45 protein-coding genes and 1 tRNA gene (1 of these 46 running past the window's edge) are annotated in these 57,671 nt (G+C 44.1%); 19 read left to right on the forward strand and 27 right to left on the reverse strand.

Annotated features, from left to right (window positions below):
* The first annotated feature begins 1,582 nt into the window (after positions 1-1,582).
* Genes G3569_RS12585 through G3569_RS12600 form a run of 4 tightly spaced genes read left to right on the forward strand, consistent with a single transcriptional unit; the run spans position 1,583 to position 5,632 of the window.
* Complete coding sequence (locus G3569_RS12585) at positions 1,583-3,499, forward strand: ATP-binding protein (protein WP_165269671.1); 1,917 nt, start codon at positions 1,583-1,585, stop codon at positions 3,497-3,499.
* Between the two features lie 5 nt (positions 3,500-3,504).
* Entirely contained in the window at positions 3,505-4,527 is a 1,023-nt protein-coding gene (locus tag G3569_RS12590) for a DNA cytosine methyltransferase (RefSeq protein WP_165269673.1), read from the forward strand.
* Between the two features lie 58 nt (positions 4,528-4,585).
* A complete protein-coding gene (locus tag G3569_RS12595) occupies positions 4,586-5,182 on the forward strand; it encodes a hypothetical protein (protein ID WP_165269675.1) in 597 nt (198 codons plus the stop codon).
* A 33-nt stretch (positions 5,183-5,215) separates the two neighbouring features.
* Entirely contained in the window at positions 5,216-5,632 is a 417-nt protein-coding gene (locus G3569_RS12600) for a very short patch repair endonuclease (protein WP_165269677.1), read from the forward strand.
* Positions 5,633-5,643: 11 nt separating this feature from the next.
* Here the strand turns inward: G3569_RS12600 and G3569_RS12605 are convergent, their stop codons facing one another.
* The 9 genes from G3569_RS12605 to G3569_RS12645 form a co-directional block, all read right to left on the reverse strand.
* The gene (locus G3569_RS12605; protein ID WP_165269679.1) at positions 5,644-6,624 is read right to left on the reverse strand and encodes an HNH endonuclease; all 981 of its coding nucleotides are present in this window, start codon (positions 6,622-6,624) and stop codon (positions 5,644-5,646) included.
* 446 nt (positions 6,625-7,070) lie between these two features.
* Complete coding sequence (locus G3569_RS12610) at positions 7,071-8,480, reverse strand: PAS domain-containing protein (protein WP_165269681.1); 1,410 nt, start codon at positions 8,478-8,480, stop codon at positions 7,071-7,073.
* A gap of 857 nt (positions 8,481-9,337) precedes the next feature.
* Positions 9,338-9,601 (reverse strand): GIY-YIG nuclease family protein, encoded by a 264-nt coding sequence (locus G3569_RS12615; protein ID WP_165269683.1) that lies wholly within the window; start codon positions 9,599-9,601, stop codon positions 9,338-9,340.
* A 355-nt stretch (positions 9,602-9,956) separates the two neighbouring features.
* Positions 9,957-10,160: a hypothetical protein gene (locus G3569_RS18425; protein WP_205720195.1), complete on the reverse strand. Its 204-nt coding sequence runs from the start codon at positions 10,158-10,160 to the stop codon at positions 9,957-9,959.
* A 636-nt stretch (positions 10,161-10,796) separates the two neighbouring features.
* Positions 10,797-12,008 carry a glycoside hydrolase 100 family protein gene (locus tag G3569_RS12625; RefSeq protein WP_165269687.1) on the reverse strand — a complete coding sequence of 404 codons (1,212 nt, stop codon included), beginning with the start codon at positions 12,006-12,008 and terminating at the stop codon, positions 10,797-10,799.
* 1,351 nt (positions 12,009-13,359) lie between these two features.
* On the reverse strand, positions 13,360-15,861 hold the full coding sequence (locus G3569_RS12630) for a glycoside hydrolase family 31 protein (protein ID WP_165269689.1): 2,502 nt from the start codon (positions 15,859-15,861) through the stop codon (positions 13,360-13,362).
* A 272-nt stretch (positions 15,862-16,133) separates the two neighbouring features.
* On the reverse strand, positions 16,134-17,702 hold the full coding sequence (locus tag G3569_RS12635; protein WP_165269691.1) for a glycerol-3-phosphate dehydrogenase/oxidase: 1,569 nt from the start codon (positions 17,700-17,702) through the stop codon (positions 16,134-16,136).
* 250 nt (positions 17,703-17,952) lie between these two features.
* The gene (locus G3569_RS12640) at positions 17,953-18,426 is read right to left on the reverse strand and encodes a hypothetical protein (RefSeq protein WP_165269693.1); all 474 of its coding nucleotides are present in this window, start codon (positions 18,424-18,426) and stop codon (positions 17,953-17,955) included.
* A 334-nt stretch (positions 18,427-18,760) separates the two neighbouring features.
* Positions 18,761-19,285 carry a class IV adenylate cyclase gene (locus G3569_RS12645; protein ID WP_165269695.1) on the reverse strand — a complete coding sequence of 175 codons (525 nt, stop codon included), beginning with the start codon at positions 19,283-19,285 and terminating at the stop codon, positions 18,761-18,763.
* Between the two features lie 371 nt (positions 19,286-19,656).
* Here G3569_RS12645 and G3569_RS12650 point away from each other — a divergent pair, with 371 nt between their 5' ends.
* The 5 genes from G3569_RS12650 to G3569_RS12670 all read left to right on the forward strand — a co-directional run bounded on the left by G3569_RS12650 (position 19,657) and on the right by G3569_RS12670 (position 25,719).
* A complete protein-coding gene (locus G3569_RS12650) occupies positions 19,657-20,583 on the forward strand; it encodes a dihydrodipicolinate synthase family protein (RefSeq protein ID WP_165269823.1) in 927 nt (308 codons plus the stop codon).
* A gap of 53 nt (positions 20,584-20,636) precedes the next feature.
* Complete coding sequence (locus tag G3569_RS12655; RefSeq protein ID WP_165269697.1) at positions 20,637-22,181, forward strand: aldehyde dehydrogenase (NADP(+)); 1,545 nt, start codon at positions 20,637-20,639, stop codon at positions 22,179-22,181.
* A gap of 27 nt (positions 22,182-22,208) precedes the next feature.
* Positions 22,209-23,210: a 4-hydroxyproline epimerase gene (locus G3569_RS12660; RefSeq protein WP_165269699.1), complete on the forward strand. Its 1,002-nt coding sequence runs from the start codon at positions 22,209-22,211 to the stop codon at positions 23,208-23,210.
* A gap of 108 nt (positions 23,211-23,318) precedes the next feature.
* On the forward strand, positions 23,319-24,578 hold the full coding sequence (locus G3569_RS12665) for an NAD(P)/FAD-dependent oxidoreductase (protein WP_165269701.1): 1,260 nt from the start codon (positions 23,319-23,321) through the stop codon (positions 24,576-24,578).
* A gap of 91 nt (positions 24,579-24,669) precedes the next feature.
* Complete coding sequence (locus G3569_RS12670) at positions 24,670-25,719, forward strand: WD40/YVTN/BNR-like repeat-containing protein (RefSeq protein WP_165269703.1); 1,050 nt, start codon at positions 24,670-24,672, stop codon at positions 25,717-25,719.
* A gap of 83 nt (positions 25,720-25,802) precedes the next feature.
* On the opposite strand, the gene G3569_RS12675 is transcribed toward G3569_RS12670, so the two are convergent.
* Positions 25,803-26,714 carry an AraC family transcriptional regulator gene (locus tag G3569_RS12675; protein WP_165269705.1) on the reverse strand — a complete coding sequence of 304 codons (912 nt, stop codon included), beginning with the start codon at positions 26,712-26,714 and terminating at the stop codon, positions 25,803-25,805.
* A gap of 94 nt (positions 26,715-26,808) precedes the next feature.
* Positions 26,809-27,576 carry a lysophospholipid acyltransferase family protein gene (locus tag G3569_RS12680; RefSeq protein WP_165269707.1) on the reverse strand — a complete coding sequence of 256 codons (768 nt, stop codon included), beginning with the start codon at positions 27,574-27,576 and terminating at the stop codon, positions 26,809-26,811.
* A 137-nt stretch (positions 27,577-27,713) separates the two neighbouring features.
* Between G3569_RS12680 and G3569_RS12685 the strand changes: the two genes are divergently transcribed.
* Positions 27,714-29,264, forward strand: a complete 1,551-nt coding sequence (locus tag G3569_RS12685) for a Na+/H+ antiporter NhaC family protein (protein ID WP_165269709.1) — start codon at positions 27,714-27,716, stop codon at positions 29,262-29,264.
* Between the two features lie 29 nt (positions 29,265-29,293).
* Here the strand turns inward: G3569_RS12685 and mscL are convergent, their stop codons facing one another.
* The 4 genes from mscL to G3569_RS12705 form a co-directional block, all read right to left on the reverse strand.
* Positions 29,294-29,749 carry a large conductance mechanosensitive channel protein MscL gene (gene mscL, locus G3569_RS12690; RefSeq protein WP_165269711.1) on the reverse strand — a complete coding sequence of 152 codons (456 nt, stop codon included), beginning with the start codon at positions 29,747-29,749 and terminating at the stop codon, positions 29,294-29,296.
* 113 nt (positions 29,750-29,862) lie between these two features.
* Complete coding sequence (locus G3569_RS12695; RefSeq protein WP_165269713.1) at positions 29,863-30,033, reverse strand: hypothetical protein; 171 nt, start codon at positions 30,031-30,033, stop codon at positions 29,863-29,865.
* A gap of 32 nt (positions 30,034-30,065) precedes the next feature.
* Complete coding sequence (gene ftsH, locus G3569_RS12700; protein WP_165269715.1) at positions 30,066-32,078, reverse strand: ATP-dependent zinc metalloprotease FtsH; 2,013 nt, start codon at positions 32,076-32,078, stop codon at positions 30,066-30,068.
* A 163-nt stretch (positions 32,079-32,241) separates the two neighbouring features.
* Positions 32,242-32,314, reverse strand: a tRNA-Lys gene (locus tag G3569_RS12705).
* A gap of 172 nt (positions 32,315-32,486) precedes the next feature.
* Here G3569_RS12705 and G3569_RS12710 point away from each other — a divergent pair.
* From G3569_RS12710 to G3569_RS12735, 6 genes are all read left to right on the forward strand, one after another.
* Positions 32,487-33,446, forward strand: coding sequence for an MBL fold metallo-hydrolase (locus G3569_RS12710; RefSeq protein ID WP_165269717.1), 960 nt, complete (start codon positions 32,487-32,489; stop codon positions 33,444-33,446).
* 101 nt (positions 33,447-33,547) lie between these two features.
* Positions 33,548-33,946: an HIT family protein gene (locus tag G3569_RS12715; RefSeq protein ID WP_165269719.1), complete on the forward strand. Its 399-nt coding sequence runs from the start codon at positions 33,548-33,550 to the stop codon at positions 33,944-33,946.
* Positions 33,943-34,374 (forward strand): type II 3-dehydroquinate dehydratase, encoded by a 432-nt coding sequence (gene aroQ, locus G3569_RS12720; protein ID WP_165269721.1) that lies wholly within the window; start codon positions 33,943-33,945, stop codon positions 34,372-34,374. Before G3569_RS12715 ends, aroQ begins: the two co-directional genes overlap by 4 nt.
* 78 nt (positions 34,375-34,452) lie before the next feature.
* Entirely contained in the window at positions 34,453-35,946 is a 1,494-nt protein-coding gene (locus G3569_RS12725) for a lipopolysaccharide biosynthesis protein (protein ID WP_165269723.1), read from the forward strand.
* Positions 35,947-36,025: 79 nt separating this feature from the next.
* Positions 36,026-36,835, forward strand: coding sequence for a LabA-like NYN domain-containing protein (locus G3569_RS12730; protein ID WP_165269725.1), 810 nt, complete (start codon positions 36,026-36,028; stop codon positions 36,833-36,835).
* A gap of 268 nt (positions 36,836-37,103) precedes the next feature.
* A complete protein-coding gene (locus G3569_RS12735) occupies positions 37,104-38,780 on the forward strand; it encodes a formate--tetrahydrofolate ligase (RefSeq protein ID WP_165269727.1) in 1,677 nt (558 codons plus the stop codon).
* Between the two features lie 121 nt (positions 38,781-38,901).
* On the opposite strand, the gene G3569_RS12740 is transcribed toward G3569_RS12735, so the two are convergent.
* Positions 38,902-39,816, reverse strand: a complete 915-nt coding sequence (locus G3569_RS12740; RefSeq protein WP_165269729.1) for a two-component regulator propeller domain-containing protein — start codon at positions 39,814-39,816, stop codon at positions 38,902-38,904.
* Between the two features lie 237 nt (positions 39,817-40,053).
* The gene (gene mdh / locus G3569_RS12745; protein WP_165269731.1) at positions 40,054-41,010 is read right to left on the reverse strand and encodes a malate dehydrogenase; all 957 of its coding nucleotides are present in this window, start codon (positions 41,008-41,010) and stop codon (positions 40,054-40,056) included.
* Between the two features lie 292 nt (positions 41,011-41,302).
* Here mdh and G3569_RS18810 point away from each other — a divergent pair, with 292 nt between their 5' ends.
* Positions 41,303-41,437 carry a hypothetical protein gene (locus G3569_RS18810; protein WP_276611352.1) on the forward strand — a complete coding sequence of 45 codons (135 nt, stop codon included), beginning with the start codon at positions 41,303-41,305 and terminating at the stop codon, positions 41,435-41,437.
* A 66-nt stretch (positions 41,438-41,503) separates the two neighbouring features.
* Here G3569_RS18810 and G3569_RS12750 read toward each other — a convergent pair whose 3' ends face one another.
* The 3 genes from G3569_RS12750 to G3569_RS12760 are packed head-to-tail and all read right to left on the reverse strand — an operon-like array spanning position 41,504 to position 45,105.
* On the reverse strand, positions 41,504-42,379 hold the full coding sequence (locus G3569_RS12750) for an NAD(+)/NADH kinase (protein WP_165269733.1): 876 nt from the start codon (positions 42,377-42,379) through the stop codon (positions 41,504-41,506).
* Positions 42,380-42,387: 8 nt separating this feature from the next.
* A complete protein-coding gene (locus tag G3569_RS12755) occupies positions 42,388-43,875 on the reverse strand; it encodes an ABC transporter substrate-binding protein (protein ID WP_165269735.1) in 1,488 nt (495 codons plus the stop codon).
* 39 nt (positions 43,876-43,914) lie between these two features.
* On the reverse strand, positions 43,915-45,105 hold the full coding sequence (locus G3569_RS12760; protein WP_165269737.1) for a D-alanine--D-alanine ligase family protein: 1,191 nt from the start codon (positions 45,103-45,105) through the stop codon (positions 43,915-43,917).
* A gap of 595 nt (positions 45,106-45,700) precedes the next feature.
* Here G3569_RS12760 and G3569_RS12765 point away from each other — a divergent pair.
* Complete coding sequence (locus G3569_RS12765) at positions 45,701-46,027, forward strand: GIY-YIG nuclease family protein (RefSeq protein ID WP_165269739.1); 327 nt, start codon at positions 45,701-45,703, stop codon at positions 46,025-46,027.
* A gap of 178 nt (positions 46,028-46,205) precedes the next feature.
* Here the strand turns inward: G3569_RS12765 and recQ are convergent, their stop codons facing one another.
* From recQ to G3569_RS12800, 7 genes are all read right to left on the reverse strand, one after another.
* Positions 46,206-48,380 (reverse strand): DNA helicase RecQ, encoded by a 2,175-nt coding sequence (gene recQ / locus G3569_RS12770; protein WP_165269741.1) that lies wholly within the window; start codon positions 48,378-48,380, stop codon positions 46,206-46,208.
* 199 nt (positions 48,381-48,579) lie between these two features.
* On the reverse strand, positions 48,580-51,417 hold the full coding sequence (carB, locus tag G3569_RS12775) for a carbamoyl-phosphate synthase large subunit (protein ID WP_165269743.1): 2,838 nt from the start codon (positions 51,415-51,417) through the stop codon (positions 48,580-48,582).
* Positions 51,418-51,502: 85 nt separating this feature from the next.
* Positions 51,503-52,621, reverse strand: coding sequence for a glutamine-hydrolyzing carbamoyl-phosphate synthase small subunit (gene carA, locus G3569_RS12780; RefSeq protein ID WP_165269745.1), 1,119 nt, complete (start codon positions 52,619-52,621; stop codon positions 51,503-51,505).
* A gap of 305 nt (positions 52,622-52,926) precedes the next feature.
* Positions 52,927-53,175: a CPXCG motif-containing cysteine-rich protein gene (locus G3569_RS18965; protein WP_350356563.1), complete on the reverse strand. Its 249-nt coding sequence runs from the start codon at positions 53,173-53,175 to the stop codon at positions 52,927-52,929.
* A 119-nt stretch (positions 53,176-53,294) separates the two neighbouring features.
* Positions 53,295-53,645 carry a hypothetical protein gene (locus tag G3569_RS12790; protein ID WP_165269749.1) on the reverse strand — a complete coding sequence of 117 codons (351 nt, stop codon included), beginning with the start codon at positions 53,643-53,645 and terminating at the stop codon, positions 53,295-53,297.
* 6 nt (positions 53,646-53,651) lie between these two features.
* A complete protein-coding gene (locus tag G3569_RS12795) occupies positions 53,652-56,081 on the reverse strand; it encodes a penicillin acylase family protein (RefSeq protein WP_165269751.1) in 2,430 nt (809 codons plus the stop codon).
* A gap of 62 nt (positions 56,082-56,143) precedes the next feature.
* Positions 56,144-57,040: a dimethylarginine dimethylaminohydrolase family protein gene (locus G3569_RS12800; RefSeq protein ID WP_165269753.1), complete on the reverse strand. Its 897-nt coding sequence runs from the start codon at positions 57,038-57,040 to the stop codon at positions 56,144-56,146.
* 243 nt (positions 57,041-57,283) lie between these two features.
* Between G3569_RS12800 and G3569_RS12805 the strand changes: the two genes are divergently transcribed.
* Positions 57,284-57,671, forward strand: the beginning of a protein-coding gene (locus G3569_RS12805; RefSeq protein ID WP_165269755.1) for a DUF58 domain-containing protein. 533 nt of this gene lie beyond the right edge of the window; 388 of the gene's 921 nt are visible here — the first part of the coding sequence; the start codon lies at positions 57,284-57,286; its stop codon lies off the right edge, out of view.

Here is a 57,671-nt window from a genome sequence, read left to right on the forward strand (position 1 = left end):
TTCTCACATTTTTACACACTAATTGAGACTTGACCATGAACGACGACGGTAAACATCCAGTATCTACTATCTAAACTCTTTACGAGTCATTTATTACGCCTCACTTACCGTACCAAATCCTAATTCCCAATTCGTAATTCCTAATTCTCAATTCCTAATTACCCCGCATCTTGTATCCTGAAACTGTTGTCCTTCAGATCCTAGGTGAGCTAAGAGAAGGAGACTGCCGCGGTTTTCCGGGAAGTTGTTGGAAGCCCTCACCGTAAAACGGAGCACAGCGCAGTGACACTGCTTTAATTTTTAAAAACAACGCTAGTCATCGCGAGCGAAGTGAAACGCAGCGCGGCGATCTCCTTGACATAGTTGGTTGATGCACGAAGGCTACCCTTTAGCTAGTACATACACCCACCCCGCTCCGCCTGTCGGCCGAGCACCCTGAACTACGCTAAATTTACTTTGGCTAACCTTAATGCTTTCTCATTAGCTTCGTTTAGCAAAGCCTCCCCGGGAGGGGACTAATATGGAGTATGATTTAAGATTCCTACTGAAATTCAGCGTTTTGCAGGATGATATTAAAGCTGATAGCCTCAGCGAAAAGGCTATTTACCAAATAACCGGCACCAAAAAATCCCCTCTAGAGAGTTTTACTGCTCGAAGCCGTACCTGCGTCGGAAACTTCGGCAGATTAATACCTTGGCGTAGTGCAGGGGGGCTTCCGGTGGGTGTCCGAAAGGTCGGGGTGTGTAAAGGTTCAGATATTCTTTGTTACCTAGTCACCACGTCGCTGAAAAAATAATCGAGAGGAGCGGCGTTTTTCTACTTTTCGTCGTGCCCGGTTAGCCAGGAAATTTAGATGATTACGGTATTCATTTTTTGTGACCAAAAAACGAATCAAAAAAAGTCTTGGTGGGAATCGCAGATTTTGGACTTGCAATAACAAGAATATAAAAATTGCTCTATCTCATTCGTCATTATTCTCAATACAATGTTCCGACCGATTCCCCCAAACCCCCAACATTCTAAACCCCCTAAGATGGGTTGCATGTTTCTGAACTTCTCACAATTCACAAGACCAGGTTAAAACCGTTAGTTGGTCTTCGGATCTCCATCCCAGCACCAAAAATCCCCTCTTGCCGTGCCCCGTTCTACGGGGTAACTTAGTTACTTAATCACCCAATCACCTTCTTAAAAGCCACCTTGCCTCATTTACCGGCACTTCCGGCGGAAGAGATTATAATGGGACTAATTAAAGTGTCGCTGATGTTAGGGTTAGCTTTTGCGGTTTTGGGAAGGAGTGTGTGGAGAAATATTAAGCTGTTTGCTTTAACAACGCTGTTGATAACCTCTATTTCTAAAGATCAGTGATAAGAGCCATTTGGTGGTTGAAACTACCAGTTTGTGGGAGGAGGGAGGAATGATTATTATTGGATGAAATAAGCTCAAAAAGGTGTCATGAATCATGATTCCATACAGGCGAAGTTATCGATGAAGTTGTGAAATTATTAAGTGATAAACTGTTGAGATTTCTGGTACTTCTACTAACTTGAGCACCCAATAAATTTTAAAAATTCTTCAAATTGTAATGTCAGAAAAACTCAAGATTAAATTTGCTGGAAGATTTATAGATTTGTTAGGGCAACAAATGTATGGAGGGCCTGTTCCAGCCGTTGCTGAACTTGTTGCTAACGCATGGGATGCTGACTCTAAAAAGGTTGAAATTAAGGTGCCTGAAAACTTGACTGATGATTCCGTAATTGTGGTTAAGGATAATGGAAGAGGCATGACGTTTGAAGAGCTAAATAAATTTTATCTTAATGTGGGCTATGAACGAAGGAAAAAAAGAGGAGAAAAAACAGAGGGCGGAAGACCTGTAATGGGGAGAAAAGGAATTGGTAAGTTAGCTGGCTTCGGAATTGCAGAAGATATTGTATTACGCTCTGTTAAAGATGGTAAATTAGTCGAGTTTACTCTGAATTATGCAGAGTTAAGGAATAAGAAAGAGTTGGATGGTTTTGAATTTATTCCTAATAAAATTGAAAAAACTTCAGAGAAAAGTGGAGTTACAGTAATCTATCAAAACCTTAAACTAGAGCGTTCAATTAATAGGGAGCGCTTTAAAAAAAGTATGGCTCGAAGGTTTGCTTTGAATACAGAACAGATGCAAATCTTAGTCAATGGAGATGCATTAAAAAAGGATGATTTTGAATTTGAACATCGGATTCCTTCAAAAGGTTGGCAAAAAGAAGAGATTGAAGAATTTGGTGAAGTAGAATATTGGTTTGGTTTTACAAAAAATACAATTGATGAACCTGAGTTACGTGGCATTTCTGTTTTTGCAAGAGATCGTGTTGCTCAATTCACTCCATTTTTCTTTAATCTAAGTGGTGGAATTACAGGCCAAGTTGGACTTGAATATTTAACAGGCCAGGTAAAGGCAAATCAACTAGACGAAAAAGATGATTACATAGCAACTGATAGACAAACAGTAAACTGGCAATTTAATAAGCCTCAGATTTTAGAAAAATGGGGGAAAGGAAAGATTAAAGAACTTTGTAAAAATTGGAAAAAAAGAAGAGATCAGGCAAAACGTGATAGGTTCAAACATGAATATTCCGAATTTAATGAGCGGATTCAAAGGTTGTCGACTCAAGAAAAAGAAGATATTACTTCCGCACTAGACAAAATCGCTTTAATTGAGAGAATCAATGAGGAAGATTTTAAAACCATTGCTGGTTCTATGATACAGGGAGTAGAACGAGAAAGTGTTAGAAAAGTAATAAAAAGAATTAATGAAACTGAAGAAGGGGCTCTTCCTGAGTTAATTCAAGCAATTAAAGAGTGGGATATTATTAGTGCAGTTTCAACTGCAGAAGTAATTTTTGGTAAAATTGAAATAATAGAACAGTTCAAAAAACATATAGATAATAGAATACCGGAGAAGAGTCCTCAGGGCAAATTAGATATGCAGGATTTTATTAAGGATTATCCTTGGTTGCTTGGACAAAAGTATGAACATTTAACTCCTGCTGATTTTCATCATGAAAAAGGGGTTGACAAATGGATAGAAGAGGTACTCAAAGATACTAATAAAGAATTTAGCAGTGGGACCAAAAGAGAAAACCGTCGCTTTGATCTACTTTGTATGACAAACGATTGGCAAATCGTAATATTAGAATTGATGCGCCCAGGTTTATCAATTGATTATGATCATGTGATGCGACTCAATAGATATGTAACAAGGGTTAAAACAGCAATTGAAACAAAGGGCACGGCCTCCGAATTTAGTGGAATGAATGTAAAAGGAATTTTAATTGCAGATAAACGAAATAATGACCCTTCCTTAAATGAAACCATAAATAATCTGAATACTACATTAAAAACAGTCACTTGGGATAGTTTGTTTGAAACAGTTCAGGGTAGATATAAAACTTATTTAGATATTTTAAAGATGAAAGCACCTGAAGACCCAAGAATTAAAGGATTAGTAGATTTAAATTGAGATCAATGAATACCTATATTTCAGCAGATTTATTCTCAGGTTGTGGCGGACTCTCAGCGGGAATGTCTGAAGCTGGCTTTGATGTGAAAGTGGCTATTGAGAATAATGAATATGCAATTAAAACTTTTAAAAAAAACCATGGAGATTGTGAGGTAATATCAGAAGATATTAGAAAAATATCGCCTGAAGAGGTTCAAGAATATTTAGGTGATAATATATTGCATCTACTTGCCGGTTGCCCTCCTTGCCAAGGGTTCTCTTCAATCAGAAAATTGAACAAAAAAAGAAGCAGAAAAGACCCACGCAATGCATTGGTCGATGAGTATTTAAGATTTGTTGAAGGAATTAAGCCATTGACTATAATGATGGAGAATGTACCCGGCCTGGAAAGTTACTATAAGTTTGATGATTTAATTCGGGGGTTAAAAAAACTGGATTATAAACTAGACTATAGAGTAGTTAATGTTAAAAACTATGGAGTTCCTCAGAGCAGGCGACGCCTTGTTTTAGTAGGTTCATTATTAGGAGATATAGAGGTAGCTGAAGAAACCGGTGAAGCGAAAACAGTTAGAGAAACATTTGATGAAATCGAGTCATTTGAAGAAACAACAGATCCTCTTCATAAAATAACTGTTAACCATACAAAAAGAATTCAGAAGTTAATTTCCGAGGTCCCGCATAATGGGGGAAGTTTGAGTGATGTAGATCCCGAATATTTGTCTTGTCATCAAAAAGAAAATGTAGGTTTTAATGATGTTTATGGTCGCCTAAGATGGGATGATTACTCTACAACCATTACCGGAGGCTGTTTAAATCCGTCAAAAGGAAGATTCCTACATCCGGAAGAAGATAGAGTGATTACTCCTCGTGAAGCATCTTTATTACAGACATTTCCAAAGGATTATAAATTTTCAACAGACATGCCCAAGAATGCCTTGGCTTCTATGATTGGTAATGCCCTACCTCCGAAATTCAGTTATATACAATCAAATAATATTAAAGAACATTTAAACCAACAGTTACAATAATTAAGTTTTAGCAATTTGAGTGAGACAATAAGTACCAAAAGCTCAATAAAAGTTATGTTTGTGTGTAAATATTCAACAAACCTTTAACTCACTCTCTTATTACACTGCATTTATAGAAGAAAATGAGGTAATAATTAAAGGACGGGATATACCTTCTAGAGAGCCTCATATGGACTCTGCAGTTCTTGATTCTCTGTGGTTTCAAATAATCCTCGACTCTTGTTCTTTTTTGGATGAGTGGGACAGTATATTAGGCGTAAAGACAGAAAAAAAATTTAGAAATAGAATACTCAAAGTAAAAAAAACAGCAGCGGTTGCTTCAAGAGCAGTTAGATCTTGGAAAGATCTTCGAGACTTTAGAAATGAAGTGATTGCACATAACTTCAGAGACAAGACATATAATTTCACATTTGATAGAATGGCCCATTATGATTGTCCTCAATCCCATGATGAGCTTTGGTATTTGGTCAATTTTATTGATCGTATGGCAAATGTTTTAGCAAATGAGTTCCCCAAAAAATCTGCAGATATTTTGAAAGAATTTCCTAGAACAATGGGCTCTGAAGAGCATAGAGCAAATAGAAAAAGTTTACAGGAATTAAATGAGTTGCTTAAAAAAGTAGATAAAGAAATTTCATTTCATAAAGAGAAGTAATTAACAATCTTATATGATATAAAGCATTAAAAAATGGCTGATATCTTCTCAGAAGATAAAAGATCTGAAATTATGAGCAACATCGGGTCCAAGGATACAAAACCCGAATTGTTCATACGAAGTCTCACGCATCGTATGGGCTACCGCTTTCGGCTTCACAGAAAAGATCTACCCGGCACCCCCGATTTAGTTTTTCCCAAGTATAATAGTGTTATTTTTGTACATGGTTGTTATTGGCACGGTCATGAAGACTGTAAAAAAGCATCCATTCCTGATACCAATACAGAGTTTTGGAAGAATAAGATCCAAAAAAATATAGATCGAGATCACAGGAACTATAAAGAATTGGAAGAGTTGGGTTGGGAGTATTTAATTATCTGGCAATGTGAAATTAGGGAAGAAAATATTCCTGAACTCAAAAAGAAAATAGATAGTTTTCTGCAGGAATAATTAAATCTGTTTTATCTCCCTGTTTTAAACTCCTCATACCGCTCTTCCAGTGCCTCTTGGCTGGGCAGAAATTGTTGTTTGTCAGGCAGTAATATCTGCTCGCGGTCCCAGGCTAAGGTGTCATCAATATTTTCGCCTCTGTTTTTCAGCCAGGCAGATAGTTTTATTTGGTAGTCGGGCCGAATGCTGAGCAGCTGTTTGTCAAACATCCAGTGATGGGTTTTACACAGGGCCAGTCCATTGCGGGGATCGTCGTTCTTACTTCTGTTCCAAGGTATAATATGAGCGCCTTCAACCAGCGATTTCCCACTAGGGGTTTGTACTTTGGCCCGGCAGATGGCACAGCGGTGGGTATAATTCTGACGGACATTTATCCGAAAGCCCTGTTTGCGCTGCTGTTTCTTTTGCCATGAGTAGGAGGGAGCGTTATCATCCGTATGATATTTTTCAAACGGTTCTGCGGCCAGCAGTTCCAGCTGCTCGGCATAGCGGTACGCCCCAATGTTTATCCGATGTATACTCTGTATCTCTTCCCGAAGATCTTCCGAAAAATAGTGCCGGATGATGGTTGAACTGATACGCTGTTGTCCCTCCTCATCCTGCATCATCGCAAATAGCTGATCATCCATCCGGGCATGGCTAAGGCGCTTCATCAATCCGCCCAGCGACGGGGAGTTGCTGTATGGGGTCATGCCCTCCCGGTAGTGTAAATCCCAAAAGGGTTCGCTCTTCATATGGAAGAAGGGGAGGGCGATGGTTGTTTTACGATCTTCGCCCATTATCCTATTCCAGTAGCGAAAGAAGGTTTCTATCAGATCCTGGGTTAAGGTAATTCTCGGATCATCAATCCAGCCGATCTCAATGCCATCCAGAATACTGAGCAGTAAAAAGGGTTTATGGGGTGCCCGTTGGAAAGTCCGCTGATCCCAAGTCGTGGAATCTTTGTTGGCGTTTAGATCTTTTAACGATGATAGAATCTCTTTCTGAGTCATATTGATTGTTAATCGATATTGCAGTCGAAAGCAGTATAGGTTTATTTATTCAGAAAGTCAGGTTGGATGGGTTTTTTGGACAGGAGCCTACAGGCAGGGAGAGGAGCGCCTTGTTAATACGTAGATTGAGCGGAATGGAAATTGGGCTAAAAAGCACGACCGATGACAGACGACCGACGACGGTAAAAAAATCCAGTATCTACTATCTAAACTCTTTACGAATCACGTATTATGCCTCACTTACCATACCAATTCGTAATTCTCAATTCCTAATTTTTAATTATCCTGCAACAAAGAAGCTGTGTGATTAGGGGATGAAGTGATAGACTTACAAAGTACGACTGGCGACGGACGACTGATGACCGACCGCATCGAACATCCAATTCCTAATTATTAATTCTCAATTCCTAATTATCCCGTAACAGCCGTTCTCGCAATAATAGAGGTTATTCATCTCCCTCAGAGGCATCAGAAGAAGCATGCGCATGTTCTTGCAGTTCTGAGATAAGAGCGTTTAGGTCTTGTTGTCGATCGGTGTACTGTTCGCCCATCTTCTTGTTCTTGTGCACCAGGGTAGTGAGCTTATCAAGGTGTTCTTGGGCGGTCGTAACTTCTTCCAGCAAATCCTGGATGGTGGTATGAAAGGAGTTGCTGTCGTCATTGAGGCGGGCTATTTCTACTTTGCCCGTATTGTGAATAAGCCGAAGGATCAACAGAAACTTTTCGATCTCTTCTACATTTGTCAGCAACTTTTTGAGGTAGTTGGGCAATTCTCCCAGTCCATTTTTGATAGTGGAAAGGCGAGGCAGAAAGGCATCGTAAAGCAGTTCGATAGATTTATCTGCGGTGATGGTCGATTTCTTTCCCACATAAGCGTCAGCGGCAATTTCGTCCATAAAGTCGATGGTCATCTCTACCTGTAGTTTTGAAGCTACAATTTCGAAGTTCAGCATCCCAACCAGGTCGCTGACTCCCTGGATGTTATCCTTCATTTCAAGGAGTTTCTCTTCACCCTCAATAGACTGTTCGCCCATCTGTTCGGCAATTACGGAGAGGGCAATATCATCTTGGTCCAGCTTTGACGAGCCGATCTGGGCATTAATAGACAGCAACAGAATGGAACGGGCCAGCTCCAGGATGTAATCAGAATATTGCACCAGGTCTTGATGCATATCTTGCAGTGAATTGAGTGAGATTACCAGTTCCTGGAGTACCGGTTCTAGTTCCAGCAGAGCCTCGGGCACTTCTTCGGTATGGCTGCGGGTGGTATCGGTAGTCTTGGCCAGGGCTTCTTCGCGCTGGTGCATCTCCTGCTGCAGGGCGTTCCACATAAACTCTTCATAATCGGAAAAACCTTCGTTTTTAAGGAGTTCAAGAAGATATTCTTCGGACTGCTCCATAGCTTTGCGCTTGCCGATCTCCTCTTCTTTAGCTTGCTCAACCTGTAATGTCTCACTATAGATATCTTTTATCTTGTCAAAAAGATCACTTGTAGGTTTCAGACGTATTGAGAGGTATCCACCATCACAAGGGAAGGCAAGGGCTTTGACCCAATAGTAGGTTCCGTCTTTGGCCATGTTTTTTACATAAGCGGCGACCGGTTTGTCGGCTTTTAGCCGATCCCAAAAGATTTTAAATACTGCCCGGGGCATATCGGGGTGGCGAATGAGCTTATGGGGTTGGCCGATAATTTCCTCGTGATCGAATTTGCTGACCCGCTCAAATATTTCGTTGATAAACGTCATATTTGACTTAGGGTCGGTGACAGAGAAAAAGAGCTCGTGAATTTTAAATGGACTCTCCTGATTGGTGGGAACAGCAGTTCGCAGATCTTTTAGTTTTTTTTCAGATATCATAGTGATGAAATATGGATGCTAGTTGACACCACTTTTTATCGTCTCTTTACTGAAAATCTTTAATTATTGGTGTTTTGGGGATAAGCCCGGAAAAAATTGTTGGGATTGCTTTGAAAAAGCGTTGATGGGGGGGGTACTGGTGGATGGATCATACTAAAAGGCGGATGGATACCCTTTCAAAAGATGCAAGTTTGTGCTAGGTTAGGGAAATATTCGTTCCGACGCAGAGCATCGGAACGAGATAAAAGTAGTTATCCTCCGGCACTACGTTAAAACTTCGAGGCGCATAGCTGCACCTCCTTCTGTTTACATTACCGATCCTATTATAGTCGGAGCCATAAAGATGATTAAAGTATTCATTTTTTGTGACCAAAAAACGAATCAAAAAAAGTCTTGGTGGGAATCGCAGATTTTGGACTTACAATAGCAAGGATATGGAAGGTGCTCTATCACATTCGTCATTATTCTCAATACAACGTTCCGGCCGATTCCCCCAAACCCCCAATAGGTTGAAACCGTAAAATTGGGGGGGCATATTTATGAACTTATCACAATTCTCAGGTCCAGATCGTAACCGTAAATTTGGCACCAGGCCTCCTCGAGAATGATATGATTTTTATTACAAGGCCATCAACGCTTGTCATTGCGCGGTGCCCCGTTTTACGGGGAGGAGTACCGTGGGCTGTCGGGACGACGCGGCAATCCCCATGAAATAGTTGGTTGATGTGCAAAGGCTACCCTTCAGCTACTACGCGAGCTAAGAAAGGGAGACTGCCGCGGGCTTCCGGGAAATCACCGGAATCCCTCGCAGTGACATTGCTTCTTTGTTATCGTGTAAGTTCCTCATAGAAGTATCGTCAGTTCGGGTTTAACTCTTCAATTAACTCTAATTTCTTCTTTCGAGAGCCTGCCTTAATCTGCTTTTCCCGGTCAATGGCATCCTGCGGATGGTTATATTCCTCAATATACACCATTTTTGTGCAGTTATAGCGTTTGGAAAAGCCATCTATCAATTGTTGCTTGTATTGCCAACCCCGTTTTATAATATCACTCGTCATACCAGTATAGAGTACGGTGTGATGGGCGTTGCTCATGATATAGACGTGATATTTTTTTGCCATAAGATAGTAAGATCTTTTTGAGAAGTGTCCCTTACAATCCTTTTTAACCAACGCTCGTCATTGCGAGCGGAGTGGAACGCAGCGCGGCAATTTCCAAGACATAGTTTCTAATAGTTTGAAGGTTGCCCTTTAGATACTACGCGGGTCTATTCTGGGAGATTTACTTCGTCGTTATAAGCAACTCCTCCCCGTAGAATGGGGCACAGCGTAATGACACTGCTTTTATTAATACTCATAATACTCAACCATCAACGCTTGTCATTGCGAGGAGTACCGTGGGTTGGCGGGACGACGCGGCAATCTCCATGAAATAGTTGGTTGATGTGCAAAGGCTACCCTTCAGCTACTACGCGAGCTAAGAAAGGGAGGCTGCCACGGTTTTTCGGCGGCTGCCCGTAAGGTGGGGTGTGTAAAGTAAAGGCCAGATATTCTTTGTAGAGGGCTTTGCAAAACCTTTGATTTCGTCATTCTGAGCTTGTCGAAGAATCTCCAGTATCCATCTGCTGCCGTTGAAAGGGAAATCCTTCATTACATTCAGGATGACTGCCTGGTTTTGCAAAGGTCCCTTGTAATGATACGTTGGTTAAATGGATCTTACGGATACGCCCAAAGAGGAGTGGCATGTTTTGATTTTTTTGTGGTGCTCGGTTGTACGGGGATTGGCAGGTGATTGCTGTATTCATTTTTTGTGACCAAAAAACGAATCAAAAAAGTCTTGGTGGGAATCGCATATTTTGGACTTACAGTAACAAGAATATAAAAATTGCTCTATCTCATTCGTCATTATTCTCAATGCAACGTTCCGGCCGATTCCCCCAAACCCCCAAAATTATAAAACCGTAAAATTGGTTGTATATTCCTGAATCTCTCACAATTCTTAAGCCCAGGTTTTAATCGTCAATTCTTTACTGGCCATTCATCATGGCACCGAGAAATCCCCTCTGGAGAGTTTTCTGTTTGAAGCCATACCTTTCAAAGGAATATATCGATATCGCTATGCTGTACTCGTGTTGACATTCCTTTCCAAAATTGACCGATTCAATGGATCTCCGCCATAATGAATTCTGAGTGGAGGTCGAAGGAGGGAGAGGATAATTATGAGTTGTACTAACTGCTACAACAATAAATTGTCTCAAGGAATAAAAAAAATACGGTAGTGATGTCGCCTTCGGTGGTTACAGAGAATTGCTGCTACTTATGTTAGATGTAAACGCTTGTATGAGTCTTTCTGGATGGCTTTGCATAGAAATATGAGTCCTGAGGCACTATAGCTGAGTCGTTTTTTGCCGTTTTGTTTCAGGGTGTCGGACGATATATATTCGCTGAAGCTGATATTGTCTTTATCCTCGATTTTTAGCCAGGCCTGGAGCATGGTTTCCGGCAGGTCGGAGATACCGGTTACACTTGCTCCCAGGGCAAACCATCCCATCCAGACAGGCCATATTCCGCCGTTGTGATATTGATGCGGGTAGTTCTTGAAATTGTAGTTGAAGTTATCTTTAAGGGCGTCCCAGAGGGGATCGTTGGATGTGATGACCGGCCAGAATGCAGGCATTAGCACGGTACTGATCTGTCGAAAGATCGGTTTCAGGTGGTTCAGCATTTTCTTGAACCGTCTATTGTGAGCCAGCCGTAACAGTAGGGCCAAGCCGTTACCCGCCGTGTCGAAATGCATATTATATCCTTGGGGATTGATGGCACAGGCAAAGTGTTCCAGGTTGCCATTGGCGGTCTGTTTAAAACAACGCTGATGGTAGACGGCCGGGTGGTTGAGGTTTGAGGTCGTGGGCCAAAAGTTAACCTTTATTTTCTCTTCTATTACCTTTGCTTGCTGTTTGCGCTTTTCATTTTCAAACAGGCTGTTGTATAACCTAAGGGCCCAAAGGCGGAGGGCATTGTCGTACAGGGTATATCCCTGCACCGGGTACTCATCGGCCCAGTTACCGCTCAGGGGAGTATAGAGCAAACCGTTGGCATTATATTCCCAGCAGTCGAGCAGGTCGAGGGTCTTATCCATCTGCGGCTTAAGCTTGTTTATTAGGTTCCCATCGGCCCGGTTTAGCAGGTACAGGCACACGCCGATTATAAACCAGCTGTTGGCGTCGACGCGGCCGGCAAGGGAGCCATAGCTGATATCAGGATTTTCTTCATTGGGTAATACATTGGAAGGGATCATCCCCAGCGCGTTTTGATGTTTGGCCAGGGTGAGAAGGGAGTTGCGCAGTCCGGCAATGATTTTCTCATCGTCGGCAAGCAGTCCGGCAATACCGGCAATAATTGAATCGCGGGCCCAGAGCCGCTGGTAATTTTCCTGGTCTTCGGTACTGGCTCGGATTCCGTATGAGCAGCATGCTTCCCGAAGTAGCGCAAGGCCTTGTTCTTCTAATGATTGTAAGTCAAGATCCATATCAGTAGGAAGTCAAGATATTGATGATTACGTCAAACCAGCTATGTTATGCTATGGGGTTTCTGGGTTATTAGCTTCTTTTCAAAATATATCTGCCACAATTATGTAGATTATTACCACACTGTTTATGATCAGGATGAGACCAAGATATTGGCTCACTATGTTTCTTCAGCTGTAGACTCCTTTTTTTCTCATGCTGGAATGTGCATGGAAACCTTTACTAATTAATGAATAACTGTCTGATAAGACAAATAATAATCGGTTATGGTGGCAGGTTCGGCAGTTGGAAGATGCAACTTCGGAATAATTCTTACCCATCCCGCTAAGCCTGTGGTCGGAGCACTCTCCCGTGGAGGGGGCTTTGGCCTGCTCGTTAGGTTCTACGCGAGCTTATTTGGACAGAATGACATTGTTTTTATATGGCTTCTCAATTTGGGTGTTTGGTTACCATAAATGGGTGAATGGTATCATCCCCCTTACCCCCTTCTGATTACCCCAATGCTTTTCATTTAGGTAATGCCCAAAGGGGACTTCACTGTTGCTTGATTTGAGGTTTTCAACCCCGGCATAAGAATTTTGTGCGGAGGCCAAAGGGTGAAAAGGATAATTCTATACCGGTGATTTTCTTCGAGCTACTTTTCAGCGAGATGGACCATTAGAATTATCTCATCCGAAGGCCGGAGCGATTTCAGAATTCTCAGCCGGTCAATTTTTTGGTTCGTTTTTTCTTGATGGAAAAAATGAACATACCCTTGAGGGGGAGTGCGTAGTGGCACGGAGCTCAACTATGCTAAGGCTTTAGAACGAGATAAAAGTAGTTATCCTCCTGCATCTCCTTCTGTTTAGATTACCGACCCTATCAAAGTCAGAGCCACAAGGGTGATTGCGGTATTCATTTTTTGTAACCAAAAAACGAATCAAAAAAGTCTTGGTGGGAATCGTAGATTTTGGACTTACAATAGCAAGGATATGGAAATTGCTCTATCTCATTCGTCATTATTCTCAATGCAACTTTCCGGCCGATTCCCCCAAACCCCCCCAATAGTCTAAAACCGTAAAGTTGGGGCCATCTTTTTGAGCTTTTCCCAATTCTTAGGGCCAGGTCGAAACCGTAAATTTGGCACCAGACCTCCTCGAGAATGATATGATTTTTATTGCAAGGCCATCAACGCTTGTCATTGCGAGGAGTACCGTGGGTTGGCGGGACGACGCGGCAATCTCCATGAAATAGTTGGTTGATGTGCAAAGGCTACCCTTCAGCTACTACGCGAGCTAAGAAAGGGAGACTGCCGTGGTTTTTCGGCGGTTGCCCGGAAGGTCGGGGTGTGTAAGGTAAAAGCAACTTGGCGAACTATCGAACTACAATCTCGTTGAAGTCCGGGGAGACCGTGAATGTATAAAGGGCCTGGTCGTCACCTTCCGTTTGAAACGCTACTGCTTTCCCATCAACAATGATCTCATCAGGCAAAAAAGGCAAGCCGATCAGCCGCACCAACACCTGCTGATAGCTCGGTTGGTAGCTGCCGCTGCGATCCACGGATAAGGTAGCTTCATTATTAGCCGCATCTGCTTGCCAGTGAAACCGGCTATGCCGATAGGTGCCCTCTGTGTATGCATAGCCTTCTTTCGCATCTTCATAAAGCGGACTTGTGGCACTGGTATCCCCGTAATAAACATTAAGCTCCAGCTGGTTCTCATCACGTTGACCAGTATACTGCATCACTTCGCGCAGTGGCAGCACCGTACCTTCTTTGACGAAAAAGGGGATTTCTTCCAGCGGGGCTTCCACAGTTTGGCTAACAGGACCTTCATACAGTTCATGGGTACGATAGTCATACCATCTGCCTTTGGGGAAATAGGTTTCAACTTCCCGTTGATCTTTATCCAGAACTGGAGACACCATGATCTGGTCCCCAAATATAAACTGGTCGATCTCTTTGGCGGCCCGATCATCGCTTTGGTCAACATAGGCAAGGGGACGCAAGACAGGCGTACCTTGCTGTACATGATGATAAAAAGCAGTATACAGGTAATGCAGCAGGCGATAGCGCAGCTCAATAACAGAGCGATTGATGGCGGTATATCGGTCGCCAAAGGTCCAGGGTTCCTGAACGCTGTCCGATTGCAGACGCTTCTTTTTAACCTCTTCTTCTTTGACGGCAGCGGCCCCATCCACATTATAGCCCATGGTGTGGTTGCGGAAAAGGGGATGAAAAACGCCCAGCTGCAGCCAGCGCGTAAATAGTTCGGGGCTGGGGTCGTTAATAAAGCCCCCGATATCAGTGCCCACAAAAGAGTAGCCGGATATACTTAACCGCTGACACTGCTCATTGGCCAGTTTTAGATGATCCCAGTCGGCGATATTGTCGCCGGTCCACAGGGCCGCATAACGTTGACCACCCGAGAAGTTGGCACGGGTCAGCAGAAAGGGACGTTTCTCACTGTTATGCTTCTTGATCCCTTCATAGGAGGCACGGGCCATCTGCATACCGTAGATATTATGTGCCTTTTTGTGACTGGCCGGCTGTCCTTCGTAATGGTGACGAATATTTTCGGGAAAAGTTTTGCTTTCTACCTGAAAGACAGCGGGCTCATTCATATCATTCCAAACACCGCTTATCTTTTTATTGGTTATTAGATCTTCGTAAAGATCTCCCCACCATGCTCGTACCTCGGGATCAGTATAATCAGGGAAAACGGTTTCGGGCGGCCACACGGGTCCAATCATGAGCTCGCCATCGGGTCGCTTACAGAATACATCTTGCTCTATTCCCTGTTGGTATACCTCATACGTCTCATCCATTTTAACACCCGGATCAATCATCACAATAGTCTCAAAGCCATCCACTTTAAGATCAGCAATTAACTTGCCGGGGTCGGGGAATCGCTCCTTATCCCAGGTAAACACGCGATAATCATCCATATAGTCGATATCCAGGTAGATCGCATCACAGGGGATCTCCTTCTCACGAAAGGTCTCAGCCAGCTGCCGCACTCGTGCATCGGGGTAGTAGCTCCATCGGCACTGATGATATCCAAGCCCCCACATCGGCGGTAGTTCAGGCGTGCCGGTAAGCTGGGTATATCGTCGGCTCACATCGGTTAGCTCCGGACCATAAATAAAGTAGTAATTCATACAGCCGCCGGCCGCCGAAAACGAGCGGGTGTTATTTCCATCCGAATCAAAATCGAAGTACGAGCGATAGGGGTTATCCAGGAAAATACCGAAAGCGCTTTCATCATAAAGCGAAGCATAAAAGGGGATACTGCGGTATAAAGGGTCATCTCCGCGCTCATAGGCATAGGCGTCGGTATTCCAGTTTTCGAAGCTTTCCCCGCGCAGATCCTCCTCACAAACCTTGTCCCCCAATCCAAAATACTGCATGCCATCGGGCGCACGGTGTGTAACCCGAACCTCGGTAATGTCCTCCATCAGGCTTTCTTTCCGCCAGTACGGTCGGGCGTCCTCACAAAGGGTGTTGCCAGCGTTATCCAAAAATGTTGCCTGCATATTTTCTTTTTTGATGCGGCAGTCGATGGCCCCGGACGAGACCTCGTAATAGTCCGCAATTTCATTCACCTCGAAAGGTGCTTCAGGCGCCCCCCAATCAGGATCGATAGCATAGGAAAAATCAGTAGGTTGGTCCCCCGGGCATATGTACTTGAGCTGAAAGATTTCCGGGCTGTGGATGGTAATCTGCAGTTGAATGTCATTTTCGCATCGAAAGGTAACCTGCCGGCCCTCTATAGAGTGAGATACAATTTCGTTGGGTCGTCTGATCTGACGGACATCAGTTTTGCGGTCACTCTCTTCGGAAGTGTCACTGGTTGTTTTGGAGGTATTATCGGCCATATACCAAATAATAGTTACTGGGTTACTTGAGACACCCGAAAATATGAAATCATTGCTTTAATCCCACCTCTTAAAATCCTGTTTTTCAGTGTACAGTGAACGATGATCAAGTTTTAAGTGTAAAGTATTAAGTTCCAAGTAAGAACCGACAGCGGACGACCGACGACGGAGCCCCTCTAACTTCCAGCTTCTAATTTCCAACTTCCAACATCCTGCAACCTGTATCCTGCTTTCACGCATCAGAAGTCACGCATTACGCCTCACTCATCACGTTAATCAGTTAGTAAATAACCATTCGCAAGCTCTTTATAGGTGGCAATCTGTTCGTTTTTCCACTGTTCACTACGTCCCAGTTCTTCGGCCAGTAGGTCGGCAACTAAATCAGCAATTTCGATACTGGCACGAGCATCCAGCAACAGGGCACGGGTGCGGCGGGCCAACACATCCTCAACCGTGCGGGCCATCTCGTTGCGCGCGGCCCATACCACTTCGGCCGGGGTATAGGGCAAGTTGGGGTGCATCTGGCTAGCCCATCCCTCATTCTCTTGGGCAATTCTTTTTAGCGACAGGGCATCGGATCCATAGAGTTCAAAAGGTTCGGCGGCTTCACTGTTTTTGAGCCAACCGTGCAGGCGCAGGTTCTCGGTAATAGCTTCTCGTTCATCAAGGCCGGCCACAACGGCAGCTTCATTGATGGTATCTTCGGCCATCTTGCGGTAGGTGGTCCATTTTCCACCGGCAATAGTAACAAGTCCGGAGGGATCGATAAGAAGGGTGTGGTCGCGGGAGATCGAAGCCGTATCATCATCGCCGCCGGGGGAGACCAGGGGACGAATGCCGGCAAAGACGCTGAGTACATCTTCGGGCTCGGGGTCTTTGGTGAGGTACCGGGCAGCGTGGGTCAGCAAAAAGTCGATCTCTTCGTCGGTGGCGCGGGGTTCCAGTGCCGGTTCTTCGAGCGGGGTGTCGGTGGTGCCTACAATGATGCGATCGTGCCAGGGAACGGCAAAAAGGACGCGTCCGTCGTCGGTTTTGGGCACCATGATGGCACTTTCGCCCGGCTGAAACGATTTGTCTAGCACGATATGTACCCCTTGGCTGGGTTGCATCAGCGTAGAAGCATCGGGGTTGTCCATCTGTCGAATTTGATCGGTAAACATCCCCGTGGCATTAATAACGGCACGGGCCTGCAGTTCCATATCGTGATCGCCCTCTTGGTCTTCAACGGTAACGCCCGAAACCAGTCCGTTGGCTTTGAGCAAGCCCGTTACTTTCATGTAGTTAAGAGCGGTGCCCCCGTGGTCAAAGATCGTCTGTAGTAGATTTATTGCCAGTCGGGCATCGTCGAACTGGGCATCATAATAGATAACGCCGCCGTTAAGGTCTTCCGGCTCCAGGGTAGGAATATAGTCCAGTGTTTCTTCTTTGGATAGATTTTCGGAGGGACCAAGTCCCAGGTCGCCGGCCAGCTTATCATATATTTTAAGGCCAATACCGTAGAAGGGGCCTTCCCACCAGTCATAGTTGGGTACTATAAAGGATTGGTTTTTTACCAGGTGAGGAGCATTTTTTCGGAGCAGGCCGCGCTCACGAAGTGCTTCCAGCACCAATGCTACATTGCCCTGCCGCAGGTAACGCACACCACCGTGGACCAGCTTTGTGCTCCGGCTGGAGGTTCCTTTGGCAAAGTCGTGTTGTTCCAATAGCAGGGTCTTATATCCACGAGAAGCTGCTTCTACGGCTGTACCCAGCCCGGTAGCGCCTCCGCCAATAATAATAAAATCCCAGATCTCGGGATCGTCTTCAAGTTGGTCAATTAATTGATTCCTATCCAGGTTCATAGCAGATCCGTTTTACTAAATTTTGTTTCAGGATACGGGAAAAATTAGGAATAGTGAAATGATGTGTGAAGAGTGGAAGTTAGAGGCTGGAGGCTGGATTATAGCAGCTGGGTGCTCTGGGGTACAGGTTGTTCGTCATTGGTTTGCGATTTAACTTTATCAGTGTATGGTTGTTAGGATCTGAAGAAAAAAAGGCCTCATACCTATGGTAGGATACAAGACCCAAAAAATATTAAAGAATAGAATTTAGTTAGGGTTGAAAATACCCATCAAAATGTAAGGTAGTAATCTCTTTATTGGAAGAAGGTTTAATGTTTGTAAGCTCTTTGTGGCTGATTGTATCAACTTTAGAAATGCCATTTGGTAGTCGCACAAGATCACCGGTTACTTCAACCTTATAAGCATTTGCGATGCCCAGGGTTACTAAATTGACGAAAAAAGTAGCTGGGTCACTTTTAAGTTTGACAGTGAGGTTGGTAACTGCATCGGCTTCAGAATTGGCGATAACCTCATTTAGTACTTCATAAACATCAATAGCTCCCGTGTAGTCAAATGTTTTCATTTTTGTTTGACTCACACTCCGAACAATTTCTGTTTGTACATTCGGATTATTAAGCATCAATGGCTTGGAACTTTTTCCAGAAATCTTAGCCATGGTACACGCTTGGAGCGTAGCTAGCGAGAATAATATTAATACTAAAAGAGAAAGTTTTTGTGAATTCATATCTTGATAATAATTATGTGGTTCGGTAGGGCATTGAAATAGTAATGTCCTTTGTGTTAGAACTTGTCCCTTTTTAAAAAAAGCCACGTTATATTGATAATTAAAGGCGATAAAAATGAGTAAAGGTAGCTAGCTTTACAAATCAATATTTAGATTTTCTGCTGATAATTGACTCTTTAAAAATGTAAGAAATAGCATTGTTTCTTATTGCCAGGTTAGCTGCTGGAGCTTGGATGTTAGAAGCTGGAAATTGGATTCGGTCGTAGCGGTCGTCTGTCATCGGTTCCAGGTTACAACTTTGGTTTCCGGATACTTAACACTTCACACTTAAAACTTAATTACTATCCAAATTCATAAGCAGGTCCGAATACGACTCCGCAACCAGCTGTTCATCTGTTATTTCAAATAGTTCAAGGTATTTCTGGCATTGTTCGTGAAGCTTTTCTTTGCCAATATTGCCGTCCTCATCAATAGCCTCAATCTCCACAAAATTGCCCAGCTTTTTTACCCGGTCGATATGAAATTTTACATTGTCGATAAAATAGATCTCCCGTTCTTTATCGACCACTACCTTTGTACCCAGTGCATTATCCAGTAAGTTGTGAAGTCTCTCAGGATGTTCTGCTGGCACCAAATTTATGTCAGATGCTTTAGGTTCTTTGGTGTCGGATCGGCGGTAGAATATAAGATTCTGTTCGATAGCCCCTCTTCGTAATTTCAATCTGCCCTCAGGGACATCAAAATAGGTGTCTATCTGGTGGTCGGTCCCTTTAAAGTCGGCGCCTTTCTTCTTGATAATTGTTCGGATGCGATTCGGGTCATTACAGCGTGCTTTGATCTCGATGTTAAGTATGCTCATTCGTCGGGGTTTATGGCAATTTGCTTTCAGTACGTAAGGGAATTAATGATTAGAAATTGAGAATTGAAAATATGGATAAGTAATTCGTGATGTGTGATTTGTGGAGGTTAGATATTAGAAGCTAGACGTTGGATATTGGAGGTGCTCCGTCGTCGGTCGTCCGTCATCGATCATCTGCCCAACTTAATCCCCTAATCACTTCACACTTAAAACTTGATCATCTGTTTACTGATCACTGGTCATCGTCAATGATAACATTTACAAGGGAATTGATAATATCGTACTAGAATACAGCCCGGCTATTGACTTTCATACTAATCGTGAATGAACAAAACTGTTTCTAACCCAAGAAGGAACCTGATTCTATGAGTATGAATATCGATTGGCATGGCGTTTATCCGGCAATTACCACCAAATTTAATGAAGATGAATCACTGGACCTAGATACCTTTCGGGATCATCTGCGCGTACAGGTAGAAGCAGGTATCCATGGAATTATTCTGGCAGGTTCACTGGGAGAGGCCAGCACGCTCAACAGGGAGGAAAAATTACAACTGTTGGACACGGCTCTGGATGAGGTAGGAGATGAGATCCCCGTACTCCTGAATATTGCCGAGAGCACGCAAAGAGATGCGATACAGCTCACTAAAGAAGCCGAAGTAAAAGGGGCGTCCGGGATTATGTTGTTGCCCCCCATGCAGTACAAAGCTGACAAGCGGGAAGTGGTATCTTATTTTAAAGCAGTGGCCGAGGCAACAGATCTTCCCATCCTAATCTACAATAACCCAGTAGACTACGGTATTGAGGTGACGTTGGATATGTTTGAAGAGTTAATTGAGTATGACAACATCCAGGCTGTAAAAGAATCGACCCGGGATCTGACGAATGTAACGCGCATGAAAAATCGATTTGGCGATCGAATAAAGATATTATGCGGCGTTGATACGCTGGCCATGGAAGCGATGGTGATGGGTGCCTGCGGATGGGTGGCCGGATTAGTGTCAGCCTTTCCGGATGAGACTGTAGCCATCTATGAGTTAGTAAAAGCGGGACGTATTGAAGAGGCCCGAGAGATCTACCGCTGGTTTATGCCGCTGCTCGAGCTGGATATCAATTCGAAACTGGTGCAAAATATTAAGCTAGCCGAAGTGGCAACAGGGGTGGGTACCGAACATGTACGCAAGCCGCGCCTCCCTCTGATTGGTGAAGAGCTTGAGCATGTACAAAGTGTTATATCAGAATCATTAGAAAAACGACCAAAGCTACCCGAAATTCAACAGCCGGTAAGTTCACGATAGATATCGAATTACATTTTAGTATTGAATATTAAGCTTAAAAGTGGTTTAAAGTTATGGTTGAAGGAGTAAATTTTATTGGAAAGACGACATCTTGCGAAGGAGCACAAACGTTTCGTGCATATGATCCGCAAAAAAATAAAGAGCTTTCAGAACAGTTCAGCATTGCAACCCGCCAGGAAGTGGGGCAGTCCCTGCAGAAAGCGCAAGAAGCATTTTTAGCATACCGGCACGTAAGCGGCCATAGAAAGGCAGACTTCCTGGACCAGATTGCCGAAGAGATAATGGGCTTGGGCAACGAGCTGGTAGAACGGGCATCTGCGGAATCAGGCTTGCCGACCGGACGCATAGAAGGTGAGCGCGGGCGGGCTTGTAATCAGCTGAAGATGTTTGCAGATCTGCTGCGAGAAGGCAGTTGGGTAGATGCACGAATCGACAAAGGAGAGCCCGATGTGCGTCGCATGTTGGTGCCGCTGGGACCAGTGGTGGTATTTGGGGCCAGTAATTTTCCGTTGGCATTTTCTACGGCCGGTGGCGATACGGCCTCGGCTCTGGCGGCAGGTTGCCCGGTGGTGGTGAAAGGCCATGAGTCGCACCCCGGCACTAACGAGCTTGTTTCTGGGGCGATTATTAAAGCGGCGCAGAAAACGGAGATGCCCGATGGCGTCTTTAGCAGTCTGAATGGTGGTCCCGAAGTAGGTGGGGACCTTGTACGACATCCACTGACCAAAGCGGTTGGGTTTACGGGATCCTTCAGTGGCGGTAAAGCAATATTTGATATGGCCCAGCAGCGTGATGAGCCTATCCCCGTTTATGCTGAGATGGGAAGTGTCAATCCCGTGTTTTTGTTGGATGATAAACTCGCTGCCTCGGCTGAGGAGCTTGCCGAGCAGTATGCCGGTTCGGTGAATTTAGGGGTTGGGCAATTTTGTACGAATCCCGGACTGATTATTGCCAAAGAAGGGAGCGATCTGGATACCTTTAAAAAAGTGTTGGCAGAAAAGCTTAATGATAACCCGACTGGTTGTATGTTGAGCCCCAAGATTTCAAAAAGCTATAAGCAACAGCGAACCAGGATGTTTGAGCAGTCGGGTATTGAGGTGGTAGCCGCTCCCGAGGAAGAATCCCAAACGCGGGGAGCCGGTGCCGTGGCTGCTACTACCGCTGAGTATTTCATTTCCAACGAGAAGCTGGGTGAAGAGGTCTTTGGTCCTTTTACCTTGGTTGTGTCTTGCAGTGATGATGCCCAGATGCATCAGGTTGCTAACAGTTTAGAGGGGCAGCTTACAGTTACCTTTATGGGAGAAGATGAGGAGCTTGCCGATCGTAAATTACTGATAGATACTTGTCGTGAAAAAGCCGGGAGAATCATTTTTAATGGGGTGCCAACCGGAGTAAGGGTGTGCCAGGCAATGCATCACGGCGGGCCGTTTCCTGCTACCATCGATTCGAAGTTTACCTCTGTGGGAACGACCGCTATCGAGCGGTTTGTACGTCCTGTAGCTTTCCAGGATTGCCCGGAGATCTTGCTACCAGATGAACTTAAGGATGATAATCCGCTGGGCATCCACCGTATCGTAGATGGCAATTTAACAAGGTAGAATACTTATCAATTCTAATAATTCACCATGGCTAAAAAACGATTTTTCTGTATCGATGCCCACACCTGTGGCAATCCGGTGCGGCTGGTTGCCGGGGGCGGTCCGTTGCTGGATGGTAACTCCATGGCCGAACGGCGGCAGCACTTCCTCAAGGAGTATGACTGGATTCGTAAAGGTCTGATGTTTGAGCCTCGTGGTCACGATATGATGTCGGGCAGTATCCTATATCCTCCTACAGATTCCGAGAATGATATCGGCATATTATTTATCGAAACCAGTGGTTGTTTGCCAATGTGTGGACATGGTACAATCGGTACGGTAACTGGGATGATTGAGGAAGGCTTGGTCACGCCCAAAGAACCGGGAAAGGTACGGTTGGAAGTCCCGGCGGGATTGGTTAAGGCGGAATACACCAAAGAGGGGGACCGGGTCAGTTCGGTGAAAATAACGAATGTACCCAGCTATCTAGCAGCCGAAGAACTAGAAGTGGAATGTCCGGATCTTGGGTTGCTCACCGTTGATGTGGCCTATGGGGGGAACTTTTATGCTATTGTAGATCCCCAGGAAAATTTTCCCGGTTTGCAGGATTACCAGGCAGACCAACTGATTAGCTGGAGTCGACAACTTCGTGATTCTCTTAATGAACAATATGAATTTGTGCACCCCGAAGATGAGCACCTCCGGGGACTCAGTCATATTATGTGGACCGGAGATACCATAGATGATAGTTCAACGGCGCGTAATGCGGTGTTCTATGGGGATAAAGCTATTGATCGATCGCCCTGCGGTACCGGAACGTCGGCGCGTATGGCCCAGTGGGCAGTCAAAGGAAAACTCAAAGAGGATGATAAGTTCATCCACGAAAGTATCATTGGAAGTAAATTTATCGGGCGTATTGAAGGAAGAACTACCGTCGGAGATCAGCCTGCCATTATCCCCAGTATTGAGGGATGGGCACGTATTTACGGTTACAATACTATCGTAATTGATGATGAGGATCCCTATGCGCATGGTTTTCAGGTGATTTAGCTTTACTGCAACTTTACTAATTCCGTCGCTTCGCTGCGCCATTACTAATTCCGTCGCTCCGCTGCGGAATTAGTGGGGTATGGCAATAAAGAAATTAATATCAATATTATGAAAGACAGCAAAGATGTTCTTATTATAGGAGCCGGTATTGCCGGCATCAGCGTAGCATACTACCTGAATAAAGCCGGTGTGGACGTAACGATTCTGGATAAAGGAGATGGTAAAGACAATTGCTCGTACGGAAATGCCGGAATGATCGTACCCAGCCATATCATCCCCCTGGCATCGCCGGGTATCATAAAAAAGGGACTCAGATGGATGCTCAGTGCCGAAAGCCCCTTTTACATTCGTCCCCGATTGAGCCGTGATTTATTAGAATGGGGATGGAAGTTCAAGAAAGCTTCGACAACAAGGCATGTGGAAGAAGCTGCGCCACTGCTCAGAGATTTATTACTTAAGAACCGGGAACTACTGATCGAGCTGGAGCAGCAAGAAGATCTGGATTTTGATTTTCGGAAGAACGGGCTGTTTATGTTTTGCAATACCGAAAAAGGACTGGAGGAAGAGGCCGAAGTTGCCCGCAAGGCCAGGAAGCTGGGAATCCCCGCTGAGATTCTTACTGCTGAGGAAGCCCGGGAGATGCAGCCGGACTTGGATCTGGATATCATGGGTGCTACCTACTTTCCCAAAGATGCTCACCTTCATCCCGGCTCCTTAATGGATGGTTTGAAAAGGACGATAGAGCTAAAAGGAGTCCGTTTTGAGTATAATTGCGAGGTGCGGTCTTTTGTAAATCATAAGGGAGATGTAGAGGGCGTAAAAACAGCAGATGGCAGAGTATTTCGTGGTTCAGATGTAGTTATAGCAACAGGGGCATGGGCACCTACATTGTGTAAAGCACTTAATGTGAAGATTCCAATGCAAGCCGGTAAGGGATACAGTATCACGCTGAAAGATCCGAAAGTGCTGCCGAAAAATTGTGGAATATTCTCGGAAGCCAAAGTGACGATGACGCCCATGAATAGGAGCTTGCGGTTTGCCGGGACGATGGAAATTACCGGCACTAACACTAGTATTACTCCGAAAAAAATAACAGGCCTTAAAAAGTCAGTATGCAGGTATTTGCCGGAATATGAGATGTCAGATCTTGATACAGACGATATCTGGGTAGGACTGCGACCGATATCTCCGGATGGTCTGCCCTATGTAGGAGCTTTTCATGGATATAAGAATGTTTATACATCCACGGGCTATGCAATGATGGGGATGAGCCTTGGTGCGGTTTGTGGAAAAACTGTAGCGGATTTAATTATGGGCAAAAAGGCAGATCTGGTACATCCGTTAACCGATCCAAATAGATTTGAATAAGTACGGTAAAGAATAAAGATTTATTCTGAATTTAATATTACAGAGTGTTATAATCATAAAAACGAAGAAGTATTTAATAAATCAGGACTTTATGCACCGTTTTAATTCTTTACTCCCTTTGGCTCTATGTTCTTTAATTTTTGTAGCAGCTGTTTCTTGTAGTCAAGAAAAGTCATTTTCCTGGCAGCTTGTTCATCAGCAAGAAAAGCTTTCTCTGAGGGGGATTTCGGCTATTGATAGTTCTGTTTGCTGGGCTAGTGGTACTGATGGTACGGTTCTACTAACTACTGATGGTGGCACAAGTTGGGAAGATCGATCTGTTCCCGGTGCCGATAGCCTGGACTTTCGGGATATTGAAGCGTTTGATGAAAAGACAGCAGTTGTGATGTCGGCAGGTGAGGGCAGTCTTTCTCAATTGTATAAGACGGAAGATGGCGGGGAGAGTTGGACAAAGGTTCATCAAAACAAACAGCCGGAAGGCTTTTTCAATGCTATAGCGTTCTGGGATCGTGAGCATGGCGTGTTGCAAGGCGACCCTGTTAACGGACGCATCTATGTGTTAGTAACTTCTGACGGTGGTAATAGCTGGTCAGAAATACCACTGCAACAGATGCCCGATGGTGTCCGGGGAGAATACGGCTTTGCAGCCAGTGGAACTCATCTTACTGTTCAGGGAGAAAATAATGCCTGGTTGGGAACAGGAGGACGTAAAGCCCGAGTTTTTAAAACAACTGATAAAGGACAAAGTTGGAGTAGCCATGAAACGCCGATTATTTCGGGGCGAGCGTCTACCGGGATTTTTTCTTTGGCCTTCCGCGACCAAGATTATGGGGTGGCTGTTGGCGGCGACTACAATAAAGAACTGCAAGCAAAAAAGAGTGTGGCTATAACAGAAGATGGTGGAACCTCTTGGCAATTGGTTGAAGAGGCAGAGTTAGACTACCGATCAGTAGTGCGTTATGCAGCCCCTTATTTCATTACTGCGGGTCCGTCCGGTTCTGAATACTCATCGGATGGAGGTCACACCTGGAAACCTATTGAAGGTACAAGCTTCCATTCTATCAGCGTCGGGCAGGATGGAACGAATGCTGTTTGGGCTTCGGGCAGTAATGGTCGTATCGCCAAGCTGGTAATTAATTAACGGGATATCGACTTCTAATTGGGGGTTGCTTTGCTTCACTCGTAATGACGAATTCAGATTTGAGTGTTTTGCAAAGTTCGCTGTTAATTATTGTATTGGATGATGTGGGGGCTCGATGACAATTGCTCAAATTTTTGAGCGTAGTTCTTGGGAGTGGTTTCTGTAATGCGTTTAAACTGCCTGTTAAAGTTCGAAACGTTGTTAAAGCCGCTTTCATAGCAGATCCGGGAGATATTCATGTCGGAATTGCGCAATAGCTTACAAGCTTGTGCTACTCGTACCTCATTTAAAAATTGAGTGAAGGTTTTACGTGTTCTCTTCTTAAAAAAGCGACAAAAAGAGGTTTTGCTGTAATTGGCAATCTCAGCAATGGTTTCCAGTTGGATATCCTCTTGATAATGATTGAGGATGTAGTTGATAATATTATTTATACGCTCGCTGTCTTTATCATCAGGAGGATGGGTACTACTTTTCTGAGCCAGGTATGCATATTCTTTAGATTGGGCCAGCTTATGCAATATTGATAGGGTTTCCAGGAAACGATCAAAACCAGAGGTATCGAGGAGATGATGCATGCGCCGGCCGATTTCTTCTGCTATATCAGTCGAAAAAACCAAGCCGCGATTGGCGCGTTCAATTAGCTTTTTTATAATGGCAGTTTCAGAGATGTCAAAGAAGCCATCCCCAAGAGATGTTTCGTGAAAAAAGATAGAGACGGCACGCGATTTCTTTTCACAGTCATTGCGAAAGAATTGTGCATCACTTTTCAGGATATGACTCTGATTGGATCCAAATAGAAAAAGGTCGCCGGGCTTAAAGGTCGTGATCGAATCTCCAATGAAAAGGTCACCGGTTCCTTCAAGGATATACACCAGCTGTAGTTCCGGATGATGGTGAAGCTGGTCATAAAAGTGAGGTTGATTGTCGTATTGTACGACGATTCCTTCTTCTTCAATTTTAGGGATCTGGAAATAGATCGATTTATCTGTCGACATAGTACAATATTACCACAAAATAGGATAAAAGTGGAATTATGTAATAATATTATACGGATATAGTAAGGATTACAAATCTATTTTAGTGCAGCCCTTAAGCTATAGGTTCTACATCATCGTTTTCCACACCGCCCCATTCCAGGTAATGATTACGAACTTCGATGATATGTTCCTCCAGGTTTTCGAGGCTCCAGTCACTGGTATCGATAGCGTCATGAATATGAGCAGTAAGCTCGCCGGACTTGGTAATCATCGTTCCGCCTTTACTGAGCTGGCGGTTCCCTTCAAAATAGATGGGCACAATAGGATAGTTCAGATCCATAGCCATACGAAAGGGACCTTTTTTGAATGGTCCGATAATACCGGGATGCTTTCGAGACCCTTCAGGCGCCATCATAATAGATAATTCGTCGCGATGAATACGCCGGTGCGTTTTTTTAAGCGTCTCTATTGCTTTGTCAGACTTTTGTCGTTTAATAAATATCTGTCCCGTCAAACGCCCAAGAATCAGAAAGATTGGGTTGTATTGAAACTCCCATTTGGCTACAAACCGGATTTTGGGCAATCCAAGTGCCAAAAGCGTTAAAACATCCAGCGTAGAACTGTGATTGATAATAAAGACCGCAGGGCTAGTCAGGCTGTCGGTATGATATTTTACATTAAAACGAATGCCGCTCATCCAAAATGCCGGGCGCACCATCAGCGGTGCAATCCGCTCAACAACAAGGTTAGAAGCTTTTCCGAAGCTGACTAGCAGCAGAAAAAGAATGATGGGTGTAAAGATCAAAAATGTAATAAAGAATACGATAATTGTGAGAATGCTACGAACGTACTCCCAAAAGCCAAAGCCAGTTTTTTCCATAAGAGCGTTTGATCTAAAACTAATGTCCGCGTAAATATAGTAAAATGATTGTGGAATGATAGGGCAACTCGCATTTGATTTGATGCTCGGTTTTAAGCAGGTTAGAGTGACCTTTTAAAAAAATAACCAAATAAAGAATGACGGATACAAGCAGCTCAATTCTTACTCAACTATCCAAAGGGAATCGGATTAACATTGGTATTGCTCTTATTATAATTGTATTGGGGGTTGTTTTTGCTGGTGAGCTTCCTCAATACGGTGATCATTACGGAATTTGGTCCGTGCTTCCCCCGCTTATTGCTATTGTGTTGGCTTTTTGGACGCAAGAGGTAGTAAGTTCCCTGTTTGTAGGTATTGTATTAGGGGGATTTATTTCCGGCAATATCAATATTATAGATGCTTACCTGCTACCGTCAATTGGAACCGAAAATTTTGCGCTTATCTTGCTGGTGTATCTTTGGTCGCTGGGTGGGTTAATCGGTATTTGGACACGCACCGGCGGTGCCGAACGTTTTGCTGACTGGGCCGCGAGCAAGGTTGTGCGCGGACCTAAATCCGCCAAGTTTTTTACCTGGATGATGGGATTGATCTTTCACCAGGGCGGAACCATTAGTACGGTTTTGACCGGGGCAACCGTTCGTCCTATTTCAGATGAACAGGGCGTTTCGCACGAAGAAAGCTCTTATATGGTTGACTCTACCGCTTCGCCGGCCGCCACCGTGATACCCTTTAATGTTTGGCCACTCTATATTGCCGGCTTGTTGGTAGGTACGATTCCGCTGTTTGAAACTAACCAGGACGTTGTTAGCTTTTTTATTCAGGCTATTCCCTTCAACTTTTACGGTATTCTGGCTCTTTTGATGACCCTGCTTTTTGCCTGGGAGATGCTCCCCTGGATTCCGAGTAAGAAAATGCGTGAAGCCATTAAACGATCTCGTGAAACGGGGAAGCTGGATCGAGATGGTTCTGAGCCGATGTCTTCAAAAGAACTGACAGAAATGGATATACCGGAAGATTATAATTCTGGATTGATTGATTTCTTTGGTCCCATTGGTACGCTTCTGGGAGTAGCAATTATTCCCTATATAGTTACCTTTTATGTTATGGGAAATACCGAAGACCCTCTCTTGATGATTGCCGAGGCTTTTGTTTTAGCAGTGCTTGCGGGGATGTTTATCGCCTTGGCCAAAGGTATGGAGCTTAAAACGGTGATGGATGGTTTCGTTGATGGCTGTAAGGGAGTAACCATTGGGGCCATTGTATTGGCATTGGCAGTAACGCTGAAAGAGGTAGCCGAATCGGTGGGTACGGCTGAGTACGTAGTTGCGTTGGTAGGTGATGCTATATTACCGGCGTTTTTACCAGCTATTTTAATGGGATTGTGTATGTTAATTGCTTTTGCAGCGGGAACCTCCTTTGGTACGTATGCTGTGGTGTTTCCGGTGGCAATGCCGCTGGCTTGGGCCATATTGCCTGATCCATTCTTTATCACGCTTTGCTTTGGAGCAGTAGTAGGGGGTAGTGTATTTGGGGATCAGTGTTCGCCTATCTCCGATACCACCATTCTCTCATCACTGGCTACCGGTAGTGATTTGATGGATCACGTAAAAACGCAGATACCGCTTGCTCTGATGGCTGCTGGACTTGGGGCAGGGCTTTATACCTTATTAGTGATATTGTTTGTGTAAGAATGAAGAGCTGCTGTTTTTATATAAAATTAACTTTCAATATTTGATGTACAGTGTGGGCAGCGTCTTGCTTCTACAGGGATATCTGAAAAGCAGAATTGGCACTTCTTTATAGCAGGTGAAACCGGTTCCGGTGTTTGCTTAGGTCTTTTTAGTTTATTTATATATCGCACAAGCAGAAATACGGTGAAAGAAACGAGGCCGAAGCTAATTACCGCATTGAAAAAGGTTCCGTATCGCAGTACAACTGCCCCAGCTTCCTGAGCTATTTGTAGGCTAGAGTAGGGACCCGGTGTGGTTCCCTCTTTAAGGACAAGAAAGGCGTTTCCGAAATCGATTTCGGTGGTTAATAGTCCCAACGGTGGCATTAGGATGTCTTTAACCAGAGACTGTACGACCGTTGTAAAAGCTGCGCCAATAATAATTCCAACAGCCATGTCAATGACATTACCCCGAACGGCAAACTCTTTAAATTCTTTAAACATATTGCAGCTTTTTATAGTAGGTAAAAAGTTATACCGATAGGTTATCGTGGTTGTTAAAATTTTACTAAAAACCTACAGTGTACCTCTGTCAGGGATATTAAAAGAAGCAAACACTATTCTTGCGGAATAATGGCAGAGATATGATCGAAGTTGAGATACACTTCTTCTAACTCCTTGCCATCTTCTCCTATTATCTCAACTTTGTCGAGTACATCGTTGGGCTTAATAGATTCCGCTTCTATCGTTTCTGTTACGCCACTTTCGAAAATGATTTTATATTCCATTTTACGAAATAGGGTTTAATGCGAATTAGAAACTATTCTTCTTCGGAGCTGTTATCCTCTTCTTCAGTATTTCCTTTGTCAGTTTCCGTAGCTTTGGCTTCGCTCTCTTCTGCCTCTTCTTGAGTTCCGTCTTTATCCTTGTCTAAGCTACCGTTAAGCCATTCCATAACCTTTTTACCGGGAACTTCTTCATGTTCGATAAGTTCATCGGCCAGGCGGTCAAGGATCTCCCTGTTTTCCGTAATCGTTTCCATAGCACGGTCATAGGCCTGTACAAGAATACGTTTGACTTCCTGGTCAACCTTTTGGGCCGTATCCTCACTGTATTCCTTTGGGTTGCCCATTTGTTCGCCAAGGAAAACCTGTTCGCGTTGGCTGCCAAAGGCGATGTTGTTGAACTCTTCACTCATACCCCAGTCGAGAACCATCTTTCGGGCCAGTGTGCGAATCTGCTTGAGGTCATTTTCAGCACCACTGGTAGCAGTATCAAAAATGAGATTCTCAGCAGCACGTCCCCCCATCATAACGGCCATACGATCGAGCATATATTTCTTCTCATATAGCAGTTTTTCTTTTTCCGGTAGCTGCATGGTAACTCCCATTGCTTTACCCCGAGGTATTACAGTAACCTTATGAATAGGATCGGCATTGGGCAGCACAGCGGCCACGATAGCGTGTCCTGCTTCGTGGTAAGCCAGTAATTTCTTCTCGTGGTCTGAAAGTCTGATCCCTTCGCGTTTCAGTCCCATCATTACTTTGTCGCGGGCTTGGTCAATATCTTGCTGTTCAATGGATTTGCGTTTATACCGTGCAGCAATTAATGCAGCTTCATTCAGTAAGTTGTGGAGGTCGGCACCACTGAATCCGGGTGTTGATCGGGCAATTTCTTCGAGATCAACCTGATCAGAAAGCTTTTTGTTTTTGGCATGGATCTCCAGGATCTGTTCTCTGTGTTCTTGAGTAGGCAAGTGCACAGTAATCTGGCGATCGAATCGGCCGGGGCGCAGTAGCGCTTTATCAAGAATATCGGGGCGGTTAGTTGCACCCATCACTACTACCCCTGCATTAGGTTCAAAACCGTCTAGTTCTGAAAGGAGCTGGTTGAGAGTTTGTTCTCGTTCATCATGTCCGCCCCCAAGTCCTGCGCCACGCTTACGCCCAATAGAGTCGATTTCATCAATAAAGATGATAGCCGGTGATTTCTCTTTGGCTTTCTCAAACATATCGCGAACGCGCTTTGCACCAACACCAACAAACATCTCCATAAAGTCGGATCCGGTAATAGTAAAATAGGGGACGCCTGCCTCACCGGCTACAGCCCGTGCCAATAACGTTTTTCCGGTACCGGGAGGGCCTACCATCAGTACTCCTTTGGGGATTTCTCCACCGAGTGAATCAAATTTATCAGGGTGCTTTAAAAAGCTGATGATCTCCTGAAGTTCCGTTTTTGCCCCTTTAAGTCCGGCCACGTCGTCAAAGGTGGTATCCACTTTTTCGGCATCCTGCAGTTTGGCTTTACTTTCACCAATCTTAAACATGTTTTGTCCCTGCATTTTCATCTGTCGGAAAAACTGCAGACCAATGAGTACTAAAAAGGCAAGTGGGATTCCCCACAATAAAACTGTCCACCAGTTGAAGTTGCTTTTGGGGAGCGTTTGAACCTGTACTTCGTGTTCTTCCAGCATCGTCATTAGTTTCTCATCACCGAAAGAAGGCAGGTACGTTATAAAACTTTTATATCGGGTAGTGTCATTTTGGGAAGCATTGAGGGCCGTACGTTGTTCCAACTTTCCTTCGATCTGTTCGCCGCGAATAGTAACCTTCTCGACATTGTCATTTTTGATCTGGCTACGAAATTCACTGTAATCGATGGTGGGCGGTCCTCCTAAAAAACCACCACTTTGTGAACTGAAAAGCCAAAAGCCGAGGAGGGCAGCAATAACGATCCAATAAAACGTATACTGGTGTTTTCCGCCGGGGCCTTGAATTCCCTTGTTGTTTTTAGAGTCTTTGTTTTTCTGCTGTTGGTTCTTTTTCTCAGACATAAACTGTAGTTAAATGAGATCCGATAACGTTGAATAAATTCAATACAAAGTTAACGAAAGTTATCGGGCAAGACATTCCATTAATAGTAAGTAATTTATAGCAAAAAAGCCTCTGAGGCTATCAACCAGCAGAGGCTTAAGAGAGAGATTCTTTACATAATTGTGAGTCGGGAGGGGATCGAACCCACGACCCACGCCTTAAAAGGGCGTTGCTCTACCATCTGAGCTACCGACTCTTGGGTTAAAAACGAGAGTCCAAATATACAGGTTTCAGGCACTTAATTTCAAGAAAAAAATAATAAAAATTTATTATTACCAGATAACCACTTTAACAGCCGATAAGCTGCTAAGTTTAGTTAAAAAATTAATATCTTAAGGGGCATTGGTTTTAAATTTAAGAATTGATTCTTGCAAAAAGAGAAAGTAGGCGACGTTTTTATTTATCCCATTTGCATACCTACCCCTTTTGCAGTGGGTGATGTGTTTTGTTATCTGATTAACGATGAAAAGAATGTGCTGGTTGATACCGGCCATTATGCCCCCAATTCACTATCTGTTTTGGAGGAAGAGTTAGAAAAGTATGGTGTTGCTGTGCGAGACCTCGATGAGATCTGGCTAACGCACGGTCATCCCGATCATTATGGACAGGCAGCCGGATTAGCAGACCAGTCGGGGGCCGTGATCTATGGGCATCCCAAAGAGCGGGCAAATTTTGCAGCCAATAATGACGGTGAGCTTTTTAAGGCGTTTTTCGATCGTCATCGTATTCCGTCGGAACTTACGACAAAGATGATAGAACAGCTCGAGTGGTTGCAACAGTATCAACAACCTATTGAGCCGGAATGGATTACGGCCGGAGATAGGTTAAGCAGCGGATCCATCAATGTTGATGTTCATTTAACACCCGGCCACGCCCCCGGACACCTTGCGTTTGTTACGAATGGAGACGTCATTTTTAGCGGTGATCTGTTACTCGGACATATCAGTACAAATGCCCTTATTAATTTTGATGCCGACAGTGGTGAGCGCAACAAAAGTTTGCTACAGTATCGCACATCACTGCAGTGGATTAAAAAACAGCAGGGGGTGGTACTGCCCGGTCACGGCAAGAAGATTCGTGATATCAACGAAGTGGCCAGCCATCATCTGTCTGAGCATCAAAAACGGTATCAAAAAATCCAACAGCTTTTAGAGCAGCAGCCAATGAGCCTGATGGAACTTTCCAATACGATGTTCCCCGACCCAATCAAAGAAGGCGCCATATTCTTGGTACTCTCGGAGGTGTTGGGATATTTGGATTGGGGCATTGAAGAAGGCACAATCTATTTGGATGAAACTACTATGGAATACCGAACTGTTACCGAATGAAAGAGTGGAATTATGAATTAGGAATTGCGAATTTAGAATTTGATAATTGACTTAGCTATCAAAAGATTCCATTAACCTTTAACCTGTAACCAGCAATTAGTATGGCTACAATATTCAGCAAAATTATTGAGGGCGATATTCCGTGTCACAAAGTAGCGGAAACGGATAACCATATTGCATTTTTGGATATCAATCCTATTGCGGAGGGGCATACCCTGGTAGTCCCCAAAAAAGAGATCGATTACTTTTTTGACCTGCCGGATGCACTTATGGAGGAGACGATGGATGTTTCAAAAACGATTGCCAAAGCTATTGATGAAACACTGAATCCACTCAGGACCGGGGTGATTGTTCAGGGGTTGGAAGTGCCGCATGCCCATGTACATTTGATTCCTCTATATAAAGAGAACCAGGTGATGGCACTGGGCCACAATGTAAATGTAAGTGAGGATCGTATGTTAGAAATTAAAAAACAAATTGCAGCGAGAGTAGATTTATGAAATTATCAATTCTAAATGGACCTAATTTGAATATGCTGGGCAAGCGCGATCCGGAACAGTATGGAGAGGATACGTTGCAGGATATAGAGCAACTCCTTATTGATCATTTTCCCGATCACGAGATGGTCTTTTTCCAAAGTAACCTAGAAGGGGAATTGGTAGAGGCTGTACAATCGCTGATGGATAGTGATGTGGATGGCGTTATGGTTAATTTCGGAGGCTACTCGCATACGTCGGTGGCCATTCGTGATGCCCTGGCACTTATCAATATCCCCATAGTAGAGGTGCACCTTTCCAATATTCATGCTCGCGAAGAGTTTCGGGAAAAAACACTTACCGGCTCCGTTGCGGATGGCATTATCACCGGCCTGGGGAAACAAAGCTATCTGCTTGGAGTACATGCCCTTGAAAGACTTATCGCAGATTAGGTAGAATATTATCAGTCTCAATGCCACCCCGGTATCGTTTCAGGGGTCATTTTATTAGATCAAAATCCGGAACTCCGTTTGAAAAAACTACGCGAACTTTTTTCTGATACTATCGTTTACGGAATCAGTAATGTGCTGGCCCGATTTATCGGGTATTTGATGGTTCCCTTGCATACCGGTGCTTTTTTGCCTTCCCAGTATGGGGTGGTGAGCTTGGTATATGCAGGTCTGGCATTTCTGAATGTTATTGCCACTTTTGGAATGGAGTCGGGTTATCTGCGATATGCTAAAGATCGGGAAAATGCGCAGGATATTTTTACAACTCTGCAGATAGGGCTGGGCGTATTTTCCTCCTTGTTTGTTTTGTTACTAGCCCTGCTGGCCCCCTTGATAATGCCCACTATGAACCTGGTCGAAACAGGGAACCAGAACCTGTTTTGGTTGATGCTGGGGATCTTATGGTTCGATACTATGGGCTTGGTGCCGTTTTCAGAACTACGTCTTGATCGCAGAAAATGGCTCTTTGCTTTTTTAAAAACCGGGAATATTATCGTTAACGTGGGGCTGCAGATTTATTTGATCCTGGGATTAAACTGGGGCATTGATGCGATATTTTTTGCCAGTTTTATCGCTTCCGGGCTTACAGCACTAGTAATATGGTTGGCAACAGCCAATCTGTTTACAGGTAATTGGAATACGCCCATTTTAAAATCAGTTTTGAAATTTGGGTTACCGTTTATTCCGGCCGGACTTGGTTTCGTAATCAACGAAATGCTTGACCGATTCTTTTTGGGTAATTATATGTCCCAGGAAACAGTAACCCAGCTTTATGGACCTGATTTGATACCGGACGATATTGTGGGGATCTACAGTGCTTGTTACAAGCTTTCAGTTTTTATGCTATTGTTGGTGCAGATGTTCCGTATGGCCTGGCAGCCCTTCTTTTTGCGTAATGCCGATGATCCGGAAGCACCGGGGTTGTTTCGGGAAGTATTTCGCTATTACAATGCCATGGCAGGGATCTGTTTTCTGGTTATTGCACTGTTTGCCGGATATATCGTTCAGATAAAAGTACCACTGATAGATGCCTATATAGTAGGTAAAGAGTATTGGGCCGGTCTCGGTATTGTACCAATATTGTTAGGGGCATATTGGTTCCACGGATGGTATATGAACTTTACCGCCGGTATTTTTATCGAAGAAGAGACAAAAGTATTACCGGTTATTACCTTGATTGGGGCAGCGGTTACAATTTTGGCAAATCTTTTATTAATTCCTGTATACGGAATGATGGGCTCTGCTACCGCTACGCTTATCAGTTATGGCATTATGGCAATGCTTCTGTATTATAAAAGCACACAGTTTTTTCCGGTTAACTACCAGATCGTTCGTACGTTTTTAATGATGGGTGTAGGTGCAGCAGCGATCTATTTTCAGCCACAAGCAACAGAATGGTTTCAGTCGGAATGGACAGGTCGCTTCATGATGTTGTTAATAGGCAGTGCAGGAATACTGATATTGTCGATTCCGTCTTCAATCAGTACACGCTTGTGGTTTTTACAGAACGACTAATTATTTATTTAGGATCAGCATCCTGCTGCAGACTAATATTATTTTGAAATAATTAAGTCATTATTTGGGGGTTATTATTATGAAAGGTAAAGTGGGTATTTATGTAGATGCGGTAAATGTTACAATGAACGGTGGCTTTGGGTTACGCTATGACATTCTCCGTAAGTTTGCATGTCGTGATGGGGCCTTACCGGCACGGATGAATGTCTATCTGGCGTATGATAAAGATCGGGCCGAAGAGGATGAATCCTACCGAAACAAAACGGCTCGTTTTAGTGAAGTACTTCGTGATTTTGAGTACAAGGTGATAGAGAGACCCGTACAGTATTACGAGGATGAAGAAACCGAAGAGGTGATTACCCAGTCTACCGTAGATATGGATATGGCCGTGGATGTGGTGATGCAGGCCAATCACCTTGATAAGCTTATTTTGCTTACCAATAATGCCAGCTATGAAAGCGTTGTGAATGCCGTACAGGATAAGGGCGTACGAGTAGAGGTTATCGGCTTTGATGATATGTCGGAAAACCTTAAGAAGGCCGCCGATATGTATATTTCGGGCTACCTTATTCCCGGCTTGCTACCCATAGAATCACCCTATGCCTGGGGCAAAAAAGGATCCCGGGTACGGGGCGTTTGCTATGACTTTTCCCATAACGACGGCTACGGCTTTCTGCGTTTCCTCGTTAAGATGGATGAAAACCTGTGGATCACCGATTCCCGCTTTGAGGAGTCTCCATACAACACTGTTTTTGCTCATATCTCACAGTTCGAAGATAATTTTGATACCAGTTTTTTACCCAGCCGCGACCTGATCTTTGAGTTTGACCTGGTAGAAAATGATAAGGGGCTTGTCGCCGAAGATATTGTGTTGGTAAGTGCACCATAATTGCTGGGGGAAATTTCTGAGGCTACATAAGCTCCCTTCTTTCTGAAAGCTGCTAGCAATCAAGCAGGTCAATAGAGCTCTTTGATTAAGATACAGTTTATACTGCTTTTTGTTGCAGCTTATCACAATTCTTAACTGTATTTCAATTAGTATTAAAGACTATTTTGTCTTAAATTAAGAGTTGCTTTTACACCTTGATCGGTTGTGGGGGCATATCAAGTAGGTTGAAAAAACTGGTTGGCTAAAAGATTGACTAAAAAATATCACTATGGAAAGTATAAAGATTGCGCAACAGGCCCCGTTAAATCACATGCGCCAGTTTATGGCGGATTTGGAGTTGGATGAAGAGAATTTTGAGTTCTATGGTAAGTATACCGGTAAGATCCGGTTGAACGTTATGGAAAAATTTAAGGATCGCCAGGATGGCAAGCTGATTCTCGTTACGGCAATGACGCCTACCCCAGCCGGAGAAGGGAAGACATTGACCTCTATTGGGTTGGGACAGGGTTTGCAAAAGATTGGCAAAAAGCCACTTATTACGCTGCGAGAGCCCTCGCTGGGACCGGTATTTGGAATAAAAGGAGGGGCAGCCGGTGGGGGATATTCCCAGGTGATACCGATGGAGCGTATTAATCTCCATTTCAATGGAGATATTCATGCACTTTCGACGGCTCATAATCTTTTGGCAGCGATGCTCGATAATCATATCTACAAAGGAAACGAGCTGGATATTGATGTGACTAACGAACTATGGAACCGAGCTATGGATATGAATGACCGTGCACTCCGAAACACCGTGGTTGGGCTTGGCGGCAGAGTGAATGGCGTGCCGCGGGAATGTAGCTTCTTAATTACAGCAGCTTCAGAGATTATGGCTATTTTGGCCCTTGCTACTTCAAGAGCTGATTTGAAAGAGCGGCTCGGAGATATCGTTGTGGGATATAATCGTGCCGGTAAAGCGGTAAGAGCACGTGATCTTGGTGCACACAAAGCGATGGCAATGGTACTTAACGAAGCAATAATGCCTAATTTGGTACAGACACTGGAACACGTGCCTACTCTCATTCATGCCGGACCATTTGCAAATATTGCCCATGGTACGAGCAGCATTATTGCCAATAAGATTGGATTAAAGTTAGCCGATTACGTGGTCACAGAAGCAGGCTTTGGGGCCGACTTGGGAGCTGAAAAATTCTTTGACATAGTATGTCGGTCTTCAGATATCTGGCCGTCTGCAGTTGTTCTCGTAGCTACCTGTCGTGCTATTAAACATCATGGCGGATTATCCGTAGATGAGGCACAAAATGGTTATAACGATCCAGAGATTTTCGAAAGGGGACTGGAGAACCTGAAGGCACATATCAAGAATATGAAGAAGTTTGATGTGCCCCTTGTTGTAGCTGTCAACAAGTTTGAAGGTGACCGGCAAGAAGATATTGATAAGATCATTGCAACTTGCGAAGAACTGGGTGTAGAATGTGCCCCGCATGAAGGTTTTGCCAAGGGCGGCGAAGGAGTAACAGAACTGGCTTATAAAACAGCGGAACTTGCTGATGACAATCCCAACCCTTCAAAAGTTACGTTGTATGATCTTGAAGAGCCCGTGGAAGAAAAGGTTCAGAAGGTAGCGACTGAAATTTATGGGGCCGGTGATATCTATTTTGAGAAGAAAGCACTCAAAAACTTAGCACGTTTCAAAGAGTTGGGATATGGAGATCTGCCTATCTGTATCGCTAAAACACAGTCCTCACTTTCTGACAATCCTAAATTAAAGGGAGCACCCGAAGGATTTACTCTGACGGTAACCGATGTTCAGCTCTCTGCCGGGGCGCGATTCTTGGTTATTATTTGTGGTAATATGATGCTGATGCCGGGACTCCCCAAGCGGCCCGCTGCCATGGATATGGATGTTGACGAAGATGGGGTTATAACGGGCCTATTCTAACATTTACAGAAATACATATTTAAGCAATAGAGACTCCGGGTTGGTCTGCCGGAGTCTTTTCTTTTGTTTTATGATGAGAATTTGAAATCGATAGAACATGATTTTTTAAACAAAATTAGTATTACTCTCTTGGGTAAACCAATAACCCTTTATTAGTTCCTATATAGAAATTGGTTTTGTCGATTGTAATTGCAGTAATTATTTGTTGTTTTGATAGTTTAGGCTGATATAGTGCCCAGGTTCCATTTTCAAAAATGGAAAACTCTTTTTTAGAACGAGCCACAATAAGCTCCCCCTGCTTTGAAAAGTTCAGGATCTGGGGTAGATTTGGACCTATTCTGTGATGCCATTCCTCATTTTTAAAGATACTGATACCATTTCGTTTGGTACCAATCCATACCATGCCCTTTGGGCCGATTACTACACCTGTAATATGATTTGAAGGTAAGCCAGTAGATTTATCATATAAATGCCATTGGTTCCCATTATACTTATTGAGGCCGCGATAGGTGGATAACCAAATATTGCCTGTTTGATCAGTAGTTAAGCCAGAGACAATATCTATGAATAATCCTGATTTGTTATCGTGCTGCTGCAGAACTTGATCTTGCCAGGCAATTAATAATGTTGTTTCAAACCCTCTGTTTCCGGCAATCCAAAGTGTACCGGTAGAATCAAAGACCATTTTGCGAGGCAGAAATGTAAACTCTTTAGGTGTTTCTTTCTCCCACTTTGTGCCATCAAAGTTTGCAAATCCTGTATTACCAACGAGCCACAGTTTATTTGAATGGATGGTAAGATCAAATATCTGTTGGCCGGGGAGGATGTAAGTGTCATCGACAATTTGATGCTCGGTTAGGGCTTTGTTGAGTTTAATTAAACCACCGTGGGTTGCTAACCAAATCTTATTGTTAAAAATAGCGACAGAAGTAATGGTCTGTTTATCAAGAATCTGGTTGTCATCGTTGAGAACATATATTTGGGAAAAGCCTAATGCCGGAGTAAGCAATAGGGTGTACAGTAGCAGGTATCGCATATAATTAGGAATTACATTACTATCTTGTTAGTAATATGTCTTGCCGAATCATAAAAATCAAAGAAAGGGGAATAAAGAAGGTGGACTTAGGTGTAATATTTGTATGAGAAGATAAAAAGCAGGGCTGGCAGAGGATTAGTATCCCTTTAAATAGAAAAAAGGACTCCGGTATGGTCTGCGGAGTCCTTTTTTTAAAATGCAAGTAGTGAGGGCCTTACGTCCTCAATTTATTGCGATTTATTTGTCCATCAGCTGACGGAACTCTTTAAGTACAGAGTGAACGTGGTCGGCTGACTCATTTAAAAGTTCTTGTTCTTCTTCGTTTAAGTCAACTTCTATTACCTCTTTGATTCCACCCTCACCAAGCTTCACAGGAACGCCGAGAAACAGGTCTTCTTGCCCGTATTCGCCGTTTAAGTGTGCAGCACATGGGAAGACACGATCTTGGTCTAGTACGATCGCTTCAACCATCTGTGCGGCAGCGGCACCGGGTGCATACCATGCAGAGGTCCCCATCAGGTTTACAAGTTCGCCGCCACCGCCTTTGGTGCGCTCTACAATTTCTTCGAGCTTGTCATCGTCAATGAACTGTTTGATAGGCATACCGCAAACAGTAGTGAAACGAGGCAGCGGAACCATCGTGTCGCCGTGTCCACCAAGCAGAAGTGCTTGAATATCTTTTGGTGAAACTCCAATCTCTTCGGCCAAGAAGGAGCGGTATCGCGCAGTATCCAGGATACCGGCCATTCCCATAACTCGGCTAGAGTCGAAACCACTGGTTTCGAGGGCAACCTGGGCCATTACATCAAGCGGATTGGAAACAATGATTAAAATAGTGTTTGGAGAGTGCTCAACAAGATTGCTAACTACATCCTGTACAATATTAGCATTGGTTTCGAGCAGATCATCGCGGCTCATTCCCGGCTTACGGGGAACTCCGGCCGTAATAACGCAAACATCAGAACCGGCCGTATCTTCATAATCAACGGTTCCCGTCAGTTTGGTATCAAACTTATGAATGGGCGACGATTCCCACTGGTCAAGCGCACGACCTTTAGAGGGATAAATCTTTTCGCCATTGTGTTCTTGTACAATATCAACCATTACAACTTCCTTGGCGAAATCGCGCTGTGCAACTGACAAGGATACTGTTGAGCCGACATTTCCACCGGCACCGACTACTGTTACTTTCATGAGACTAATAGTTTTAGGGATTATAAATTTAGGCTAAAGATAAGATTTTCTGTCTTGAATATCAGGGGTTACCTTCTTGAGGTTTGGATGTTGGAAGTTAGATGTTGGAGGCTGGATGTTGGAATTTGAAGTGTCGAAGTTCGATGCTGGAGATTGGAGGTTAGAGGCTGGATGTTGGGACTCAGGATAATTAGGAATTGAGAATTAAAAATTAAGAATTAAAAAAGTCCTGCTTTGTCACTTTGTTGCTCTGTTACTCAACTTCTTAATCCCCAATTACTAATAGGGACCTTTGCAAAACCAGGCAGTCATCCTGACTGTAATGAAGGATCTCCCTTTCAACGGCAGCAGATGGATACTGGAGATTCTTCGACAAGCTCAGAATGACGAAATCAAAGGTTTTGCAAAGCCCTCTAATAACAAATAACTGGTCACTGTTAACTGATAACTAAGTACTCCAACACTCTCGAACTTCAACACTTTGAACTTATAGTTAAGAGCGATTTCGCGAATCCATGCCCCACATCAGTTTATGGCGAAGGGTATCAAAATAGCTCTGGTCGGGCAATTCAATGAGGTCTATGGTAAAGTTAGAGCGTCGAATAGCTACTTCAAATGGATAGGACTCAATCTCTTTGATGTGACCATCATAAGAAAAGAGTACTTCGTGATCTTGTTCATTGACTTGTACCTTCAATGACTTGTTAGATGGCAGTACAAGCGGTCGGGTGGTAAGGGTATGCGGGTTTATGGGGTTGAGCACCATCACATCTGTATTGGGCATCACAATGGGGCCGCTGGAAGAAAGGTTATAAGCGGTAGAGCCTGTAGGAGACGCCACGATTAGGCCATCAGCCCAATAGTCATTAATAAACATATCATCATACTCAGCGTGCACTTTCACCATTGAGGTTGAATCCTTTTTGGAGAATAGAAATTCATTTAGAGCATGATATATGGTACCGTCTTGGTCTTCTGCTTCAAGTAGGTAGCGTTTGTCAATGCGATACTTGCCATCCAGCAAGTTGCCTAAGGCTTTTGTGAGCTGTTCTTTTTGGGTATAGGCCATAAAGCCCAGGCGACCGCTGTTAACGCCTAAGATCGGTTTCGGAATGTTTTTCATCAGCCGTGCGGTGTACAGCATGGTGCCGTCGCCACCGATAGCAATAATGATATCGGCTTGATCAATGGCTTGTTGCTCGTTCTCCACTACAACAGCAGAAGGATGTTCCTCTCCATTATATAGCTCCTGCAGTTCAGTGCAGAAGATGACATTTACCTCTTCGTGCTCATCTGCCCAGTTGAGCAAATTAATAAAAGGTTCTTTAACTGAATACTTATTAGGATTCGCAATGATGGCAAATTTCATAAATTCGATCACATATTTTCTGTAGCAGGCATGGTTACATCCCGAAGATCAAACCACCAAGGATACTGATTGAAATGGAGTTGTTCAATTTCATTGCGGTATAATGCCAGTTGGTCTACAGAAAACTGGTAGATCGGGAGATAGTTGTCCCACTGGCTATCAGGTATTAGAGGATAGCTTTTGGTAAAGAAGAGTCCGGTATTACGGGTTGGGGCCCGGTGTTGGATCATCTTCAGGGAAATATTTTGCTTAGACAGAGTAGTTGATAAACTTCCCAGGAAGGTGCGTATATAGGGATCATCAGAATACATTGTGTAGATCGGTGATGCCTGGGAAAGAGAGGTGGTATCCGGGGTCGTGGTATCTATAGGGTTTGAAGTTATATATTCATCCGGCAGAGATTTAAAAAAGGTGATTGAGTCGGAAGTAGTGATGCGACCGATGTTCTGTGCCTGTAATTTAGGTATACTACTGTGTTGGTTCCAGCGGAGTGTATAGGTAATGGGACCGCCATTGAGTAGCGTATATCGGCTGGAATATGATGGTTTTAAGCGTTCGTTTTGTATGGTACTTCGGGTCAGCTGTGGGCCCATTTGTGGTGTTAAATGCAACTTGTTTGTACTCAACGCTCTGAAAAGCACTTGCTCATTAGAGCAGGTTGTTATGTCTACACGGTTGAGATTAACCCCCGAAGCGTTGTAGTAATTGCTGAACTTCGAAAAGATATAGGTGGAATCGGTAGGTTGTTTTGAGAAGTTGAAAGGCCCCGTACCCACAGGAGAGAAGTTAGCGGGTTCTTCTGCCACTGCTTCTTTAGGATAGATAACAGCGTATGGCGTGGCCAACTTTTGTAGAAAACGGCTATCTTTTTTTTCGAGTTGAAATACAACAGTTTGTTGATCAGGAGTAGAAATACCGGAAATATCGTCAATACTCCGTTTCTCAGGATTATATACCATGCGTTGCTCCCTGTAATAGGGTTCAAATCCTCGTATATCCATAAAGAGTTGCGCAGCCCATGGGGGGGTGTCTGCTTTGGCCATTCTCTTAAAAATATACTTAACGTCCTGAGCTTTAACTTTGCGCCCCGTACCGGTGCTAAATATCTCACTGTCTTGGTAGAATATTTCGGGACGGAGGGTAAAGGTATAGCGTAGAGAATCACTACTTACAGACCAGTCTTTGGCAAGCCCGGCTACTACCTCGCCATTGGCATTAAGGCGGACGACACCTTCGTAAACCAACTGAATGGCTCGCATCGAGGCGGTATTATCAGCAAAGAGGGGGTCCAAAGAATATATTTTTTGACCTTCTCCAATGAGTAGTTTCCTGAACCCGGCTTCATTTTTATTGGTATCTTGCCTGTCGGTTGTATCGGCAGCAATTGTTGTTGGATTGTCGCCTACCACAACCGTTTCAGGTTGTTTACATGCAGCTACTATGAAAAGTATAGAAAGCGTAAATAGTAGTTTAGAGCGCAACGTTAATGATTTCATAGATAATTACATTTTTGTTGGTAATAATTTGGATCGCCGCTAATTTTTTGATCCCTTAAGCCCTTTAATACCTTTGATGGCCTTTTCATCAAGTAGGTTCGTATCGTACGATCGGATACGCCCTATTTTTTTCTGATGACGCTTTTGTGCAACGTCGATTAACTTTAGCATTAATTCTTTCATATTCATTCCGCTTTCTTCCCACAGATAGAAAGAGAAGGAGCCGGGAATGGTATTGATCTCATTAAAAAAGACTTCTTCGGTTTCTTCATTGATCAGGAAGTCTAGTCGTGCTACCCCGCTGGCGCGAAAAACTTTAAAGATCTGTTCTGACAGCGATTGAATCTTTTCAGTCAGTTCATCAGAAATATCAGCAGGAATAACGCGGTCGGCAGAAGCCATGCCTTTCTGTCCGCCGTCGGATTGATACTTATCCTCAAAGGAGAGTGTATCCTCTTGTCCCAATGGTCGTTCACAAACGCTGGTTTGCAATTCTTCAGGGGTGCCCAGCACCGAACAGTTAATCTCCATTAACGGACTAACCGCTTTTTCGATCATCAAATTATTATCATAGCGAAAAGCCGTTTCTATGGCTTCGATGAGTGCTTGTTCATCGGTGGCTTTAGTAACGCCAATACTGCTGCCCAATCTTGTCGGTTTAATAATTACCGGGTATTCGAGCTGTTGGGCATAGTGAAGTACGGTATCGCGGTCTCTTTCCCATTCTTTTTCAAAGAAGTCGAACTCATCCACTACGGGTATATTATGGGCACGGCACAGTTCTTTGGCTTTAACTTTATCCATGCCGATACTGGAGGCAAAGACCCCGCTGCCGGCGTAGGGGATATTATAGGTCTCACAGGTACCCTGAAATGAGCCATCTTCCCCTTCAGATCCATGAAAAGCGGGGATGACTGCATAAATGGGGTATTCCTCCGGGCTTCCAAAGAAACTTTTCTTTTCTGTTTCAAGAAGGATTGGTTTTCCCATCTTGTTATGAGAAAAAGTACAGTCGGTTGCCTGTTCTCGAAGTTTATCGAGATCTTTATAATTTTCAAGTTCCAGTAGAGGTGTGCCCGTTAACCAACGTCCCGATTTGCTAATATACAATGGGATGAGATTAAAGCTGCTCTCTTTTAAGGAGGCGATAACCTGCATAGCAGAGAGCACGGATACTTCGTGTTCGGGGGAGACCCCACCAAAGGCAATGACTATGTTTTTTGAGCTCATAAAACAGTCTGGATTTTTACATTTACCAATCGCCTTAATGATAATAAAAGATCACTTCAGATGTGATAAGGAAAGTGGACTATTTAGAGAGGGAGATTAGGTGATTAAGTTATTAGTGTATGCTGAGACAAGATGCGTGACTCGTGATAAGCGAAGGTGGGATGTTGGAAGTTGGAGTAACCGTCGTCAATCATCTGTTGTCTGTTAGTGGTTGTCGATTGTCGATTGTCGGTGGTCGGTACATTTTTAATACTTCATACTTTTCACTACATAATTATAAGTCAACCACTAAGACACTAAGGTCACTTAGCCATCTTAAAACTGGGGTGTGTATAATGAACTCTGTCCGGGCTGCTTACTATGGGGTAAGTCCAGTGGCAGGTGATCTTCAAATCGAATTATTAACTGTTTGCTGATAGGTACTTCCCTGAGCTCTATGTCAGTTGTAGTTTTTGCTATTTGTTTTCGTGATAGATTGAATAATAGAAAAGACGAACTACAGATCCTGAAACAAGTTCAGGATGACAAGAGGTTTAAAAGAGATATTTATTTGTAAGGATTAGAGTTTAACAAGCTCTTACTTATAAAAAGTAAGATGCGTTTTCAAAACATTGTCACACAGAGAGGATATGTTTATATCCTATCCAACAAAACGAGAAGAGTTCTCTACATTGGTGTTACTGGTAACTTAGTTAAGAGAGTTTGGTTGCATAGACAAGGACTAGGGTCAGAATTTACCCAGAAGTATAGAACTAAGTATTTAATTCACTATGAGTCTTTTAAACATATTGAAAGAGCCATTAACAGAGAAAAACAGCTTAAGAATTGGCACAGGGAGTGGAAGCTCAATTTAATAAGAGAACATAATCCAAAGTTTAGAGATCTTTGGCCCAAAATTCTACTTAGGAGAAATTATTTTTGAGCAAGTATTATTTGAAGAGTGCGCAAAGAGTACATGGAGCTTTTGAAAAATAAAAAAACTTGTCATCCTGAACTTGTTTCAGGATCTCAGAAAGAAAGGGTGTAAAAATAGAGCCAATAAAAAAGGCACGAGCTTAGGGCCCGTGCCTCAAAAGTTAAATGATTTTTGAAATAGCTAGCTATTTCTGCTGCGCCATGTAGTAGAGTTGTATAATACGCAACTCATCATAGCCCACCTTTTTATCCAGCTTATTATAAATTGGCCGCAGCATATGGGGTGCTACCTCATCAAAGACTTCCAGCACTTTGTTCCTCTTGCGGGTTGAAAGCGAAGAAGCTTTAACGATACCCTCCGGCCGCAGATCATTGCCATCCTCTAAATACGTTTTAAGATGTTTAATGATCGTCACATTCTTTACTCCGTACTGTTCAGCCAGGTGGTCCACAGATTTTCCTTCATTAAAGGATTCCCCGATTCGCTGGTATTTCTCTTTTTTAGAAAGCTCTTCCTTCTTTTCCTTTAATACCTTTTCCTGCTCTTCAATATCATTCGTTTTACAATATTCGCGAATGATTTTTAGGAAGTCCATTCCATACTTCTTTTTCTTAACCGTCCCCACACCATAAATAGGAATTAGGTTATCCGTAGTTTGTGGAAAATAATAGGCCATTTCCATGAGCGTAGTATCCGGGAAGATAGCATATGGAGGTACGGCCTGTTCATCGGCCAGTTCCTTCCGCTTATCACGAAGTTGTTCAAAGAGATCTTTTTCATAATTCTTTTCAACCTCGGATGTAGTACGTTCCATAGCCTGGTCGCCGACTACGGTATCACTGCGATCAAGGGCGCCAAACACATTTTCTTTTCCATCGAGTACGGCCCGTGCTTGGTCGGTTAGGGATAGAGGACCGTGACTTTCGTTCCGGTCTAAGTATTCCTGGTTCACCAGCATGCGGGCCAGCAAGATCCATTGCTCTTTGGCCCACTCATTGCCAATATTATATGTAGGCAGTTCATCATGACCGTTTTCGAGCACTTGTTCTTTGGTGGAACCACGGAGGATATCGGCAATATAATAGGCATCGTATTGTTCGCCGGTGCGTACAGCACAGGATAGAAACTTCTGAGCATGTACCGTTAAATCTTCTACCTCGGCATCAATAGAGAGGCAGTTGTCGCACATTCCGCAATTATCTTTTTTATAGGTTTCTCCAAAATAGCCCATCAGCGGAACTCGGCGACACTCGTCGGTCTCCATAAACTTCAGCATATCCTTCAGGTGCTTTTCAGCTACCTTTTTCTCTGTGCCTTCTTTTTGATTGATGAAGTACTGGATCTTTTGTTTATCCGACCGGCTATAGAGTACCAGGCAGTCGGCACGGAGACCGTCGCGGCCGGCCCGGCCAATCTGTTGGTAGTACGATTCAATATTTTTGGGCAGATCGTAGTGCATTACAAAGCGCACATTGGGTTTATCAATACCCATCCCAAAAGCAATGGTTGCAACGATGATCTGAATATCATCGCGAATAAACATTTCCTGGTTCCGGTTACGGAGTTTCTTTGAGAGTCCGGCATGATAGGGTTTTACCGAATGTCCTTCTTTTTTGAGCTCTACATAGAGCTCTTCTACCTGCTTTCGAGAGAAACAGTAGATAATACCCGATTGCTTTTTACGGGTATAGAGAAAATCCAGGGTTTGCTCCAGCGGATCTTCTTTGTCGGCCACTTTTAAAAAGAGGTTTTTACGGTCGAAGCTGGCCAGGAATGTTTCTGAGTTATCGAGCTTTAGAATATCTTCAATATCTTCACGAACACGGGGAGTAGCAGTAGCCGTAAGAGCCAGACAGGTGGCATTGGGGAAATCCTTGCGGATTTCAGTTAGTTCGCGATAGTCCGGTCGAAAGTCGTGTCCCCATTCCGAAATACAGTGTGCTTCGTCAATGGTAAAAAGATCAACATTTTGGGTGGCAAGCAGCTTCCGCGTTTTATCCATCATGAGCGTTTCGGGAGCCAGGTACAGCATTTTAATTTCTCCGTTACGTACCCGATCTACATTCCGCTGGTATTCGTCGGGGCTCAACGTACTGTTAAGAAAAATGGCTGGAATATCATACTGTTGCAGCTGTTCTACCTGATCTTTCATTAGCGAGATCAATGGTGAGACGACAATGGTGAGGCCATCGAAAAGGAGTGCCGGTATCTGGTAGCAAAGAGATTTACCGCCACCGGTAGGCATGATAACCAAGGCGTCTTCCTTATCAAGAACCTGCGTAATTACTTCTTCTTGCAGGGGACGGAAATCTTCATATCCAAAAACGTTATTTAATTTGTTGCGTGCTTCTTTAATCATTGATTGAATCGAAATTTGAATGTATCACGGATTAAACAAAACGATATCAGGCAGTTATTTATATAAACACAAAAAATGCCTGTAGAACGTTTGTCATTGCCAATAATTCAGTGTTCTAGCTAACTATAAAAAATCGCATGAAAATACTGATACCATCACTCTTTCAGTGATGGTATCAGTATATAAAGTTATTAAAAAGTTATTTGCTGAGGTATAGGTTTTTAAATTCGAACGGCTTTTTAAAGTGTTCGTCATCGAAATCTTCCATGAAGTAAATGCTTTCTCCGGTAGATTTCATTTCGGGACCTAACTCTTTTTTTACTTCCGGGAATTTGTCGAACGGGAATACCGGTTCTTTGATAGCCCAGTTTTTGAGGGTTGATGTCAGGTCTTTTTCATCAAAGTCTTTGAGTTTAGCACCCATCATTACTTTTACCGCAATTTTTGCTTCCGGACGTCCTGTCGCTTTTGCAAGGAACGGGATGGTTCGTGTTGAACGGGGGTTCGCCTCTAGTACGTAGACGTTATCGCCTTTCACCCCATATTGTACATTCAGGAAGCCCTGAATACCCATGTTGTCAGCAATTCTTTCGTGGTATTCCTTAATCTTCTCTATAGCTGTATCGCTGAGAGAATAGGTTGGGATTACTGCGGTAGAGTCTCCGGAGTGAACACCGGCCGGTTCAATGTGCTGCATGATGCCCGCAATATGGAGTTGGTCGCCATCGTATACCGCGTCAACATCTACCTCAACAGCATCTTCCAGGAATTTGTCAATGAGGAATGCATTTTCGGGATGGGTATCGAGTACACGCTCGGTATAGAATTCCAGCTCTTCTTCTTTTACGGCAATCCGCATTCCCTGTCCACCCAGTACATAACTTGGACGGATAAGCACGGGATAGCCGATACGGTCGGCAATCTTAAGAGCCCCCTCTACATCTTCTGCTGTTCCATATGAAGGGAAGGGGATATCGAGCTTTTTGAGGAACTCTGAGAAGGAACCGCGATCTTCAGCAAAGTTGATCATCTCGAAATCAGTGCCAAAAATCTTTATTCCTTCTTCAACAAAACGTTTACCAAGTTTAAGTGCGGTTTGCCCGCCAACCTGCAGAATTACGCCCTCCGGTTGTTCGTGCTCGTAGATATCCATCACACGCTCCCAGAATACCGGCTCAAAATAGAGCTTGTCGGCCGTATCAAAATCCGTGGATACCGTTTCGGGATTACAGTTTACCATGATGGCCTCATAGCCCATCTCCTGGGCGGCTTTTACTGCATGGACACAAGAGTAATCAAATTCAATGCCCTGGCCAATGCGGTTTGGACCGCTGCCCAGAATCATAACTTTCTTCTTATCAGTAACTTCGCTCTCATTTTCTCCATCATAGGCGGAGTAGAAATAAGGTGTTTCGGCAGGGAATTCAGCTGCGCAGGTATCTACTACCTTGAAAGAAGGCTTCAGGTCAAACTCTTTACGTTTTGCCCGCACTTCATTCTCAGTAACCTTGCCATCACTTTGGCTCAGCAGCCATGCAATCTGTTCGTCGCCAAAACCGGCCTGCTTAAGCTCGAAGAGATCTTCTTTGGTGATGGTGTCAAGCGTTTGTCCCTCGGTACGATTTTCAAGGGATACCATATAGCGGATCTGTTGCAAGAACCAGGGGTCTACTTTGGTAATGTCAGCAATTTCTTCTACCGATGCGCCCAGCTTAAAGGCGTTTCGGATATTCAGCATGCGATCCCAATATGGCTTCTTAAGCCGGTCACGAACCTCTTTGCGATTCAGTTCGTTGTAGCCGTCGGCTCCAAGCCCGGCGCGACCAATCTCTAACGATTGGTACGCTTTGTTCAGTGCTTCGGGGAAGTTTCGCCCGATAGACATCACTTCACCTACCGCTTTCATCTGGGTAGTAAGCTCTTCGTCTACATTGGGGAACTTCTCGAAATTGAAGCGTGGGGCCTTTACAATCACATAATCGATGGAGGGCTCGAAGCAGGCCGATGTGTTCCCGGTAATGGGATTGTCGAGCTCGTCAAGGTTATATCCTACAGCCAGCTTGGTAGCAATTTTTGCAATAGGGTATCCTGTAGCTTTTGAAGCCAAGGCCGAGGAGCGACTTACCCGCGGGTTAATTTCGATAGCCACAAAACGATCGCTGCCCGGTTCAACGGCAAACTGTACGTTACATCCGCCGGCAAAGGTACCGATCGAGCGCATCATCTTTATTGCGGCATCCCGGAGCATCTGGAACTGCTTGTCGGTCAAGGTCTGTGATGGGGCTACGGTTACAGAGTCGCCGGTATGCACACCCATGGGGTCAACATTTTCGACCGTACAGATAATAACGACATTGTCATTGGGGTCGCGAAGCAGTTCAAGTTCGTACTCTTTCCATCCAAAAATGGACTCTTCAATAAGTACCCTGTGCACGGGGCTCATTTCCAGGCCGCGCATAACTTTTCGTTCAAACTCATCTTCGGACCAAACGATGCCACCTCCGGCGCCGCCCATGGTAAAGGATGGACGAATAACGATCGGTAGTCCACCTAATTCTTCTGTAATTTCTTTTGCTTCCAGTAAAGATTCAGCTGCACGGCTGCGACATTGGGGAATGTCGATCTCTTCCATCAGGTCGCGAAACTCCTGGCGATCTTCGGTGATATCAACGGCATCAATATCAACCCCGATAATTTTGATGTCGCGTTCGCTCCAGTAGTTTTCGTGTTGGAGGTCCCGGGTTAAGTTAAGTCCTGTTTGCCCTCCCATTGTAGGAAGCACAGCATCAGGCTCTTCTTTTTCAACAATTTCCTTAATGGATTCAATAGTGAGGGGTTTCAGGTAGATCTCATCCGCCATCATAGGATCGGTCATAATGGTGGCAGGATTGGAGTTGATGAGGATAACTTCGTACCCATCATCCATAAGAGATTTGCAGGCCTGTGATCCGGAATAGTCAAATTCACAAGCTTGTCCGATTATAATAGGTCCGGAACCAATGATAAGAATTTTTTCTATGTCGTCGCGTCGTGGCATTCTATGTTAAGCTGTTTTTATATTTGAAATTCTTTAGATCTTATTTATTGGTGAGATGGTGTTGTATCCATCCCTGCTGCCGTTACTAGGCTGGTTCTTGCTTCCCTTCTTTAATCATGTCAATGAACTGATCAAAGAGATAACGCGAATCATGGGGGCCGGGAGATGCTTCTGGGTGGTACTGTACCGACATGCCCGGGAAGTTTTTAAATCGTAGTCCTTCTATAGTATCATCGTTCAGATTTATGTGGGTAACCTCTACCTTCTCTTCGTCAAGGTCATCTTCATCTACAGCGAAACCATGATTTTGTGTGGTGATTTCAACCAAGCCGGTCTCTTTGTTTTTAACCGGGTGATTGGCGCCGCGGTGTCCTACAAACATCTTCTTTGTAGCAATACCTTCGGAGAGAGCCATCAGTTGGTGTCCCAGGCAGATGCCAAATAGTGGCTTACCGGTGCTTTTAGCGTAGTTCACTACCTCAAGAGCATACTCACTGGTAGCATCGGGATCGCCGGGGCCATTACTGAAGAAGAACCCATCGGGATTCCATTGTTTGAGTTCGTCTATGTAGTCTCCTTTGGCAGGGAAGATTCGCAGCGTACAGCCCCGTTCTACAAAGTTGTCGATAATACTCTGTTTAATACCGTAGTCGAAGACAGCGACTTTGAACGGACCGTCACTGTGGGCAGTGCCCGGTTCCTCACGTGTTACCTGGGTGGCAAGTTCGAGACCTACCATGTCATCCCAGTTTTGTGCTTTTTCAACGAGTTTGTCTTCGTCGAGTTCGGTGGATGAGATAACTGCGTTCATTACACCTTTGGAACGGATATGGCGGACCAGTTTACGGGTGTCAATACCACTGATTCCGACTACTTCGTTACGCTCTAGATATTCTTGCAGGTTGCCGTCGGCCTGTGGATTACTGTGTTCCCAGGAGAAAGATCGCACAATGAGTCCTGAGATCATCACTTTTCGGGCTTCATCGTCGCGACTCATGGTGCCGTAATTCCCAATGTGGGGATAGGTCATCATCATGAGTTGCCCGTAATAACTGGGGTCAGTGAAAATTTCTTGGTAACCGACCATGCTGGTATTAAAGCAAAGTTCGCCGCCGGTGGTACCTTTTTTGCCTATCGCAAAACCGTGTTCTACGGTTCCGTCAGATAGGGCAATGATAGCTTTATCTCTGGGATACTGAGACATATCGAGAGGGGTGGTGTTTTGTGAGGTTAAAATTTAGATATAAAAAAAATCCGACAACGAATACGAAGCCGGACTTAAAAAAAAGGAATGGAATGCGCGGTATCTGGTGCCAGCCAGATATGTGTTCAAATTTTTTAAGGCAGTGTTTTCTGCCGTGTATATGTGCAGATGCTTCGGTAAAGATCAAATGAATTTAATTTGGTGTGCATCATTTTTTGTGCGTGCTGGCCCATTTCCAGCGCAAAACTGTACAAAGATACGAATCCAAAAATCTCTTTTCAACGATATTTTAAGTTCATTTATATTTACTGAGTTTGATGGCTCTGAATAATGTAATCTTTGTTCCACTTGTCATAAGAAACGGCTAAATTATTGGGTTTGCAGCATACGTGGCAGTCTTCAATATATTTTTGGGTCTTGCCTTGAGAAGGGTCTACAATAGTATGATTCACTTCTCCACAATAGGCACATCGAAATGTTGTGTCTTGAGATTCTCCAGTTTGTTCCATAATTCTGTGCTGATTTAAGTATTGGTGTTCGGAGATTTTGTGCATCAAACTTTTTGTAACATGACACAACAAAAGTTGATCCGAAAAAGTCCCCGTTCTCAGATATATGGCATGCTATTAAACTTGTTGGCAAGACGAATGTCTATATTTCGAGTGCAACAGGTTTATTTGTCTGTGTTGTCCAAGAATACGTCTGCACAGTAGTAGCCGGTTAGGGAAGAAAGAGCGCCGGCCAGTCCTCCGATGGCAACTGTCATAACGATGGCCAGCCATGGATAGGGTAAGCTAAAAATATTGGCAACGCGTTCTGTGAGTATGCCATTATTATTTATGTGAGAAATCATCGATTGTATCAGCCACAAGCCGCCAATCCCCAAGAATCCATATCCAAAAGAATGTTTGCCCGACTTGCCGAGTATAGCTCCCAGCACTAACCCGGATATGGCCAGCGACCACCAAGGGAAAACAAGACTTAACAACCAAGCGGTAAGAGCGATGAATAAAGCTAAAAGCATAGACAGTTAATTTAAGGTGATGGTATAATGCAGAGAGTCAGTAGCGGTAGGAGGTTGCCGCATAAACCAAAGTGGAAACAGTTCCCCATCTCTCCATTCATCAATCATATTGTCGTAATATTTTGAGCCGGGATTGCCGGATTGACCGCCGGGATAGATGCCCCATCCTTTTATTTCAGGGCCTAGTTGTACTACCATGCGCCAAGAAGGGCCGTGGCTGCCGCGTATTGCATTCACTGATTCTCCACCTCCCCCCGTGAATACATTCTCGCGGCCCAGTCCGGGTAGTCGACCCACATGACGTATGTCGGTATCATTAATATAGCCCCATTTCCAGCTGTCTCCCCAATCACCGTGTTTATTCTGAAGTGATAATATCGCTTGGTTGAATGACCGGTTGATCAGTTGTTTGAGCGTTTCTTTTTCCGGGGTATTGATATTGTCGTACCATTTGCTGGATGAGTTATTATGCAGAAATGTAACTACTTGATCCCGACTGGGCCATTCCATGGGGATATCTGTCTGTTGATATTCATCACTCCATATTGCCTCATAAAGCTCATCCCACCAAGCGTTAAAAAGAGAGGGCGCTATAAGTTCGCCCTTATTCTCGTACTTCCACTCTGTTAGTTCCGTTACGGCCTTTTTGTGGATATTCGAGAGGGTATCAGTTTTTACATGTTGTAGCAGCGTAGGTAGTATGCTTTTAGCGTGATAACTAAACAGATCCATTTGCAGCTTCTGCATCTCTTTTGGGGTAATATCTTCCATAGAGGCCAGCTGCTCATTAATTCGTCGCCCGCGTTCATAGGGGGCGAAATCATCATCCAAATAATAGGGGTAAGAATCACCGGCCGGATCTTGATTAGCTGAGCTTACAAAGCCGCGATCGGGATTTTTGACGTGAGGAATCTGATCGAATGGAATCCAGCCCTGCCAGTCGTAGCTGGGATTCGAGCCATCCCCAATAAAACGTCCCTGCTCATCCCACTTAAGTGGATATTTTCCTGTTACCGTAAGAGCAATATTGGAGCTATCCGCAAATACCCAGTTTTGGGCCGGACTTTCATAATGTTGCAAAGCTTGTCGATAATCATCATAGTTATCGGCTTTATTGATATCCAGGAAGTAGCGAAGCTCATTGGATTTCTCATGGGCAATCCACTGCATCGCATGGTATTTTGGGATATTGGAGCGCATTGGTTCATCCCCTGAGGTCTGCACCACCGGCCCGTGATGGGTATAAACAACAGTGTCTGTGACTGTTGATTCGCCTTTTACCTTAATTTTTTCAACCCGTTTTGTTGTAGGATGCCATTCGCCGTCATAGTTATAATGTGAAAAGGTGGAGTCGCGAAAAGTAATTTCGTACCAGTCCCATACATCGGCCCCAACATTGGTAGTTCCCCAGGCAATGTTTTCGTTATAACCGATGATGACTGCCGGAGCGCCCGGTAAAGAAACACCCATGACATTTTGGTCCGGTCCGTGAAGTTGCAGGCTATACCAGATAGATGGCAGAGTCATATTAAGATGAGGATCATTAGCTAAAATCGGGTAGCCATTGGCCGTTTTGGATCCGCTTACAGCCCAGTTATTGCTGCCGTTATTGGGATCCGGCTGAAAAGGAGCTACCGTATCAACAATAGCGGGAGTGAATGAATGTTGGGGCTTTTCGGGGGCTTGGGATTCAAAATTCCAATCCTTGCTTTCCGGTATGATAGGGTCGTTCAAGGGAGGGCTAATATCCAATACTTTTTTGATAAAGGAATCTCCGAAAAAAGCGCGTGTATTACTCATGCGCAGATCTGAATTGCTGCCGGCCAGCGTGTAGGTCATGTTTTTGAGTAATAACGCCGTTTTAAGGGGTGTCCATGTTTCGGGACGGTAGTCCAAAAATTTGTACTCCAGGGGATATTCGCTGGGGTCAAGCTGATCAATCCAGGCATTAACTCCCGCCGCATAGGCTTCAACAGCCTCAGCTGTTTTGGGGTGAGCCATTAATTTTTCAAGTGCCTGTTCGGCGGCATAGTTCATACCGATATGTCGTTGGTAGCGGTCGTACTGCAGGGTTCGGGACCCCAAAATTTCAGACAAGCGACCGGCTGCAGCGTGAGTCTGGAGCTCCATTTGCCACAATCGATCCCGGGCTGTTATATATCCTTGGGTAAAATAGAGATCATGATTGTTGGAGGCGAAGATATGGGGGATCTGGTGCTGGTCAAAAAAAACGGTCACGGAATCGGAAAGAGCTTCGCTGGCAACCGAAATTTTATGGTCAGTACGCTTAACGTTTTGGGTATTGGCCCAGAACCCCGTTTGTGGATTCCAGAATTTACCAAGCGGAGGGGCGGGGCCCAGTGGTACTGAAAGAAGCCAAAAGAAAAGTGCAGTTACAATACCGGAGATGCCAAGTTTAAGCCCCGCTTTTTTCATATAGTATGTCTATTGAATTATAGCTTAAGATCGCTCAGTATAACATGATATGTGTGACCACTTTACCAGAGAAGCATTTTCATGCAGAATACACTGCCGCCGCTTTTGAGAAACTCATAAGTGCTTACCTCGTGGACAGAGAACCCGTTATCCCGAAGGTTTTTATTTACATCCGTACATCCTTGCTGGATAATTACATTTCGACCGTCCGGGCAAGAAGCATTACAAGCAAATAGTTCTTCAGCTTCATATTTGGAGGCTCGTATAACGGTATCAAACATCTTATCGATCATTGCCAGTCCTTCATCGGTAAAGGCCTCAGGATAGATAAGGGCGGTATTTTCATCCAGCACACAAAGGCAGGTGTCCAGATGGTAGAACGATTCGTCGACCAATTCCACAGCAAGTACCGGGATGTCAAATTTTTCGGATATTGTATCGTAAGCTTCTAAGGACGATCGGTAACCGTATCCTCCCCACAACATACGTTTGCCGGTATGCCAGATGGCGTCGCCGCATCCTTCAAAATCGCTGATCTTATCTTCATCAAAATAGCAGATTTCGTAGCCGTGCTGGCGGTACCACTGTTCGATGTAAGGAACCTCATCTTTGCGCTCATCAGCATGCATAATGCTCATAAAAACATGTCGCTTGCCATCTTCATCAATGTAAGGGAGACTCTGGTTGGCACAAAAGACCATGTCGGGTAATCCCTCTTGGTCTTCAATAACATGCACGTTCATCCCTACCTGGTTAAAGAGAGAGCGAACCAGCTCCCATTCGTTATTTGCCTCAATTTTGTCAACCTTTCCTACTTGGTCTGCCATATGCGGATTGATGACATAATCTACCGAGAAGTGCAGGGGGCGTACCATAAGCACGTCCGTTGGTAATGGCATGTCGGAGATATCTCCGGTAGTAAAATCGAGTTGGTCAGCGGATGTAATGACTTGGCCCATAGGTAAATCAATTATTTCAATTGAAGTGAATTTAGATCTCTTTCGTTTTTTGGACATGAAAGATAATCATTTGTAGCAAAGAATAAACTATTGGTGTTAAAAACTCACAGGTAATTTTGTTTTTCACTTTCAGTTGATGGGATAGTACTCTGTGTCCGGTTAGATATTAAACTTAAATATTGCTCGTTTTTACCTATCATTAGATGAAGGTATAACAGTGTCAACTGATATTTGTAGGATACTATGCTATTAGATCATGAACTCTTATCGCAATTAGCGCCCCTGGAATTGAGAGCCCGTAAAATTGTTGAAGGATTTATTTCAGGCCTACATAAAAGTCCACACCACGGCTTTAGCGTGGAGTTTGCCGAGCATCGGCCCTATAATCCCGGAGATGAGATTAAGCACATCGATTGGAAGGTGTTTGCAAAGACCGAACGCCTCTTCGTTAAGAAATATGAAGAGGAGACGAATCTGCGCTGCTATGTCATTTTGGATACAAGTAGCTCCATGTTTTATAAATATTTTAGTCCATGGTCCAAGTTGCGATATGCTATCCATTTTGCCTCCTCGTTGATGTACCTGATGAATAGGCAGAGCGATGCTTGCGGGCTGGTGACCTTTAGTGATG

This window comes from Fodinibius halophilus (assembly GCF_011059105.1).
Classification (GTDB): domain Bacteria; phylum Bacteroidota; class Rhodothermia; order Balneolales; family Balneolaceae; genus Fodinibius; species Fodinibius halophilus.

Coding starts and splice junctions, on each gene's coding strand:
- G3569_RS12590 (WP_165269673.1), top strand. CDS start 3,505: ATGAATACCTATATTTCAGCAGATTTATTCTCAGGTTGTGGCGGACTC.
- G3569_RS12680 (WP_165269707.1), bottom strand. CDS start 27,576: ATGGAAAAAACTGGCTTTGGCTTTTGGGAGTACGTTCGTAGCATTCTC.
- G3569_RS12735 (WP_165269727.1), top strand. CDS start 37,104: ATGGAAAGTATAAAGATTGCGCAACAGGCCCCGTTAAATCACATGCGC.
- G3569_RS12585 (WP_165269671.1), top strand. CDS start 1,583: ATGTCAGAAAAACTCAAGATTAAATTTGCTGGAAGATTTATAGATTTG.
- G3569_RS12630 (WP_165269689.1), bottom strand. CDS start 15,861: ATGGCCGATAATACCTCCAAAACAACCAGTGACACTTCCGAAGAGAGT.
- carA (WP_165269745.1), bottom strand. CDS start 52,621: ATGTCTCAGTATCCCAGAGATAAAGCTATCATTGCCCTATCTGACGGA.
- G3569_RS12730 (WP_165269725.1), top strand. CDS start 36,026: ATGAAAGGTAAAGTGGGTATTTATGTAGATGCGGTAAATGTTACAATG.
- G3569_RS12800 (WP_165269753.1), bottom strand. CDS start 57,040: ATGGGCCAAGTCATTACATCCGCTGACCAACTCGATTTTACTACCGGA.
- G3569_RS12670 (WP_165269703.1), top strand. CDS start 24,670: ATGCACCGTTTTAATTCTTTACTCCCTTTGGCTCTATGTTCTTTAATT.
- recQ (WP_165269741.1), bottom strand. CDS start 48,380: ATGATTAAAGAAGCACGCAACAAATTAAATAACGTTTTTGGATATGAA.
- G3569_RS12790 (WP_165269749.1), bottom strand. CDS start 53,645: ATGCTTTTAGCTTTATTCATCGCTCTTACCGCTTGGTTGTTAAGTCTT.
- G3569_RS12685 (WP_165269709.1), top strand. CDS start 27,714: ATGACGGATACAAGCAGCTCAATTCTTACTCAACTATCCAAAGGGAAT.
- G3569_RS12755 (WP_165269735.1), bottom strand. CDS start 43,875: ATGAAATCATTAACGTTGCGCTCTAAACTACTATTTACGCTTTCTATA.
- G3569_RS12740 (WP_165269729.1), bottom strand. CDS start 39,816: ATGCGATACCTGCTACTGTACACCCTATTGCTTACTCCGGCATTAGGC.
- G3569_RS12760 (WP_165269737.1), bottom strand. CDS start 45,105: ATGAGCTCAAAAAACATAGTCATTGCCTTTGGTGGGGTCTCCCCCGAA.
- G3569_RS12795 (WP_165269751.1), bottom strand. CDS start 56,081: ATGAAAAAAGCGGGGCTTAAACTTGGCATCTCCGGTATTGTAACTGCA.
- G3569_RS12615 (WP_165269683.1), bottom strand. CDS start 9,601: ATGGCAAAAAAATATCACGTCTATATCATGAGCAACGCCCATCACACC.
- G3569_RS12655 (WP_165269697.1), top strand. CDS start 20,637: ATGGTTGAAGGAGTAAATTTTATTGGAAAGACGACATCTTGCGAAGGA.
- G3569_RS12645 (WP_165269695.1), bottom strand. CDS start 19,285: ATGAGCATACTTAACATCGAGATCAAAGCACGCTGTAATGACCCGAAT.
- G3569_RS12715 (WP_165269719.1), top strand. CDS start 33,548: ATGGCTACAATATTCAGCAAAATTATTGAGGGCGATATTCCGTGTCAC.
- mscL (WP_165269711.1), bottom strand. CDS start 29,749: ATGTTTAAAGAATTTAAAGAGTTTGCCGTTCGGGGTAATGTCATTGAC.
- carB (WP_165269743.1), bottom strand. CDS start 51,417: ATGCCACGACGCGACGACATAGAAAAAATTCTTATCATTGGTTCCGGA.
- aroQ (WP_165269721.1), top strand. CDS start 33,943: ATGAAATTATCAATTCTAAATGGACCTAATTTGAATATGCTGGGCAAG.
- G3569_RS12605 (WP_165269679.1), bottom strand. CDS start 6,624: ATGACTCAGAAAGAGATTCTATCATCGTTAAAAGATCTAAACGCCAAC.
- G3569_RS12695 (WP_165269713.1), bottom strand. CDS start 30,033: ATGGAATATAAAATCATTTTCGAAAGTGGCGTAACAGAAACGATAGAA.
- G3569_RS18965 (WP_350356563.1), bottom strand. CDS start 53,175: ATGCACAAAATCTCCGAACACCAATACTTAAATCAGCACAGAATTATG.
- G3569_RS12675 (WP_165269705.1), bottom strand. CDS start 26,714: ATGTCGACAGATAAATCGATCTATTTCCAGATCCCTAAAATTGAAGAA.
- G3569_RS12635 (WP_165269691.1), bottom strand. CDS start 17,702: ATGAACCTGGATAGGAATCAATTAATTGACCAACTTGAAGACGATCCC.
- G3569_RS12610 (WP_165269681.1), bottom strand. CDS start 8,480: ATGATATCTGAAAAAAAACTAAAAGATCTGCGAACTGCTGTTCCCACC.
- mdh (WP_165269731.1), bottom strand. CDS start 41,010: ATGAAAGTAACAGTAGTCGGTGCCGGTGGAAATGTCGGCTCAACAGTA.
- G3569_RS12750 (WP_165269733.1), bottom strand. CDS start 42,379: ATGAAATTTGCCATCATTGCGAATCCTAATAAGTATTCAGTTAAAGAA.
- G3569_RS12650 (WP_165269823.1), top strand. CDS start 19,657: ATGAATATCGATTGGCATGGCGTTTATCCGGCAATTACCACCAAATTT.
- G3569_RS12640 (WP_165269693.1), bottom strand. CDS start 18,426: ATGAATTCACAAAAACTTTCTCTTTTAGTATTAATATTATTCTCGCTA.
- G3569_RS12665 (WP_165269701.1), top strand. CDS start 23,319: ATGAAAGACAGCAAAGATGTTCTTATTATAGGAGCCGGTATTGCCGGC.
- ftsH (WP_165269715.1), bottom strand. CDS start 32,078: ATGTCTGAGAAAAAGAACCAACAGCAGAAAAACAAAGACTCTAAAAAC.
- G3569_RS12625 (WP_165269687.1), bottom strand. CDS start 12,008: ATGGATCTTGACTTACAATCATTAGAAGAACAAGGCCTTGCGCTACTT.
- G3569_RS12600 (WP_165269677.1), top strand. CDS start 5,216: ATGGCTGATATCTTCTCAGAAGATAAAAGATCTGAAATTATGAGCAAC.
- G3569_RS12765 (WP_165269739.1), top strand. CDS start 45,701: ATGCGTTTTCAAAACATTGTCACACAGAGAGGATATGTTTATATCCTA.
- G3569_RS12660 (WP_165269699.1), top strand. CDS start 22,209: ATGGCTAAAAAACGATTTTTCTGTATCGATGCCCACACCTGTGGCAAT.